This is a genomic window from Caulobacter sp. GW821-FHT12F03 (assembly GCF_058806855.1).
This window is the reverse complement of record NZ_JBXAQC010000001.1, coordinates 971,874-1,028,976: the sequence shown is the minus strand read 5'-3', so window position 1 is coordinate 1,028,976 and position 57,103 is coordinate 971,874. Positions and strand designations below refer to the sequence as shown.

The window sequence follows — 57,103 nt, the reverse complement described above, 5'->3', positions numbered from 1 at the left end:
GACGATTCCGACAACAAGCTGCGTCAGGGCGACGGCATCCGGGCCATGCATGGCCTGACCAAACAGGCCGGCCAGCGACTGCATGATGATGATCGGCAGGTTGATCACGATCGTCGCGGCGAGAATGCGCAGCAAGGACCCCTTGGTCAGACGGAGACTGCTGAGGAATCGCACACGGTTCTCGGCCGCCGTCGCCGGCACGGCCATCGACAGGCGGGCGTTGAGCGCCAGCAGCCCCGCGACCGCGATCAGCGCCGCGGCGTTGAACAGGAAGGCTCCCGTCGGGGTCAGACTCGCCAGCAGCATCTCCGGCGTGGTGGCCGCGGTCGTCTCCTGCACGCCGACGAGGCCGACCAGAAGCGCCGACACCATGAAGACCGCGATGACCACGACGATCGCGAGGAACACCGTCGCCAGAAGACCAACGATGACGAGCCGTCCTTCCAGGGCCCGCCACTGCAGACCGAACGGGCCGTTATGGTCGGGGGACTCCGCGCCCGCGTCCGCCAGGCCGATGCGATAGAGGGCGCCCTGGGCCATCAGTCCGGCCAGCACATAGACCGCGAAACCGATGGCCACCAACGGCAGCGCCTTGGCCGTCAGCAGCACGACAAGTCCGACGGAGGCGAGAACCAGCGGGCCAATCGCCCTGAGCACGTTGGCGCGCCAGAATTCGAAGCCCTCGGCCACGGCAGTCCGGACCGAAAAACGCGCCTGAGACATGCGACTCCTCGCGCCGTTCGGCGCGTGTGGTTCCTGTTCGCCTTTAACCCTGCTTCGCGCCCTGTGGCGACCGGATTTGCGGGCCCGCGGGCCGGAACGCGCGCGACGCCCGTCAGGCGGTCACATCGTCCGCGCCGCGCAGCTGACGGTAGGCCTCGGCCCAGGGCGCGGTGACGATCGCCGTGGCGGCCGCGCCGATCAGGCTGGCGAGGACGCCGGCGCCCAGCAGCCACGGCCCCAACTGCAGCAGCAGCGCCCGCGGCGGCTGGCGGAAGAAGGCCTCGATGGTCTGCTGGTCGAGGTTATGCAGCCCGGCCGCGCCCCCCGCCGCGAACAGGATGGCGAACGCCAGCGCCCCGACGACGACCTCGAGCACCATGATGATCAACACCATGACGATGGCCACGAGCAGCAGGTTGACCGCATTGCCGCGGGTCAGGGTCCAGGACTCGAACAGACGGAAGTTGCGCTCGGCGAAGCTCATCGGCGCGGCGAGGCTGAAGCGCAGCGACAGCCAGATCATGACCACGACCAGCGCCAGGCCGGAAACGATGCAGAAGCCGATCGTCGCGGCGTGCGAGGCCTGCCAGAGGGCGATGCCGACGCCGGCGCTGACGCCGACCCACAGCATCGCGCCGATGCCGAGCAGGATGCCCATGCAGATGACCACCAGGCCCAGCATCACCTCGCCCATGCCGAGCCGCAGGTAGGCCCAGCCGCTGTTTTTCGGCTCGAGGACCGCGCGGAATACCGCGCCGGCGAGCATCACCCGCATCAACAGGCTCAGCACCCACAGGATCGGGTTGGCCGTGTACCAGGTGGTGATCAGAGGCATCATCTGGTCGGAGGTGGGCTCCCCGCCCGCCTTGCCCAGCGCCACCAGGTCGGCGAACGCCGGCCCCATCGCCGCGATGACCGCGGCGACCGGCAGGATGCCGACCACCAGGATGAACAACGCCCAGCCCGCCACCGCCACTGGCCGGCGCGCGACCAGCCCAAATCCGGCGAACGCCGTCTTTCCGATATCAATCCGAGCCATGATCCGCCCTCCCGAAGAACCGTGATCGACGAGACCATCACAACTCTCCGCGCGACGCCAGCATCTGCCGCTTTCACGCGAACGCGGCTGGCCCTATGTGTCCGCCCATGACGATGAAACCTGTTCATGTGATCGGCGGCGGCCTCGCCGGTTCCGAAGCGGCCTGGCAACTGGCCGAGGCCGGCGTTCCCGCCGTGCTGCACGAAATGCGCCCGGTGCGCGGCACCGACGCCCACCAGACCGACGGCCTGGCCGAGCTGGTCTGCTCCAACTCCTTCCGCTCGGACGACTGGCAGTACAACGCCGTCGGCCTGCTGCACGCCGAGATGCGCCGCTGCGGCTCGATCATCCTGTCGAGCGGCGACAGGCACCAGGTGCCGGCGGGCGGAGCCCTCGCCGTGGACCGCGACGGATTCTCGGCCGACGTCACGGCCCGGCTCGAGGCGCATCCGATGGTGACCATCGTGCGCGAGGAAGTCACCGGCCTGCCGCCGGCCGACTGGGACAGCGTGATCATCGCCACCGGCCCCCTCACCTCCCCGCCGCTGGCCGAGGCGATCCTGTCGCTGACCGGCGAGGACAGCCTGAGCTTCTTCGACGCGATCGCGCCGATCGTGCACCTCGACTCGATCGACATGTCCAAGGCCTGGCGCCAGTCGCGCTACGACAAGGAAGGCCCGGGCGGCGACGCGGCCGCCTACATCAACTGTCCGATGGACAAGGACCAGTACAACGCCTTCATCGACGCCCTGCTGGCTGGGCCCAAGTCCGAGTTCAAGGACTGGGAGAATGTGCCCTATTTCGACGGCTGCCTGCCGATCGAGGTGATGACCGAGCGCGGCCGCGAGACCCTGCGCCACGGTCCGATGAAGCCGGTCGGCCTGACCAACGCCCACAACCCGACGGTCAAGCCCTGGGCCATCGTGCAGCTGCGCCAGGACAACGCCCTGGGCACGCTGTGGAACATGGTCGGCTTCCAGACCAAGCTGAAGCACGGCGCCCAGACCGACATCTTCCGCATGATCCCGGGACTGGAGAACGCCCAGTTCGCGCGCCTCGGCGGCCTGCACCGCAACACCTTCCTCAACAGCCCGCGGCTGCTCGACGAGAAGCTGCGCCTGAAGGCCGACACCCGGCTGCGCTTCGCCGGCCAGGTCACCGGCGTCGAGGGCTATGTCGAGAGCGCCGCGCTCGGCCTGCTGACCGGTCGTCTCGCGGCCGCCGAGCGGCTGGGCGTCCCCATCACCCTGCCGCCGGCGACCACGGCGCTGGGCGCGCTGGCGACCCATATCACCGGCGGCTTCATGGAAGGCCCCAAGGCGACCTTCCAGCCGATGAACATCAACTACGGCCTGCTGCCGCCGATGGAGGCGCCGCGCCACGACGGCGAAGGCCGCAAGCTGCAGCCGCAGGACCGCGGCCGGGCCAAGAAGCGGATGATGAGCGAACGGGCCATGGCGGACCTCGAAGCCTGGCTGACGGGCGAGGCCGGGCCGACAGCCTGACCGTCCGCCCGCGGCGGAAAAGACTGCCCCGATGACTGGCGCGTTCGGCACGACACCCTTAGGGTGCCGGCCCAATTGCGCAACGATCCGCCGGGAAACGCCTGAATGAAGATCATCGCTCGCCTGTTCGCCGCCAGCCTGCTGGCGCTGTCGATCAGCTCCGCCGCCGACGCGCGGCCGTTCACCGCGAAGGACATGGTCACGCTTGACCGCCTGAGCGATCCGCGCGTCTCGCCGGACGGCCGATTCATCCTCTACGCCCGCCGGGTCGTCGACTACGACGCCAACAAGGCCAGGAGCGAGCTGTGGCTGATCTGCCAGACCTGCCGCACCGGCTCACCCCGCCGGCTCGACGCCTCGGACGGCGGCGGCGTGTCCAGCGCCCGATGGGGGGCCGACGGCCACAGCATCTATTTCCTGTCCAGCCGCGGCGGCTCCTCGCAGGTCTGGCGCGCCGACGTCGACGCGCCGGGCGCCAGCCAGGTGACCAAGCTGCCGTTCGACGTGGGGGCGTTCAAGACCTCGCCCGACGGCAAGAAGCTGCTGGTCACCATGGCCGTGTTCCCCGACTGCGAGACGCTGCAGTGCACGGCCGACCGCCTGGCCGCGCGGGCCGCGAAGAAGACCACGGGCGTGGTCCATGACCGGCTGTTCGTGCGCCACTGGGACGAATGGGCCGACGGCACGCGCAACCAGCTGTTCGTGCTGACCTTTGACGAGAAGGGCGTCACCGCCGACCACCCCGTCGCGGTCATGCACGGCTTCGACGGCGACGCGCCGTCCAAGCCGTTCGGCGACGAGAGCGAATTCACCTTCTCGGCCGACGGCAAGGAGGTCGTGTTTTCGGCGCGCCTGGCCGGCAAGACCGAGCCCTGGAGCACGAACTTCGACATCTACGGCGCCCCCGCCGACGGCTCGGGCCGGCTGACCAACTACACCGAGGCCAACAAGGCCTGGGACAGCGGCGTGGTCTATTCGCCCGACGGCAAGCTGGTCGCCTACCGCGCCATGAAGCGGCCGGGCTTCGAGGCCGACCGCTGGCAGATCGTCATCCATGACGAAGTCACCGGCAAGGACCGCGAGCTGGCGGCCGACTGGGATCGCTCGGCGGAGTCGCTGGCCTGGTCGCCGGACGGCAAGACCCTCTACACCACGGCCGAGGACGTCGGTCAGACGCGCCTGTTCGCCATCGATGTGAAGAGCGGCAAGGTCACGCCCCTGACCGGCGAGGGCCACGTCACCGGGTTCGACGTCGGCCCGAAGGGCATCGTCTACGTCCAGGACAATCTGGCCGCGCCGGCCCAGCTGTACAGCATCGGCTTCAAGCCGGGCTCGAAGCCGGTCGCACTGACCAACGCCAACGCCGACAAGCTGGCCGGCGTCGAATTCGGCCAGTACGAGCAGTTCAGCTTCCCCGGCTGGAACGGCGAGACGGTGCACGGCTATCTGGTCAAGCCGGTCGGCTTCGATCCGAGCAAGAAGTACCCGGTCGCCTTCCTGATCCACGGCGGGCCGCAGGGCAGTTTCGGCAACCTGTTCCACTACCGCTGGAACGCCCAGACCTACGCCGGCGCGGGCTATGCGGTGGTGATGATCGATTTCCACGGCTCGACGGGCTACGGCCAGGGCTTCACCGACGCGATCAGCCAGCACTGGGGCGACCGCCCGCTGGAAGACCTGCAGAAGGGCTGGGACTATGCGCTCAAGTCCTACAGCTTCCTCGACGGCGGCCGCGCCTGCGCGCTCGGCGGCTCCTACGGCGGCTTCATGATCAACTGGATCGCCGGCAACTGGAAGGAGCCGTGGAAGTGCCTGGTCAATCACGACGGCATCTTCGACTCGCGCTTCATGGCTTATTCGACCGAGGAACTGTGGTTCAGCGAGTGGGAGAACGGCGGCACGCCCTGGTCGCCCGGCACGACCTACAGCCAGTTCAACCCGGCTGACCACGTGGCCAACTGGACCGTGCCGATGCTGGTGGTCCACGGCGGCCGCGACTACCGCGTGCCGCTGGAAGAGGGCCTTGCGACCTTCACCGCCCTGCAGCGCCGGGGCGTCGACAGCAAGCTGCTCTACTTCCCGGAAGAGAACCACTGGGTGCTCAAGCCGCAGAACTCGGTGCAGTGGCATGAGGAAGTGCTGGGCTGGCTGAACGCCCACACCGCCGCCCAGTAGCCTTCAGGTCCGGGACCACAAAAAAGGGGGACGCCGCGTCGCGGCGTCCCCCTTGTTCGTTGCGGGAAGGATCAGGCCGGGATCAGGCCGAGACCCTGCCACATGGCCATGGCCAGGCCGAAGGCGCGCATGTCGCCCGTGGTCGTGCCGGCCATCCGATTCATGGCGTAGGCGAAGGTCGTGTGCGCATCCATGTCGATGATCGCCAGCGAGCCGCCATAGCCGCCCCAGAAGATGGTGTTGGGGCTGGGCAGCGGCAGGGTCGCGCCGCCGAGGCCGAAACCCATGCCGTAGCGGACCGGCATGCCGAGCACGAGGTCCTTGCCCTCGATCTGCAGTTCGAGCGCCTTGCGGCAGCCGGCCTCGGACAGGAAGCGCTTGCCCTGCGCCACGCCGCCGTTGGCGAGGATGGCGTGGATCTGCGCCACCGAGCGGGCGTTGCCCGTCCCGCCGGCGGCCGGAATCTCCGCGCCGCGCCATTCACGCGTGCGGGTCGAGGCGACATTGATCGGCGGGTTGTCCGTCCGGTAGACGCTGGCTCCCTCGCCGATCGACGCGTCGTTCGGCGGCGGCGGGATCAGGTCGGCGACGCGGCCGTCCTCGGACGCCGGCAGGCCGATGTGGAAGTCCGCGCCCAGCGGCTCGGCGAACTCCTCGCGGAACACCGTGCCCAGCGACTTGCCGGCGATGCGGCGGACCACCTCCCCGACCAGATAGCCCTGGGTCACCGCGTGATAGCCGGGCGCCGTGCCCGGTTCCCACAGCGGGGCCTGGGCGGCCAGCAGGGCCGTGGCCCGCTCCCAGTCATAGAGGATGTCGCCCTCAACCGGCTCGGTCCAGCCCGACAGACCGGCGGAGTGGCTCATCAACTGGCTGACGGTGATGTCGGCCTTGCCGTTGGCGGCGAACTCCGGCCAGTAGCGGGCGACCGGCGCGTCGAAGTCGAGTTCGCCGCGGTCGGCCAGCAGCAGCGCGGTCAGCGCGGTCATGGTCTTGGTCGTCGAATAGACGTTGACGATGGTGTCCCGCTCCCAGGGGCGGGTCTTCCCGGCGTCGGCCCAGCCGCCCCAGATATCGACGACAGTCTCGCCGTCCAGCGTGGCGCAGAACGAGGCGCCGAGGTCGGCCCCGCTCGCCAGGTTGGCCTCGAAGGCGGCGCGCACGCCGGCGAAGCGGTCGTCGGTGAATCCTTCCGCGGTGTCACGGGCCATATGGTCGTCTCCCCTGTTTCTTGTGTCGTTGCCCGCCAGTATGCCGAACCGGGCGCGTCGCGCCAGTTCACCCGGCGTCAAGACCGGCGGGCGTCCGTCAGGCGATCCGGCCGCGCAGCACGGCGAAGAACAGCCGCAGCCGCTTCTCCAGCTCGCCCGGGGCGCCGCCGCGCGCGTAGCGTCCAACCAGCGCCCCGTGAGCCACGGCGGGAAAGGCAGCCACCGGCAGGCGCGCCAGCTCGACCGCGGACGCCTTGAGGGCCGACAGGGCCGCGGGACCGTCGGCGCGGGCCAGGGCGACCGCGCGGGCGGCCTGTTTGACCTGGTCGGCGGTGGCGGCGGATGACAGCCGCCGGGCCGCCAGGGCCATCAGCAGGCCTTCGGTGGCGTCGGCATGGGCCAGGGCCGCCTTGCCCGTCTTCGGCCCGTCGAGGTCGCCCAGCCTCGCCTCGGCGAGGGCCGCCAGGGCCGTCGCCGGCAAGGCGCCGGCGGCGACGGCCTTCAGCACGGGGTGAGACCGCGGCGGCCTGCCGTCCGCGATTTCTTCCAGACCCTCCCGCCACCAGGTCATGCGGATCTCGCCCATCAGCGGGTCGGTGACGATCTGCGGGATACGCGTCAGCTCATGGTCGAGGGCGTAGAGCGCGACCAGGTCGGCGCGCGCGGCCGGGTCCGCCACGAAGCGGCTGGACAGCCAGCGATCCGGGGCGACCCGCTGTACGAGGGTATCGAGATCTTCGTCCATGGTTCTCAAACGAAGAGGGGCCCGCCATGCGGCGAGCCCCTCCCCTCAGTGGTGGTGTCGCAAGCCTAGAAGGCGCCGATCGTCTGCGTCATCGTCATGGCCGTCAGCATCGGGATGCTGAGCAGCAGGTTGGTCCGCGAGAACAGCATCGCCGTCTTGCCGGCCTTGGCCTTGGCGTCCGCGTCGCCTTCCACGATGCCGAGGGCGATCTTCTGGTTCGGCCAGATGAACACCCAGACATTGAGGAACATGATCGTGGCCAGCCACATGCCGATGCCCAGCAGGATGTTGCTCTTGTTGGCGAAGCCTTCCGACGCGCCCAGCGTGTAGGCCGGGATCAGAACGTGCTTGGAGCCGGCAAGGGCCACGCCCATGACCCAGGTCGCCAGCGCCGACCAGCGGAACCAGAACAGGGCCTCCGGCGCGATGTGCTTGGACACGGCAGGCTTCAGCTCGGCGGGAATGGCCGGCATCACGCGGATCTGGACGAAGTTGAAGTAGTACAGCAGCCCGATCCACAGGATGCCGAAGAAGGTGTGCATCCAGCGGAACACCGCCTCGAGGATGGTGGCGTCGAAGCCGCCATGGCCCTGCGTGTAGGCGAAGATCATGACCAGCGCGAGCACGACGCTCAGGATCACGGTGTTGCGGAAGTTGGAAAGAAGTCCGGCGATCATCGAATTGCCCCTCAGATAAAGTCCTACCCTGACGCTCAGCTATAGGCCGCTTCGCCTGGGCTGGTAAACAGTTTGCCGATCACACCGCGATGAGGGCGGCGGCGACGCGGCGCCCCTCGGACGCGACGACGTTGTAGGTGCGGGCCGCGGCCTCGGTGGCCATGAATTCCAGGCCGACGCCGGCGGCCTTGAGCAGGTCGCGGATTTCCCGCGACGGCAGGCCGGGAACCAGCCCCGTGCCGAGCAGCACGAACTCCACCGCGTCACGATTGGCGAGCACCCCGGCGAAATCGTCCGGCGTCAGGGCGGCCAGACTGGCCGGCGACCAGGACCGGGCGACATCGTCGAGGATCAGCAGCGATCCCGGGCGCCATTCGCCGGCCACGCGGAAACCGCCGCCGCCCCAGGCGTCCACCGAAGGCGGCTGGCGCATCCCGGGCCTCAGGGGCGGGAGGCCGCGCCGAACTTGATCGGCGTCGCCTCTTCCTCGCCGCCACGCTTGACGCCCCACAGCAGGATCACGGGCGCGGCGACGTAGATCGACGAATAGGTGCCCAGCGTGATGCCGAACATCATGATGACCGAGAAGCCGAACAGCGCCTCGCCGCCGAAGATGGCGAGACCGGCCAGCGCCATGATCGCCGTGGCGCCGGTGATGACGGTCCGGGACAGGGTCTCGTTGATCGACAGGTCGATGACCTCGCGCAGGGGCATCTTCTTGTACTTGCGCAGGTTCTCGCGAAGGCGGTCGAACACCACCACCGTGTCGTTCATCGAGTAGCCGATGATGGTCAGGATCGCGGCGATGGTCGTCAGGCTGAATTCCATCTTGGTGAGGGCGATCAGGCCGAAGGTCAGGATCACGTCGTGGAACAGGGCCACGACCGCGCCCAGGCCGAACTGCAGCTCGAAGCGGAACCAGATGTAGACCAGCATCAGGCCGATCGCGACGAGCAGGGCCAGGATGCCGCTGGTGAACAGCTCGCCCGAAACCTTGGCGCCGACGGTGGCGTCGTTGGTGAACTTCACCGTCCCCAGAGCCTTCTGGATGGCCTGGCGCACGTCCGACTTCACCGCGTTGGCGTCCTTGCCCTCCGGATTCTGGAATCGGACCATCACGCCGGCCTTGGCGCCTTCACCGAAGGCCTGAACGCCGACGTCGCCGAGGCCCTTGTTGCTGACGGCTTCACGCACCACGGCCAGATCGACCGCCTTGGGATAGGTGGTGAACTCCAGCACCGTGCCGCCGCGGAAGTCGATGCCGCAGGTCAGGCCCCCGCAGGGTCCCTTGAACGGCAGCAGGACGAGCGCCAGCGAAGCGAGGGTCGCCACGACGGACAGGGCGCCGGCGTACTTGGCGAAGTCGACGAACCGGAAGTTCGTCTTCACCGGCAGGACTTTGATCAGAGGCCAGAAAGTCATCGCACGCACCTCAAGCGATCGGCAGCGTCTTGGGACGCGCGTATTTGAACCAAAGGGCGAGCAGAAGCTGGGTCACCACGACCGCCGTGAACACGGAGGTGAAGACGCCGATCGACAGCGTCCAGGCGAAGCCGCGAACCGGGCCCGCGCCGAAGAAGAACATGATCAGCGCCGCCAGCAGGGTCGTCAGGTTGGCGTCGATGATCGTCTCCATGGCCCGCGAGAAGCCCGCGTCCATGGCGGTCACCAGGGGCCTCCCCGCCCGCAGTTCGTCGCGCATCCGCTCGTAGATCAGCACGTTGGCGTCGACGGCCACGGCCAGGGTCAGGATCAGGCCCGCGACGCCGGGAAGGGTCAGGGTCGCCTGGGTGGCGCTCATCGCGGCGATGATCAGCAGGCCGTTGATGATCAGGGCGATCACCGAGATGCCCCCGAACAGGAAGCCGTAGGTCAGCAGCATGAAGACCAGGATGGTGACGAAGCCCACGATGGTGGAGGTCATGCCGGCCTTGACGGCGTCCGCGCCCAGTTCGGCGCCGACCGTGCGCTGCTCTTCCACCTTCAGCGGCGCCGGCAGGGCGCCGGCGCGCAGCAGGATGGCCAGTTCGTTGGCCGATTCTACGGTGTAGTTGCCCTGGATGACGCCGCTGCCGCCGGTGATGGCGCTGCGGATGTTCGGCGCCGAGATGACCTTGCCGTCGAGCACGATGGCGAACGGCTTGCCGATGTTCTTGCTGGTCACGTCGGCGAAACGCTTGGCCCCCTGGCCGTTGAAGCGGAAGGAGACCTCCACCTCGCCGGTCTGCGGATCATTGACCTGCTGGGCGTTGGTCAGCATGTCGCCCGACACGTCGACGCGGCGGCGAACGACATAGGCCGGCGCGTAGTTGTCGGTGCTGGGCAGGATCACCGAGCCCGGCGGAAGACGGCCGGCCTGGGCTTCCTGCAGCGACACGCTGGTGTCGACCATCTGGAAGGTCAGCTTGGCCGTCTGGCCGATGACCGACTTCAGCTTCTCGGGATCGCTCTCGCCCGGCGCCTGCAGGACGATACGGTTGGCGCCCTGACGGGTGATGGCCGGTTCACGCGTGCCCAGTTCGTCGACGCGGCGACGGATGATCTCGATCGACTGGTCGACCGCGCTCGAGCCCTCTTCCGCCAGCGCCGCCTCGGAGAAGACCAGGCTGATGCGCTGGTCGTCGCCGCGCGACATGCGCAGCTCCTGCTTGCCCGACTTGGTCAGCTGGTTGAGGCGTGACAGCTTGTTGAACGCCTTGGTGACCAGCGACGGGTCGGTGATGCGCACCGTCACGCCGGTCGGCGTCAGGACCAGGTCCGAGAACAGGATCTGCTCATCGCGCAACGACTTGCGGACATCCTCGAGGAGGTTGGTCGCCTTTTCCTTCCGCAACGCCTTGGTGTCGACTTCCAGCAGCAGATAGGAGCCGCCCTGAAGGTCGAGACCCAGGTTCAGCGTCTTCTTCGGCAGGAATCCCGGCATCGACTCCCGCACACTGGCGGGCAGCAGGTTGGGAAGGGTGAAGAGCAGGCCGAAGAGAACCGCCGCGGTGACGACGACAAACTTCCAGCGCGAGAGCTGCATCATGACAGGACAGGCCTTGGCGCTGTGATCAGGACTTGGTGTCGTTGGCGACGGCGGGTTCGCCCTTGCCGCGCACTTCGGCGATCATCGCCTTGACGACCTTGACGGTGACGCCCTGGGCGACTTCGAGGCCGACTTCCTTGTCCTCGACGCGGACGACCTTGCCGATCAGGCCGCTGTTCAGCACGACATTGTCGCCGCGCTTCAGCGCGGTGAGCATGTCCTGGTGCTCCTTCGCGCGCTTCTGCTGAGGGCGCAGAATCATGAAGTAGAACAGGATCGGCAGAAGCAGAAGCGGGCCGAACTGCATCAGCATGTTGGTGGAATCGCCGGCAGGCATGTGGTCTCCGGAAGTCTCGAGGATCGGCGCAGCCAGCAGGGCGCGCCAAAGGTCGGCGGAAACTAAGGGCTCCCCCCCCGCTTTGCAATGCGCGGCGGTCCCGGTAAGGGCGGGGTATGGACGAGAAGACACAGGCCGTGCTGACGCGGATCGCCGAGGCGCTTGAACGGATGGCGCCGCCGGCGCCGCCGGAACCCGATTTCACGGCCGCGCGCCTGTTCCGCCATGATCCGGCGGGCGAGGCCTTTCTCCCGGCGCCGGACTATCCCCTGCCCCTCGACCTGCTGATCGGGGTGGACGGACAGAAGGCCCGCTTCGTCGAAAATCTGCGCCGGTTCGCCTGCCATCTGCCCGCCAACCACGCCCTGCTGTGGGGCGTCCGCGGGACGGGCAAGAGCTCGCTGGCCAAGGCCGCCTTCATGGCCGTGGCCGACACCCATCCGGCGCTCAAGCTGATCGAGGTCGATCGCGACGAGGTCGCCGCCCTGCCGCCGCTGTTCGACCGGCTTCGCGGCCGGACCGAGCGGTTCGTGGTGCTGTGCGACGACCTGTCGTTCGAGGACGGCGCCGCCGCGGCCAAGGCGCTCAAGTCGGCGCTCGAGGGCGGCGTCGCCGGCCCGCCGGAAAACGTGCTGTTCGTGGCCACCTCCAACCGCCGCCACCTGATGCCGCGCGACCACGCCGAGGGCCGTGGCATGATCGCCGCCGCCGAGGACGCCGAGGAAGAGGTCAGCGTCTCCGATCGCTTCGGGCTGTGGATCGGCTTCCCGCCCATGGACCAGCCCGGCTACCTCGAGGCGGTGAAGACCTATGCCGCGCGCTTCGGGCTGAACACGCCGGACCTGCAGGGCCGTGCCCTGCGCTGGGCGCAGCTGCGCGGCTCGCGCTCGGGCCGCATCGCCTGGCAGTTCATCCGTGACCTGGCCGGCGAACTGGGCGTAAGCCTGCCCGGCTGACCGCGAGGAGGTCCCGATGGGCAAACCCTGGTTCAATCCCAAACGCTACGGCTTCGGCGTCGGCCTGCCCTGCAGCTGGGAAGGCTGGGCCGTGCTGGCGGTGTTCGCGGCCATCATGATCGGCGGCCCGTATCTGCTCGACAGCGTGGACTGGCGCCTGCGCGCGAGCGTCGGCGTCCTGGCCATCGTGGCGCTGGTCGTGATCGTGGTCGCCAGGACCCGCGGCGGCTTCCGCTGGCGCTGGGGCCGGGACTGAGTCCTACCGCCCGCGCGGCAGGACCAGGCCCGGATCGATCGCCTTGGCCTTGAAGCGGGCCGAGGGCGAATAGCGAATCTCGAAGTGCAGCTGCGGCTGGCTCACGCCGCCCGTCGTGCCGACCTGGCCGATCTGTTCGCCGGCCTGGACCTGCTGCTGCATCCGGACGTCGGCGCGCGCCAGGTGGCCATAGACCGTGACCCAGCCGTCGTCGTGCTGGATCAGCACGGTCACGCCGAAGCCCGGCACGTCGCCGCCCGAGTAGACCACCTTGCCGGCCGCCGCGGCGCGGACGGGCGACCCCGCCGGGGCGCCGATGTTGAGGCCGTCGTTGCGCTGGCCGCCGCCCTTGGGGCCGTAGGCCGAAATGATGTCGCCGTTGACCGGCCAGACGAAGCGGCCACGGCCAAGGGCCGTGATCTGCTCATCGGTCAGGGCCGGCGCGCGGTCATCCGGCACCACCTGCGGCGCGGGCGGCAGCGGCTTGGGCGGCATCGGCGTCGTGACCGGCGGCGTGACCGGACGGGGCGTCGGACGCACCGGGGTCGGGGTCGGGGTCGGCGTCGGGGTCACCGGCGTGGGGGTCGGGCGCACCGGCGCGGGCTTCACCGGCGTCGGACGAACAGGCTCGGGCGTCGGTTCGGGCGTGGGTGTCGGCGTCGGCCGCACGGGGGTCGGGCGTACCGGTTCGGGACGAACCGGCTCGGGCTGCGGTTCAGGACGGCTTGGCTCCGGCGCCGGCGCCGGCGCCTCGACGGTCACCGTCTTCTTGATCGGCCCGCTGTCCTTGTAGCCGGCCGGCAGGCGCAGCTTGCGGCCCGGCCGGATCGCCGAATTGACCGTCAGGTCGTTCTCATCGGCCAGATCGGCGGCCTTGACGTTGAAACGCCTGGCGATGGCGAACAGGGTGTCGCCCGGCGCGACGACATAGGCCTTGGCGCGGCTGGGCGGCCCCTTGAGCACCTGGCCCGGCTTCAGCTTGTAGGGTTCCTTGAGGCCATTGATCTTGGCCAGCTCGGCGCGGGTCGAGCCCATGGCGCGGGCGACGGCGTCGAGCCCCTGCCCTTCCTTGACCGTATAGGTCTTGGGCCGGCCGTCGATGTCGACGACCTTGCCGGGGGCGAGGGTGATGACCTTGGTGACGGTGGCCGGAACCGGCGGCGGCGTCGGCCGGGCGCGCTCGGTGCGGATGACCGGCGGCGGCGCGGACGGGGTGACGGGCTCGGGCGACGGCGCGCGCGGGGTCGGCGGCGGCAGGTCGCGGGTTTCCACCGGGCCGACGGCCGGGCCGGGCGTCGCCGGACCGGCCCCGGACGGCGCCGCCGGCGCGGCGCGGCCGGCGGGGATCGGATCGCCGTTCTCGTCGGTCTCGACCGGGGCCGGCTGGACCGCCGGCGCCGTCGGTTTGGCCGGAGCCGGAGCCCGGATCGGATAGGTCGGCGTTACGGCGCCGGCGCTGGTCGCGAAAGCGGCCAGGGTCAACAGCGCGGTGCGGGAGATAAAATGCGTCATCGCCGGTCCTTGGGTAAGCCCCGATTGTGTCGTCCCAGCGGCCTTAAGCCTGCGTTAACGAACACGGGTTTGCGATCCAAACAATTACAATAGGTTACGGCCATCAAATATCCGACTAGTCACTTAAACTAGGGCCCAGGTCGGTTTGGTCCGCCCCGCGCGCCCCATCTCTCTGCCCTCCTACAGATAGAAGTCGGATTCCACGAGACCCCGAACAGCCTTTTGCTATCTCAGGCCAATGCGGGCTTGTTACCCGTTGGCGTAGGGACTCGCGAAGCTGCTGAATCCATTCAGCCGCTTCATGACGGCTACCACCACACTCAAACAGATGATCGTTGCACGCGTGGGAAGCTTCGATTGAGCGGGCTCGAGGAGACCAGTCTAGACAGGTCTCAGCACGGGTCTAGGCAAAGTCAGTTACCTTTATTCGCCGCCCATCCGGAGACCGGTGTGAGCCAATTGCCGACGTTGGCCCAGACCAGAACATAGCCTCAGCCCGCAGCCGTAGGCGCGTGAGCCAGTTACAAGGAATGAAACATGCGACGAGCGAAGGCGGGGTTCACCCCTTGTTGATCGGGGTGCCGTTCCACACTAACTTGCCCTAATGCGGTATACTCAGAGCCAGATTCGTGAACTTCTTGCCATTTCGGTGGACGCTTTTCGCGCGTGGCGGAGCGCCATTCCCGCGCTGGCTCTACATAAAGGGCATGCCCCTAGCTTTGCGCCAGGGGACGTCGTTGCCATGGCGATAGTTGCCGAACTTGTCCGGGACTTCGGCGTACGCGTGGGAACGTTGGGCGACCGTTTCGACCAGCTCTTCAAGGCGTGTGGGGGGAGGTCCTGGATCTCACTCGAAAATTGCGTCGCCCTGATTGAAGCCGACAGCTGCCGTATAGTCGATGCAAGTCTCGCCCATGGCCAGTCGCCGGTCGCTTCCACCCTTTGTGTACCGTGCGCGCCGATCATAGCGCGTCTGCGGACGGCGCTTACGGCGACGGAAGTCGATCAAATGCAGGGCCATCTGCAGTTTCCGCCAACCTCGCTGGGCAAGCAGCCCGACCGGCCCAGCAAACGAGCATGACCACCGCCCTGGCATCCGCATTGGCGCCGGAGTGGAGAGACCGCTTGGGGCTCACACATCGGCGCTCGCCTGAACTCTACGAGTCCGCCGAGGCCGTCAGCGACGTGCCGCATGCACAGGCTATCCGAGCCGCCCTCACTGAAATGGGCGTATCGGCGATCTTTTGCGTCCAAGGCGTACCAACTGTCGCAATCCTGGAAGTCGATCACTACGACCCTGCCGCGATTATCGACCTTCACGGCGCGCTCTGGAATCAAGGCTTGGCCAGCCTGTTGCTGGTCATCGCCGACGACACGCTCAGAGCGTTTTCGCTCGCTCGTACTCCGCTGAGCGATCCCGGCGAAGCTTTTGAGCGTCTCTGCCTCATCGACAGCCTCAGCCTGACGACCGAAGCTCTTAGATTTCAGAACCTCATCTACGGCGCGGAATCCGGACGTCTTTGGAAGGACTACGGAGAGTATTTCCCCCCGAAAGAACGCATTGATCAGGTCCTGCTCGACAATCTCAATGCGTCTCACGACCTCCTGCAGAAGGCCGCGCTCGCTCCCGAGGCGGCGCAAGCCCTGCTGATACAGGCGATGTTTATCGCCTACCTTGAAGACCGGGAGATCGTAACGCCCGCCTACTTTGCGGCCGTCTCCGAGAAGCGCGCGGAGAGCTTTTCCGCGCTGCTGGAAACGGGCGACGTCAATCTCTTCCGGTCCTTCTTTCAAACCCTCCATGCGGATTTCAATGGCGATCTGTTCGTCGCGCCGTGCTCATTCGAGCTCCTGGGCGAGACACCCGAGGTCACGCCCGCCCATCTGACGATCTTGGCGCGGTTCCGGTCAGGCCGCGAAGAAATGGCGCATTCTGGACAACAGCGGTTCTGGGGCTACGACTTCCGTTATATCCCGATCGAGCTCGTAAGCGCCGTCTACGATCGTTTTCTTGGTGAACGCGAGGCCGAACGGCGCGCCAACGGCGCCTACTACACGCCCATGTTCCTTGCCGACACGGTCGTTTCCCAAGCCTGGGAGATGTTGCCAGATGCGACAAGGACGACAGGAAACTTCCTCGACCCCGCCTGCGGTTCAGGCGTTTTCCTCGTCCGCTCTTTCCAGCGGCTCTGCGAACATTGGCGCGCCAAGCACAAGACGCAGACGATTTCCTGGAAGACGCTGCTGTCCTTGCTGAGCCAAATCCATGGCTGGGATCTGAATGGCGGCGCCGTTCGGGTCGCCGTGTTTTCGCTCTACGTCGCCTTGCTCGAGGAGGTGTCACCACGCGACATCCGCAAGCTCATTACCCGGGGAAAGCTCCTGCCGGAACTTTGGGGAAAGACCCTTGTCTGCCGCGACTTTTTCGAAGTGTCGCCAGACGGCGCCCGGTATGATGTCATCATCGGCAATCCGCCGTGGACCAGCCGCCGCGGCCCGGCACGCCCTTCCGTGCAGTGGAGCAAGAAGACAGGGCATCCCATGCCCGGTGGCGAGGACGCTTGGGCATTCAGTTGGAAGGCCCTCTCACATCTCTCCGACGGCGGACTCATCGCGTTCCTGCTGCCGGCGATGGGGTTTCTTCACAACCACGCCCAAAACACGGTTGAAGCCCGTGATGCGTTCTTCCGAAAATCCCAGGTCCGCCGCGTAATCAACTTCGCTGACCTTCGGTTCCAGCTCTTCGAAAAAGCCCATCGTCCCGCGGCTCTGATCATATACGGCAGGCCGAATCCGGATAATTTCCCGTATCGCTTCGACTACTGGGCGCCAAAGGCAGACCTTAATCTGCGCATCAAGCGCGTCATCACGCTGAGCAGTGCGGACAAGGCCGCGCTTGGGGTGGGCGCGGTCCTCGATAACCCGCTCATCTTCAAGCAGCGCCTTTGGATGCGCGAGCCGGATGCCAAGCTCTTTGGCTATCTCGCAAGGCTTCCCAAGCTAGAGGCCTTCGTCAACGACTTCGGCGGCCTGAGCCGTCGCCGCGAAGAGCCGGGCAATCGATGGGTCATCGGACAGGGCTATCAGCCCTTCAATGAAGACAGCAATAGCGATGCACCTCCACTCGAAAGCATGTACGTCGGTCGACTGCCGGACCTACCCATTGCAGCCTACTCACGCCTAGCTCAGACCGTGGATGGCCTGCTGCCGGCCGCATCATCGACGGTTCGTCGTAGGGGATTCGAGGCCGGGTTCGATGGCTCGCGCATCCTTATTCCGCGCGGGGTCGAGACGTCGCAGAATCGTCTTCGGGCCGCCTATTGCGATCAGCCGCTGACCTTTCAGCATATCTTCCAAGCAATCGTGGTGCCGGACGGCCAGAGCGACCGTGCGAAACTCCTGACCGCGATACTTAATAGTCGCGTGGCGGTCTGGTACGCCTTTCATGGCACCGCTTCGTTCGGCTCGGATCGACCCGAAGTCCAGCAGGCCGACCTGCTGCATTTGCCGTTTCCATCGCCCGACGATGTCCCCGATCCAGCCGCAGCCGCGCAAGCCGCCCTTAAGCTGATTGCGATTGTGGACGACGCACGCGAACGCTCCAACGAGCCGTTCTCGATGCAAGTCGACGACGGCGAGATCCTGCGGACAATCGACCAGCTAGCGTACCAATACTTCTGCCTGTCGCCCGATGAAGTCGTGCTGATCGACGATACCGTCGAGGCGATCCTGCCTGCGCTTCAACCCCATGAAGGCCACTTCCCGAAAATGTGGAGCGCACCGGACGAACAGCAACGGGCGCAATACGCCCACACATTGGCAGCTAGCCTCGCAGACTGGTTCAAAGGCAAAAAGATCGATGCGCGCCTCGTCGCGCGCGGCGCTGACCTGGCGATACTTCGTCTGCACCTGGGCGGCCATGAAGACTACGCCGAGGATGCGGCCGGTGAGCTCGGCGAAGTACTGGAGCAACTAGCAGCTCACATCCACCGGCCACTCGACGGCAATTTCCAGCTCATGCCGGACCTGCGCGTTTTCGTTGGTGACTGCCTTTACCTCATTAAGCCTTTGCAGATGCGCTTCTGGCTCCGCTCCACCGCGCTCGCCGATGCCGATGGTATAGCGCTCGATCTCCAGCAAGCAGCCGCCCTACCCCAACAGCGGGGCGCGGATTGATGCTGATCGGTGATGTGCAGGGATGGGTCGAAAACTTCGTATCGTTTGACGATCGCTTCCTGGAGAGGATCGCGGCCGCGTGGCCAGCGTGCATGGCTGTTCTTCCCGATCAGCCAGGGGAGGATGATATCACCATCAATCTCGTCGATCGCCTGGCCAAGGACGTCGTGGTGCGTCGGTTGTGCCATTGGGTCGAATATCAGTTCGAGCCATTCGGCCTCGCGGCCGACGGGTCGAAATTCAGCAAGGGCATCATCGACATCGCCGTGCTCTTCGACTGGGATCGACAGCGATACCTGGCCTATGAGTGCAAGCGGCTCAACGTGATCAACGGCGGAAGCCGTAGCTCCTTAGCGACCGTGTACGTCACGCAGGGCATGATGCGCTTTCTCACCGAGCAATATGCGGAGCAGCTGCCTGTGGGGTGCATGCTCGGTTACGTGCTCGATGGCGACGTGTCCTTCGCCAATTCACGGATTGCCGACGCCATCGGCGGCCATGTCCCGCTCGCGCTCGCTGAGGGACCCACACCGCTTGCCGCGATTGAAGCGATTGAGCGCTTCCGCACACGGCACACCCGTCAAACCGGATCACAGATCGAACTTCGCCACGCGCTATTTTCGAAGCCGTCAGCGGCCGCACCAAACGCCTGACAAAAGCAGCGCCGGGTCGCCGCTCGTTTTTTCAAGCTTCAGCACGCCTTGTACTGACCGATAAAGTATAAGCGACGAATTCACGAGAGGGCCAAGCTGCCGATCAAGGGAAAATTGACGCTGGCTCCATAACTGAGGGAGAGGTCGAGTAGCGATGTTTATTGAACGGCTCAGTCTAACGAATTTCCGCTGCTTCGGACCTGCAGCGACAAGCGTCGATCTAACCTCCGGCCTGACCACCTTTGTCGGCGTCAACGGGGCGGGCAAGACCGCCCTGATGCAGGCCCTGCAGCGCCTGTTCGGCGTGACAGGCGATCAGCGACGCCTACGGCGCCAGGATTTCCATGTCCCTTCCACCGAGCTCGTCGCGCCGCTTCAGCGGAACTTCGTGCTGGAGGCGATCATCGCCTTTCCGGAACTGGACGGCGACGGCTACGGCGATGGCGGCGCGGCGATTCCAGAATTCTTCCACCAGATGGCCGCTGAAGAGGCGGGCAAGCTGAAATGCCGCCTGCGCCTCGAAGCGACCTGGACCGATGACGGCTCGCTCGATGGCGCCATTGAACAGAAATACTGGGCAGTCAGGACCTTCGGGCCACTCACCGACGCCGATTGCACCGAGTTGAAAGCGACCGACCGGGCACGGATCCAAATGATCTACGTGCCGGCGACGCGGGACGGCGCCTCCCAAGTGACGGCCTTTCTGCGCGGCCGGCTGTGGCGCGCCATCAACTGGTCGCAGGGTGTCCGCGACACGTTCACAAACGCAGGCGCCACCTTGAACGGCGCTTTCGCCGGGGAGCCGGCCGTCGAAGTTATTGCCGCAGCGGTGACGCGGCGGTGGCGGGAAGTCTACACCGCCGGGACCGACACGACGGCGGTCTTCCGCCCGCTCGACCTGCGTTTCGAGCATTTCATCCGCAAGGTCGAGGTGGTCTTCCGCCCCGACGAGGCGGGACGGGAGCGGGCCCTCGATGACCTAAGCGACGGCCAGAGGTCACTCTTCCATCTGGCCATGACCGCAGCGACACTGGACATTGAAGCCGGGATCGTGGCCGATCCTGCTGGCGCCGGGTTCCAAGCCGGCGGCGTACCGCTGCCTGCGCTCACCCTCATCGCGATCGAAGAGCCCGAGAACAATCTCGCCCCCTTCTATCTCTCCCGCATCGTTCGGCAGATCCAGGACCTGACGAAGTCGCCGCAGGCGCAGGCTGTTGTCTCCAGCCATTCTCCCAGCATCCTCGCCCGGGTGGACCCGACCCAGGTGAGGCACTTACGGCTCAATCCGCACGATCGCACGGCCCGCATCCGTCCGATCAACCTCCCCGTTGGCGAGGAAGACGCATCGAAATTCATCCGCGAGGCCGTTCGCACCTACCCCGAACTCTACTTCGCCCGCTTCGTCGTGCTGGGGGAAGGCTCATCCGAAGAGGTCGTTCTTCCGCGTCTCGCCGAGGCGATGGGTCTCGACATCGACCGATCCTTCGTCGCGGTCGTTCCGCTGGGCGGCCGCCATGTGAACCACCTCTGGCGACTGTTGACCGACCTCGACATTCCCTACGCCACCTTGCTGGACCTCGACTGGGGCCGTTCCGGAGGCGGATGGGGACGTATTAAGACAGCCTGTACGCAACTGCTTGCGAACAATGTCACGCCTGAAGCCATCTTCCAGCAGCAGCTCGAGCCGCTCGGTCCGGCAGCGAACCTGGCGGCTTTCGACGCTCTGCCGATCACCGACACTGCACACATCACCAACTGGATGAATCGGCTGCGCCAGTTCAACGTCTTCTTCTGTACGCCCCTCGATCTCGACTATTCCATGCTGTCGGCCTTTCCTCTCGCCTATCAGGTCATCGAACCGGGCCGCCAAGGGCCGTCGCCCGCCGGCGAGCCTCGCACGTCGGTTCTGGGCGACGACGGCCTGCCTCACCTTTACGGTGCGAACCACGACGCCTTGATGCGCTGGTATCGCTATCTGTTCCTAGGGCGCGGCAAGCCTAGCACCCATGTCCGGGTGTTGAGCGCGCAAGACCCGGCCGCGCTTGCGGCGGGCGCGCCCGAAGAGTTGCGTGCGCTCCTGACTTCGATTGTTGCGCGCCTGACACCGCCGCCGCCGCCCGCAGGCGTCTGACCATGCGCCCTGTTCGGCCAGAGGACTGGCGCCCCAGTGGCATCGACGATCTTGAACCGGCGGCATGGAATGCCCTGCGCCACGCCGGGTCGGCGTGCGTGGTCGCAGGACCCGGCGCTGGCAAGACCGAATTCCTGGCCCAGCGCGCCGACTATCTGCTCGAGACGGGCCTATGCCGGCCACCGCACCGCGTGCTGGCGATTTCGTTCAAAGGCGATGCGGCCAACAACCTCGCCTCGCGCGTCCGAAAGCGATGCCCGCCAGAGTTCGCCAACCGGTTCGTCTCCGTCACCTTCGACGCTTTCACCAAGAGCCTGGTCGACCGTTTTCTCAACGCCATCCCCGCCGACTGGCGCCCGACCCGGCCCTACGAAATCGCCTTTCCCAAACCCAAGGCGGTCGAAGGCTTCCTCACCCTCGCTCGGCTCAATGCACCGCCGCAATGGCAGGCCGAAATCGCCGGCTACAGCGCGAGCGATTTTGAATCCAAGATCGTCGGTAGCTACCGCCTGCCGATGGTGCCTATCGCGCGCCAGAACGCCGCCGAATTCGCCATCGCCCGCTGGTGGGCGACGCAACTCCGGCCAGGGCAGCCGTCCGCCCTTACCTTCGTGGGGCTCAACCGCCTCGCCGAGCTTCTAGTCCGCGCCAATCCCCACATCCGCCGGGCGCTTGTCGCTACCTACCCCTTCGTGTTCGTCGATGAATTCCAGGACACGACCTACGCGCAATACGACTTCCTGCATTCGGCGTTCTCTGGCGGGCAGACCATCATCACCGGCGTCGGTGACGACAAGCAGCGGATCATGGTCTTCGCCGGCGCCCGCCAGGACGCCTTTCAGCGGCTGCAGGCGGATTTCGGGGGAGCCCGTTTTCCCCTCCTCTTCAACTTCCGCTCTTCGCCCGACCTGGTCGCCATCCAGCATGTCGTCGCGCGAGCCCTAGATCCGAACACCGCTCAAACGCTCGCCCAGACCGCGCGTCAGGTCGATGGCGACGTGGCTCAGGTCTGGTCCAGCCAGACCAAGGCGGCGGAAGCCGCCCACCTGGCGCAATGGATCGCCAACGACATGGCCACCCGCGGCCGGGCGCCGCGCGACTACGCACTGCTCGTGAAGCAGAGATCCGATGATTATGAGTACGAATTCGCCGGATCCTTCGCCGCTCAAGGTCTTCGGATCCGTAACGAGAGCCATATCCTTGGCAAAACCTCGCTCCAGGATTTGCTGTCCGACGAGCTAAGCCGGGTCGCGATCGCGATCTTTCGCCTGGGCGCGACGCGACGCGCGCCGGCCGCATGGCAGTTGGTCTCGGCGTCTGTCCTGGCGCTGCGCGCTACCGGGCCAGACGATTACGCGCGCGCGGCAAAGGTCGAGGCGGACCTCACCGCATTCCTCGCCGCGCTTCGCACCGACATGGCGGCCACCGCCCCGTCGCGGCAAAGCGCCCTCGACTTCGCCACACGGGTTTTTGACTATCTCGATCTCGATGCGATCGCTCGAACCTACGCCGAATATGGCGTTGGCGACCAACTCCAGATCATCCTAGATGCTTTCTGCATCCACTTCTTCGCCTGCGCCGATGGCGCGGCAAACTGGACGACCTGCCTCGACGCATTCGAGGGGGTCGATCAGGTCCCGATGATGACCGTCCATAAGAGCAAGGGGCTGGAATACGACACCATTATCTTCGTCGGTCTCGACGACAAGGCATGGTGGGCTCACACTCCGGGCGATCCAGAAGGCGTCGCCGCGTTTTTTGTCGCCCTCTCGCGGGCGAAGCAGCGCGCGATCTTCGCCTTCTGCCAGCAACGCGGTGCGCGCAACAAAGTGGCTGAACTCTATCAGCTCCTGACCAATGCCGGCGTGCCGGAAATCGCGATATGAGGGCTGCGGGTAAAGGCGAAGCGCGCGCCGTGCCGCAATACCGCAGGCCTCAACTGTCGCCGGCGGCCATCGTCAGTTTGCCGGCTAAGTGCTGCATGAACGAACGCGTGTTCTCGAAGATCTGGACCGCGCGCTCTTCATCGTACCGTTCGAGCGGGTGCATCGCGTGATTGCGCCAAGCGTTCTTGATGAAACGCAGATGGACGCCCGCTTCGGCCGCCCATTGCTCTTCCTCTCGGCCATCGACCTTGCGGCGGACTTCGCGCAGCTTGCCCTCGATCGCGCCGAGGACGCTGTTCCAGTTCTCCCCCGACGGCACGTCCAGATGCTTGGCCAACGCGTCCAGTCCTGACTCCAGCACGCGCATTAGGTGCATGACCGTGGCCGTCCAGCGCCCGAGCGCCCGGCACTTGCCAGCCTCGGCGATGTCGTAGGCGACGTCTGGAAAGGTATCTTCTACCAGCTCACCGAAAAGAGGGTCGGTGGCGAAATATCGGGCGCTGGAGGCTGGAAAGGCCAGCAGCAGTCGGGCCTCCATCTCGTCCTGAAAGGCCGAGGTCAGGATCGCTATCTCATCAGCGACCAGACTCAATCGATCAGGAGTCAGGGCGATGTGAAACGGCGCGACCTTGTCGAGGTTCCGCGACAACCGGCCGGCGCTGGCCCGCCCGGCGGGCATGTTCAGGGCCTCAGCAATGGCGGCGAGCCGCCGGGCGCACTCGCGCATTTCGGCGAAACGCTGGATCTCCAGCTGGCCCACGCCTCCGTTCTCGATGACCTGCCGTCGCATCAGGACCAGATGCTTGTGCGATCCCGCCAGATAGGTGAGCGAGGCCAGAAGGTGGTGGACATCAATCCGGACCATGCGCGCGCCCTTCGGGCTTGTGGGAGTCAATGGCGGTCGCCGGACGATGCTGGATCATGAGTTTGATGTCGTTCTCGCCGCCGCAGACCTCGCATTTCCAGCCCCTACCGTTCTCGATCTCGCTTCGCCACGGGAAGATCGACGTCTTGCATTCCGGGTTGGCGCACTTGACCTCAACCTGGTCCGGCTCGAAATGCGCCTTTCCATTTCCAGCGTCGGTCACCTTGTAGGTTGCCCCGCATTCGAAGCACGTCGCATCGAACACAGCCCTCCCGCGCGGCATGCGCTTGCGGACCGGATGGCCGCATTTCATGCAGTCGAGCGATGCGAAGATCCCAATCGTAGCGTTCCACACCGGGGACGCCAACACGTCAGTCAAATAGGCGGCAATATCGTCGCAGCGCGCCCGAAACCTCACGGGATCGACCTTTGCGCCGTCCTTGCACTGTTTGATCGTCGGTACGTGGAGATAGCTGCCCAAGGCGTCATAGTGACGCTTGATCGTCGCCATGTTCAGGACGCGCTCGGTGCCCAGGGACTCCATCACGTCCGGCGTCACGCCAAGCGACGGCTCGATCCCGAAGGCGAGGCTGCTATCCTTGTCGGCATTAGGATCGATTTCGAGGAGGATGGCCATCACCTTGCGCGGCTGCCAGGTCTCGCATTCGGCGGGCGGAAACTCGTCCTTGTAGGCCAGCGCCCGAGCATAGGTCAGCGACTCCATCGCCATGCGAAGTTCGAGCGCCGCATATTTCAGGCGTTCATTGTCCGTGGAGGCGAGTTCATCCTTGGCCCGCGCCAGCTCGCGCCGGGCATCATTACGATAATCCGTCATGCTGGCCTCCCCAGCCGAAACTGACGCGGCGGCAAAGCGAAGCGGATCGGCATCACATCGCTCATGGCGCGGATACCTCGTCGTCGGCCGATGGCCCGCCGTCGTCACCTAACGCAGCCAGGACATGGGCGTGCACTTCGCCCAGATTGATCAGCGTTACAATTTCTGGCGCTTCCTCCAGCGCCTTCTTCAAGAGGTCCATCTGATCGGGCTCATAGATGATGTGGTCGCCGTATGGCGGCCAGATCGCCATCAATCGAGGTACCGGCTTCCTGTCGTGCGCGAAGGCGGACCAGCGGTCCTGTCGAGATACGACGGAGTTGGCGGCCTCGAAGGTGAAACCCGCGTCGATCAGCAGCTTCGCCATCCGATACAGGCACAGGTCGGGAAGACTGAACCGCTTCCACTTCGCACGCGGGCTGGGATCGTCATGCGTAGCGGCTCCCGCATTGTGAAAGCCAGGCAGCAGTCCGACACGGCCGCCCAATCCGCGCTTCAGATAAGAGCGCAGCCCTTCATATCCGACCCCTACAATTTCAGCTGCCCGCGCTGTGGTTACTGTGGGACGAGACATAGCGGCTCCGGAATCGGTCTTGGCAGAACCGAATATGACCCGATCAGATCGGTGTCAATGGGACCGAATTGTTCGGTTGCGGGAAGGTTGCCGAAGGGGGACGCCTTCTCTGCGCCGCCGGCGCCAAGAGCCGGCCACTAGGCCCAGGCAAGACCCCGACATTCCGAGCCGCAAATGAGAGCTTCCTAGGGACGCAATCGCTTCAGGTTTCCGCGTCGGCCAAGAGCCGTCTTTTCCAATGTCACTAGGAGTCAACTACGGAAGTTGACGCCCGTCATTCACGCCTAAGTTCCATATGTGGACGGCCCCCTCCCCACAAGGCGGTCTCAGGCAGTTTGATCAGATCGCTTGCTTCCATATGTCCGGCCTGTTGGTGCGGTCAGAGCTGACCGCTGGCCAAGATGGTTTCCGCGAGACGCGTTCCTGACATTGTCGCGACCTTCGAGAGATCATGGAACTTATCGGAGTGCCGCGTTCCCGGATCGATCGATCACACCATCTGCTGTTCACCCTGCAAGTTCTGGCATCAACACGTGCGGGCCAGATGCTCCGCGCTGCGATGATTTCCTCTATGCCGCCTGGATCGCCGGCTCCTCGGCGGGCCTCTGACTAATCACCTCTCCAGACACCAACAGCTTCCACGCTGTCCGGGCCATCTTGTTGGCCAGCGCCACAGCGACAAGCTTGGCCGGCTTACGCTTGAGGAGATCCAGCAGCCAGCGTGACTGGGCCGACAGAACCTTCTGGCGCCCAGCGTGGAGAATGACCGAGGTCGCGCCCGCGACCAAAGCCGTTCGCAACGCCTCGTCGCCGGCCCGCGTAATGCGCCCAAGGCGGACCTTGCCGCCGGTCGAGTGATCCTTCGGTGTCAATCCGATCCACGCTGCAAAATGCCGAGCCGATCGGAAGCTCTCTGGCGCGGGCGCCTTCAGGGTCAGCAAGGAGGCGCCGACCGGGCCGATGCCAGGAATCGCAGCGAGGCGACGGCTGCGCTCATCAGCGCGATGCCAGGCAATCAACTTGGCATCGATCCCCTGTATCCTCGCCTGAAGCTGGTCGAGATCCTCCGCCAGGCCCGAGAATAGCTCTCGAGCGAGCGGCGGCACACTTTCGTCATCCATGATACGCGCCAGCATCGGCGCCACGTGGCCAACACCCGTGGCCGTGGTCACCCCAAACTCGGTGGCATAGCCGCGGATTGTGCCAACGAGCCGCGTTCGATCACGAACCAGTCGGTCGCGTAGACCAACCAGCATCAAGGCGGCTTGTTGCTCGGCGGTCTTCACCGGAACAAAGCGCATGGTTGGGCGGCTCATCAGATTCCAGATTCCAGAAAAGACGCAGGAAATTGAAATTCAACCGCGTCGATGCGGACATGCGCGGGTCGTAGCCGTCGGTCAGCAGCGCGATCGCCGCGTCGCGGTTGAGGCCGTCGGCGGCGGTGTTGACCGTTGTCGTCGGGTGGCCGCGCCAGATGTAGGCGTCGTTGGACACCGACCGGCCCATCAGCTGACTCATGGGATTGTAGACGGTGAACCCGAGGGTCAGGTCACCCGCCGATCCGGTGGCGTTCAGTCCCTGGCTGGTCAGTCGGTCGGCGCCGTCATAGCCATAGCTGGTCACCACGCCATTGCCGCGCGTGACCGTCGCGCGGTGGCCCATCGTGTCATAGGCGTAGGTCGCCAGCAGGCCGAGGCCAGAGGTCGCGCCGTTCTCGCCGACCGTGGTCGTACGGTTCAGGGCGTCGTAGCCGTAGGTGACGTAGAGTGCGTCCGGCCAAGTGACGCGGGTGCGGTTGCCGGCCGTGTCATACTGGTAGGTCATCGCCCGGCCGAACGTCGATTCCGAGGTCAGGCGGCCCGCGGTGTCGGAGGCCTCGTGTTCGGGGTCCGTGGCGTCGGAACGAAGTGCTCCGCCCGTAGCGACCGGAAGCGGAGCGTCAGGAGGCGGGAGGCGTCCTACCGACTATCGATGTGTTGCTTAACGATAAAGAGTGTGTGTCCCCGCTTCTGTGCGCTGGCCGGTGGCCGCCGCGACGGGAGGCCTGGCCTGAGGGACGTGGGTGGCGGACCGCCTGCTGATCTACCTGAAAGGTGCGAGTCCTCGTTTCCGTTGCCACGCGCGGCCGTCGCGCGAAGGCCCATGGGGTCAGGTCAGACGGATGTGGATGGGTGGACCAGGTGTCCATCTACCTGAAAAGTACGTGTCCCGGCTTTTGCCCTGGTTTCATCCATTTTCCCCAAATTAGGAACCTGAAGGAACGTGGGGAACATCCGGCACTATTGAAAATAGCGCATCCCGAACAGGGAATTTGGAAATATACCCAATTGCCTCTTCTCTACTTCGCTCTACGAAATCTTCATATTTCTCCCCGTCAGCTATTTCAGAATACCACCCCGCATATCCGAATGTTAACACCCCGCCCTTGAAGATATATGCATCTCCACCCAATATCGCGATCCCGATGCGGCTGATCTCTTCGACCGCGCTTATGGCGTCTGACTTGACGAGCGCCCAATTATTACTTTCTGTCGACTTCAGTTTTATTCCAGATTTCAGGATTTCATCCACCTCAACTGACCAAATCGTCACTATGGAACTCCCACCCTAAAGAACCGATGGTTGATTACCCCATTTGGCTCCTTGATCCATTCATAATAGCCTGGCTCTCCGGGGCGAAGCTCGCCCTGTAACCTCAACCGCGATCTAGTAACTCCATCTGCTCCCGTAACCGTATCGAGCGTACCGTGCTCGCTGGCTAAATAGTCGATTATGCTCGGAAATCCGTGTTTCTTATCGATGTTAAGCTGATGTTGTACTTTCGGTGAATAGCGAGCCCCTTTGAAGAAATCTTGCGGTCGGGGAGCAGGCGTATCTCCTCGGAGGACCAAAGCGGGCGCTGCTGGCCCCGCGTCAACAATCAATGCAATCAATCTAGCAAGAGTCCACGGACTGGAATCGGGAGGGGGATGATTGTCGCCGATGGGGGCCGGAGAACCCGGAATGCGCTTGGGTGGAGGCTTGCCGCCGCCATCGCTAACGGTGGTAATGCACGGTGCCTCTAACGCGCAGTCACCGCTAACCCTATCAGAGCGCTCGCTATTGACGAACCTGAGAAACGCACTGGAGATAAGACCCGACGGATCGGTTGAATTCACCGGGTCATTCCCCGTGTACGCATACAAATTCAGATCATCCTCATACCCGATCGGATCCGTCTGCAGGAACCGCCCGGTCACCGGATCATAGACCCGCGCCTTGTAGTGATAGAGCTGGGCCTCCGGCAGCATGATCTGGCCGGTGTAGCGGAAGCGGCTGCCGGTCCAGTCCTGGGGCTCGCCATAGGGGCCGTAGGTGTAGGTGCGCGTCACCGCGCCCGCGTCGCCGGCCTCGCCGATCACTGAGCCCTGGGCGTTGGTCAGCAGCCACCGGCGGTCGGTCGTCGCCGCGCCTTCGTACCAGACCAGCGGCTCGTCGACGCCCGGGCCATGCACATAGCGGCGCAGGGGCGCATTGCCGGTGCTCGGGTATTCCCCCACCAGGGCCGAGCCGGCGTAGAGGAACTGCGTCGTCGTGGATCCCGAGACCGTGCTGGTCAGCCGGCCCAGCGGGTCGTAGCCGATGCTGAGGCTCGCTGTTCCGCCCACGGTCAGCAGGCGGTTTTCCACGTCGTAGGTGAAGGTGCGTGACCCGTCGCTGGTCAGGTTGCCGCGCGCGTCGTAGCCGCCGGACAGGGCCGCGATGGCCGCGTCGCGGTTGAGGCCGTCGGCGGCGGTGTTGACCGTTGTCGTCGGGTGGCCGCGCCAGATGTAGGCGTCGTTGGACACCGACCGGCCTATCAGCTGACTCATGGGATTGTAGACGGTGAACCCGAGGGTCAGGTCACCCGCCGATCCGGCCGCGTCCATCCCCTGGCTGGTCAGTCGGTCGGCGCCGTCATAGCCATAGCTGGTCACCACGCTGTTGCCGCGCGTCACCGTCGCGCGGCGGCCCATCGTGTCATAGGCATAGGTCGCCAGCAGGCTGAGGCCCGAGGTCGCGCCGTTCTCGCCGATGGTGGTCGTACGGTTCAGCGCGTCGTAGCTGGACGTGACGTAGAAGGCGTCCGGCCAGGTGACGCGGGTGCGGTTGCCGGCCGTATCATACTGGTAGGTCATCGCCCGGCCGAACGTCGATTCCGAGGTCAGTCGGCCGGCGGTGTCGAAACCATAGTCGACGCCCTGGCCCGCCGTGCTGCCGAAGCGGCTGTACAGCACCCGGCTCGCGGCGTCGTAGCCGGTGTAGACGTCCGCAGCCGTTCCGCCGGGGATGTCCTTGAGGATTTCGCGGCCGAGGGCGTCGTAGCCGTAATTGATCACCTGCGCGTCGCGGCGGCGCACGCTGGTCCGTCGGCCGCCGGCGTCATAGCCATACTGCTCGTAGTCGGTCGTGCTCGAAGTGAGCGCGCCCACGGTGGTGACCGGGAAGCGCAGTTTCACAAGGCGGTCGAACCCGTCGTACTCCAGCGTCGAGCGGTTGGCGCGGGCGTCGGTGATCGTCGCCTGCTGGCCGTTCAGGGTGTAGCTGTAGGCGCCATAGGTGCGCTGGTCGGTCGTGCCGAGCCCCTGCAGGGTGGCGGTCGGCTGGCCGGCGGCGTCATAGAGCGACTTGCTGATGCGGTCGGGACCATAGGCGCCGGCCGCGCCGAGCGCACAGGCGTCCGCGGGCAGCGAGGCGTAGACCGTCGGATTCATCCGCACCGCGGCGCAGACGACCCGGTTGTTGGCGTCATAGCTGTACTGGGTGATTCCGGCGGGGGTGGTCTCGCGCACCTTGTTGTTGGCTGCGTCGTAGATGGTGGACATGGCTGTCTGGGCGACCGACAGGTCCGAACCGTCGGTCGCGGCGCCCGTGCCTTTTTCTACCGTCGTGACCCGGCCGAGCACGTCGTAGGTCGTTCGGTTCATCAGGCGAGGCAGGGTGCCCGCGCCATCCGGGTCGGCGCTGATCTCGATGCGCTTGCGGCGCAGGGCGTCGTAGGTCGTGTAGGAGACGTCCGTCACATCGGTGCGCGGACCGTCGACCGCGAGCACATCGCCGCGGGTGTTGTTGGTGAAACTGGTGGTAGCGGTGAACCCGGAAGCGCTTGTGTTCGTCGAGGTCAGGAAGCCGCTGGTGTAGGCGTTGGTGATCAGCACGCCCGTTGGATCGGTAGCCGTGAGCACCTGGCCGACGGTGTTGTAGGTGAAGCTGTAGGTCGGCCGCGAGGCGCCGGCCGTCGGCGCCGGCCGCTGAACGGATTGAAGTTCGCCCTTGCCGCCGCCGGTGGTGAAATAGGTGAAGTCAGTCTGGGCCGTGTAGGGGTCCCTGATCCAGGTCGGTTTGTTCCAGGTTGTGTCCCAGCTCGCCGAGATGACGATGTCGGCCAGGCCCGAACCCGGCTTGGCGATGCGTCGCAGCTCCGTGACGTTGCTGCGGTCGTCATAGGTGAAGCGGACGATATTGCCTTCCGGCGCGACGCGATCACGCACGCGGCCCCAGCCGTCGTATGTCGTGAGGCTGATGCGGCCCAGTTCGTCGATCTGGCGGATCTGGCGGTCGCGGTCGTCGTAAACGATGGACAGGACCCCGCCCATGCCATCGACCATCTGGCCGTAGCCGAATCCGGGCGTGCGGAACTGCACCGCCGGCCGGCTGCCGAGCACCGCCTCCCCGTCGCGATACTCCTTCACCGCGCCGAGGCGGTCATAGGTCAGCTGCAGGACGGCGTTGGTCGTATCGCCCGGCTTGAACACCTTGACCAGGCGGGGATAGGGCGACGGCCGATCGCCCGTGCCCGAGCGCTGCCATTGATAGGTCCAGACCTGCCCCAGCACGTCGGTGAAGCTGGTCGGCATCTCGCCTTCGGGATCGTAGGTGTCGGCCAGCGCTGTGGTGGCGCTGGTCACGATCGTCGTCGAGCGACCATCCGAGGAGCTGGCGTTCAGGCGGTCGATATTGATGTAGAGGCCGAGGCTGTTGGTCACCCGGGTCAGGCGATCGCGGCAGGTGTATTCCGTTTGTCCCGGCGCGAGGCTGCCCGAGCCCGCGCAGTAGGAGAACGTCAGGCTGATCCCGCGCGGGAAGGCCCAGGTCGTGGCGAAGAAGCCGAATGCCTTGGCCTTTGGATAGAGCAGCGTGGTGCTCGGATTGAACTGCCGCCAGCCAAGACTGATCGTGTCGGCTGAAGGACCGTTCCGCACATAGCTGACCGTGTCGTACTTCCAGGAATAGGACCGCGCGCCGGGCTCGAGGATGGCGTGGCGCTCGCCGGTCTTGGTGAAGCTGGCGCCGGACCCGCGCGGCGGTGCGAACGTGCCGTCGACCAGGCGAACAAAGGTCTCGCTCTGGGCGCCCATCGTCACGGTGACGACGTTGTTGGAAAGCTGACGGGTGTACCAGCGCATGATCGCCTCGCCGGCGATCTGGTTGGGGAGGCCATTGGGGTTCGCGCGATAGACGGAATAGGCGGCCTGCAGCGCGACCATCGGGCCGGCCAGCGCCAGCGGCGTTCCCGAACCCATGCCCTCAAGGCCACCGCCGGACGGCATGGCGCGAATATCGAAGTTATGCGTCCAGCCGAACGAACAACCTGGGCAGTGCTGCGAGCCGGCCTGGAACGTGCGCTGGAAGGTCAGCTGGTAGGGCGCCTCGCCCTGCCCCACCGTGATGTCCGGATCAGGGGTGTAGGTGAAGGCGCCGGTGCGCAGGTCGACGCCGTCGACGAACGAGCGGTCCTTGAACTGATCCTTCAGCAGGTCGGCCTGTTTCTCGGGCTTGAACGTTTCCTGCTGAACCGGATCAGTGCCCGCGCCGCCGCCCTTGAGGCCGCGGTCGAGCGAGGTGACCATGTGGATGATCTGCGAGCCGTCGGCCTTGAACGCGATCCAGGCGCAGCCGCGGTGCATCGTGGCGTCGGTCTGCGGAATAAGCTGGCTGAGCGCGCTGCCCGACGGGGGAGCCGCGCCCTGGCCCGGGCCGAGCGCGCGGTTGTTGGCCTGAACGACGTTGAAGCCGTCAGTCGTGTACGCGCCGCCGACACAGGCCAGGCCGCTCGCCGCCGAGCCGCCGCGATAGGTGGTCACCGTGGGCGCTGTCGTTCCCGCAGTGAACAAATGATAGCGGATCGTCGAGGCGAGATTTTCCTGGCCCCACGGGATCCGCTGGGCAGCCGACGACACGTCCACCGCGTCCAGCTGCTGCTCCATGACACTGCCTTCGAGGGCCGCCATCGCAGCGGCCAAGGTATGCCGTGCGCCAAGCTCGTCGGCCGAACTGGCAGTGAGGCTTGTGGTGCTGAAGCCGGAGTCCAGGTCCAGCCGCATCGCACTGTCGACGGGGGCGTCGCTCACGGGCCCCTCACCGGAGTCGATCACCCCGTTGTTGTTGGCGTCGTAGACCATCCACTGGCCTTGCGAGTAGGCCACCCCAAGCGTGTGATGCTGGAGGAACCAGACGCCCGAGATGCCCTCGAGAATGTCCTTGGTCCGGTTGACCTGGGCCAGCCAGCTGGCGGCCAGCTTGGCCTTGATCGAAACCCCGGTTGTTCCCGCGTCCGACTGAATAAATGTGCCGCCATCCGGCACCACGCCTTCCTGGGGATCGGGCTTCTTCTCATCGCGCTCGGTCGTGGCCTCAGAAGCGAGCTTGCCTTGCAGGGCCGGGCTGGTGTCGCCCCAACCATGGACGATGTAGACGTCCTCGGCGTAGTCCACATACTTGACCGTGGTGGCATCCATGTAGGCGCCGCTGTTCGCCGCATAGGGATGGTCGGCCGTGATCGTTACGGCGAGGTCCTGGGGCGAGGCAAGCGTCGCACAGCCCGAACCGACCAGAGCGCCATCGACGTAGATGCCGTTGACCGGTGAGGTCGCAGCCGACGCTTGTCGGTGGATCGTCAGCCGCCGGCCATAGATCTCGTCAACAAAGAACGAGGCCGAGCAGTTGTCGGCCTGGACGGAGAGCTTGGTTCGGAACCGGTCCGGCATGCCGCCGGTGAAGGTCCAGCGCGCCGTCAGCGTGCCGGTTGTCGGTGTCGCGCCCGGCGCGTCTACGTACTGAATCCGATCGCCGCCGACAATTTCCTCATCGGCTTTGTCCTTGTCGGTCGTGCGAAGATCGGTCAGCAGCGAGGTGGATGCCGTCGTCAGCGCACTCTCGATGCCGCTGATGTTGACACTCTGGATGTAACTGGCCCCGTTCTCGATGGAGACCGTCGCCGTCGTGGCTGTGGTGACAAACGTCGTGGTGTTGAACGCAGCGGCGGTCGGAACACTGATCGCCGTGTAGCGGGTTGAAGCCTTGAACGTCGGATCCAGCGTGCGCGTTACACCCCCGACCTCAACCTGGACCCAGACATGGCCCATGGTGATCGAGGTGACGTCGGTCGTTCCGGTGATGGTCGCGGGAATGCCACCGTTAGCCAGAAGCGACGATACGGCAGCCACGTTCTTGGTTCCAAGCCAGCTTTCGAGCTGGTTCCCGCTGAGCGTGACATCGCCCACGACATAGCGGGCGGACGGGAACCCTCCGGCGCGGAGCAGCTCAACCAGCAGCTGGGCCTGGTCGAAGGCCGTGCCGGATCGATCGATGAGAACGCCAAGCGCGCCCTTCTGGAGGCCGTACATCGGTACGACCTTGATGTTGTTGCGCACGAACGCGAACATCCGGTCCGGGTCATTGCCCAGGGACCGTGCGGTCTCGACAATTTCGGGCGGTCGCGTCGTGCCCCAAGGATAAGTGACCGTCGTTGGCTGCCCATTGTAGTAGGTCGCCGCCGCATCGGGCGTCATCAGGCTGGCCGAGCCGAACCGCACGCCAGGAAGCGTTCCAATGGATTGGGCGCTCGCAAGCGCCGGCCAAGAGAGAAGCGCCAGGGCCGCGAGGCACATAACGGCGCGGCCAAAACCCGACAGGTTTTGGCGCCGAGACGAATCGGCAATCAGCAAGTTGAATACTCCCCCTGGACGCCCCTAAGGGGAACGCGGGGCGTGCGTTCTGTCTAGAGGTGCATCAAGTATTTTCGCGTATGACGTTAAAAAACCTTGGCGGGCAGTTTCCAAACTGCACGCGTTCGTAAATGCTGTTGGACCGGGAGTCGGGTGGGGAAAATTACGATGAGTGTTCGCGGCCGGTCTTTCCGCGCGGCTATCCTTGTGGCGGCGAGTTGCGCCGCCATGCTGCCCCAGGGGTCGTGGGCGGCCGAGAACACCGCCTACACCTACGATGCGCTCGGACGGCTCAAGAGCGCCGTTGATACCAGCGGCGCGGAGGTCAAATACGACTACGACGCGGCCGGAAATCGCATAACGCTCTCGGGGAAGAAGGGGCTTCGAGTATTCGACGATACCCTCTCGACAGGCTTGAACCAGCCCGTGACTTTCAATCCCAGAGACAACGATTTCGGGGACGCTCTCACCATCACCGCCAAGACGAACGGGTTGCATGGGACCGTAACGATCGGGAGCGGTGGAACGTCGCTCACCTACACGCCCAACACCGGTTATACTGGCTCGGACAACTTCACCTACGATATCACCGACAGCTATTCGCGGACGTTGACCGGGAACGTCACAGTGGCCGTTGTTGTAACAAACCATAGTCCGGTCGCTGTCGCGGATAGCATCTCGACGATCATCAACACCGCCAAGGTGTTCAACCCCCTGACCAATGACACCGATCCGGATGGGGACACGCTCAGCATTTCCGCCAAGACCGACGGAGCCCATGGGGTTGTTTCGATTACGAGCGGGACAAGCCTCACCTACACGCCTGCAACCAACTACGTTGGGCCGGATAGCTTCACCTACACCGTCTCGGACGGACATGGCTTGACGGCGCCAGGGACGGTGACGGTTTCGGTGGCCGGTCCGATTACACTGCTCAATCCGACCTATTCTGTGAACAAAAACACCACTACGACCGTCCCGCGCTCCGCGTTGGGAACGGCCTCGGATTCCGCTACCCTGACCATTACTTCGGTCAGCGCGGGGACGATCATCTCGGCCGGTGCAAGCTTCACCTATTCGTCGGGCTTCGTGCCGAACTGCGAAATTGACGAGCGCATCATCAGCTACACGCTTCAGCATCCGTCGGGATATACCGCTACCGGTAGCGTCACGTTCTTTGTGTCGGGAGCCATGCCGAACACCTGCGGAAACTAGCGATTCAACGCATATCAGTACGGCTGGCCGCGCCCGGAATGGTTGGGGGAAAGGCACTGGTGGGGACGAGGGGGCGGGATAGCCGCTCCCCAGTTCGCTCCAGGCTCATTGCGGCGGGCCTGGCGATCTTCCTTCATGTAGCCTTCGTCCTGGCGATCATGGCAACTGCCTCCGGCACTCTCCCCCGTGGTGGGGCCGACCCGTTCGGTGACGGTGAAACAATCGTCGTCAGCCTTTCAGGACGTGAGGGCGTCGCTGGGGGCCGGCCAGGCTCTGATAACAAAGAGCGGCCAACCGAGGTCGATCAAACAGACCTGATGGCGAAGCGGCTGCGAGCGGAGCGGTCAGGCCTGTTTGCCAGCGAGACGGAACCCTCTCGTCCCCGCGGCGGACTGGCGTCCCTGTTTCGATCGATCGGAAGTCTGAGCGCATCTGGTCGGCAGGGAAATGGCGCTCAGCGCGACGGCCAACGTGATGACGGCGAAACGGACCTGACCACCTCGCGAGCCAGTCGCGCGGGTGCGCCGAGCCAGGACGATGGCTCCAGGGGGTTGTGGGGACAGGTCGAGCCCTGCTGGCGAAGGCTGAAGCAACGTTCAACCGAGGCGGTGACGCTGGAGGTGGTCCTGAATGATCAGGGCGACCTCGCCGAGCCGCCCCGGATTGTTCGGCCTGCCGGCGGGCGGCCAAACGAACAGCGCCTTGTGGCTGAAGCTCAAGCGCTGGCAGCAATCCAGGCCTGCCTGCCTTATCGGTCTCGAACGCCCCTCAGATCGGGAGCGATGTACCGTTTGAATTTCGGCAGTTCGCGATAGCGGCGATCGGACAGCCTCGACGGGGCTACTGGAGCGCCGCGTCTCCAAGGCCCGTGACACCTGACAACAGACCGGCCATCAGCAGCCCGATCAGTCCGCCAAGCGCAACAATCAACGCCGGCCCGATGATCCGACTGGCGGACTCGATCCGTCGCAACGCCGCCTGTTCCGCAAGCCGACCAGCCCGCACAAGCATTGGCCCCAAGGCCCCCGACTCCTCGCCGATGAGCGCCAGGCGCCCGATTTCATCCGGGAACCCACTCACGTTCGCCAGGGCCACTGACAGCGCCGTCCCCTGTCGGACGGACCCGCCCACCGGCTCCAGCCGTTTCTGGGCGAGCTGTGACCTCACCGACCGCAGTGACAACCTTAGCGCCTCGCCAACCGGCGCACCCGCGGCGAGCATGCCTCCCAGCGCAATCGCAAACCCGCCATAGATCAGAGCTTCCGCCGTCCGAGCGCCGGGCCCGTCCAGCGCCAGACGCTCAATCCAGGTCCTGAGGAGCCCGGCAGCACCGGCCAGGCTGCCTGATATCACGACAGCCACCAGCGCGCCGGCAAGCAGCCAGCCATTGCCGGTCAAGAACCGGCTGGCGGCGAGGAGGAGCCGCATCGGTAGTCCCGGTTCAGCCCCCGGTGCCTCGGCCAGCGGGGCCAGCGACGGCACGACCAGGGTCAGGATGATCAGGAACGATGCGATCGCCGTGAGCATCACGAACACCGGATAGGCCAGAACCGAGACCAGCTGGTCACGCATCTTGATCCGCGCTTCGAGCATCTCGGCGCCGCGCTCCAGGCCGCCGATCAGATCGCTCGACACTTCGCCCGCGGCCAGCAAGGCGGCGATAAACCGGTGACGCTCGGCCAGTTGCCGTTCGAGCGCGGCGCTCAGCGCATCCCCGCCGCTGATGTCGCGGGCCATGACCTTTGCAGCCGCCTGCACATTGGGACGGGCGGCCTTCCCGCCGATGATAGTCAGCGCGGTGCGGATATCGGACCCCGCGGCCAGCAGCGCCGCCAGGTCCGAGACAAGCTCAGCCGTGTCGCGGTCGGAAAGGCCGGTCGCTTTGGCGGCGCTCTCCTTGCGAGCTCTGGCGGCCTTTACCGTGACCGGCATCAAGCCCTGGGATTTGAGTCTCGCAAATGCAGCGGCCTCCGAGGTGACGCTCAGCTCACCGCGGACCTTTCGGCCGGCGGCGTCAACGGCGACGTAGGCATATCTGGATGGACCGTCAGACATGAACCGCCGCGATCACCTCTTCGACGGTCGTCAGGCCGGCCAGGACCTTCTCGAACCCGTCAATCGCCATGGACTTGAACCCGGCCGCCTCGGCCAGGTCCGCGAGCACGCCAGTCGAAGACCGCTCGGCAATGGCCCGCAACATCGACTCGGTCGCGAGGAACGCTTCGCCAATGGCGGTGCGACCGTGGAACCCGCTGCCGCCGCAGGCCGTGCAGCCAGCGCCGAACGCCGCCCTGATCGGCTCGGGCCGACCGATCGAACGTGCGAACATCACCTCGGCTTCGCCTGCAGGCCGGTGGGTTTTACAGCCCTCGCAGATCCGCCGAACGAGCCGCTGGGCGGCAACGCCGCGAAGCCCCGCCGCCAGCTGGAATGGCTCCACACCCATGTCGAGCAGACGCGGGACCACCGCCAGAGCGTCGTTGGCATGCACGGACGCCAGAACGAAGTGGCCGGTCATGGCCGCCTGCATGGCCACGGCGGCGGTTTCCGGATCGCGGATTTCACCGACCAGGATGACGTCCGGATCCTGGCGCAGGAACGACCGCAGCGCGGAAGCAAACGTCAGTCCGATATTGGGCGCGACCTGTGTCTGGGACACATGGTCGAAGTGATACTCGACCGGGTCCTCGACGCTCAGCACCTTGCGGGTCGAGCCGACGAACGACTGCAGCAGGGCATAGAGGGTGGTCGTCTTGCCGCTGCCGGTCGGACCGGTGATCAGGAAGAGACCGTGCGGCGAGCGTGCAGCCTGCCGCAGCACGCCGACGGTTGAGGCGCTTAAGCCCAGGCGGTCGAGATCCAGTTGCACCGATGCGCGGTCGAGAATGCGCAGCACGACCGACTCTCCGAACACGGTCGGCGAGGTCGCCACCCGCACGTCGATCGAGCGCCCCTGCACGACAAAGCTGGTGCGGCCGTCCTGCGGCAGACGGCGCTCACCGAGGTTCAGGTTGGCGATGACCTTGATGCGCGAGACCGCGGCCGGCGCGAGATCGGCGCTGACCAGGCGATGGTCGACCAGTTGGCCGTCGACCCGAAGGCGGATGCGCAGGTCGTGACGCCGAGGCTCGAAATGGATGTCCGACGCGCCCGCGGCGATCGCCGCCTCGAATACCGAGGCGACAAGGCGCGCGCCGCCGCCCTCGCCACCGGAATCCGCGACCTGGTCGATCTCCCGCTCAAGCCGCCGCTCATCGGCTTGCGGTGCAATCGTGGTCTCCGCTTCCCAGGTCTGGGCAAACACGCGCGACCAGTCGGCAGGTCTTGCGATCAAAAGGCTGACGCGACCGCCGACCGCGAACACCAGTCCCGAAAGCGCTTCCTCATCTAGCGGATCGCAGGCGGCGCAGACCAGCACGGGTCCCTGCCTGCGGATCGGCAGGATCCGGTTGCGGCGCAGGAACTCAGCGCTGACCCGCAGCTCGCCCGGCGTTATGGCGGCAGGATCGGAAGCCGGCTCCCACACCGCGCAGTCACTGGCCTTGGCGTAGGCCGCGACCAGATCATCGTCGCTCAGGGCGCCCAGTTGGTTGAGCACCTGCTCCACTGGCTGCCCGGTGCGGACCGACACCAGTCCGGCGCGCGCGACGGCGGCGCCGTCAACAACAGCCCGGGCGAGCAGATCTTCGATCAAGGTTTCGCGGCGCTTGAGAACAATCGTGGTCACGCAAGGCCCCAATCAGCGGAAATGAGGCCGCACTGTATCGCCAGACCAACCGTCATGGCGCCGGCCGCGATCGATGGACCGAATGCGATGCGATCCTGATCGGGCCTGGTCAGAAAGACGGTGGCCAGACCGGCCAGAGCGGCGACGGCGACGACCCAGGGCGTGGCGAGACCCAGCCACAGGGCCAAGGCGCTAAACAGTTTCACGTCGCCGAACCCGAGCCCCGAATGTCCGCGCACCAGAATGAAACCGCGTCGCAGGCCCTCAAGGAGGGCGAAGGTGACCGCCGCCGCCGCGAGCCCGATCAGAACCTGACCGTTCAACGCCGCCAGACCGAACGACAGCAGCGCGACAGCCAGTGTGAGTGGATCGGGTAGCCGCTGGGTCCTTTGATCGATGATCGAAGTCGCCAGCAGAATGAGCGCCATCAAGCTGATCAGGGCTGCCTGCAGCGGTGGCGCGATCCAGCACGCGGTCGCCGCAACGAGGCCTCCGACAACCTCTCCCGTCACATGGGCCGGATCAATCCGCCCCTTACAGTGCCGGCAGGCGCCGCCGAGCGCGGCGTAGGAGAGGATCGGGATGGTCGCCCCAAACCCCAACGCCGCCCCGCAAACATCACAGCGCGACCTCCCGACCAGCGCCTGCTCGCCACGCAGCGAGCGGAGCGGCGCGGTGGCCGCGAAACTGCCAGCGCATGCGCCGACCAGTCCGGCCGCCACTGGAATGAGCGCCGAAGTCGCCATCACCCCGCCGGCGCCCTCAGGTCGCGGTTGACGCCCTTGCCGCCTTCCTTGCCGTCCGCACCGAGGCTGATCACGGTGTAGCCCTGACCATCGGCGCCGACGCTGTAGAGGAGCGGCCGGCTCCAGGGATCCTTGAGCGCCTTGACGTCACGCATGTAGGGGCCGGTCCAGCCGTCAGCGCCGGCAGGTTCTGAGATCAGCGCCGCCAGTCCTTCCGCCAGGGTTGGGTAGCGGCCGACATCGGCCTGAAACATCTCCACCTCGGCCGAAACTGTCTCAAGCTGCAGCTGGGCGGCCTTGGCGCGGGCGCGGCCGAGCTGGCCGATCAGAGCGGGTGTCAGCACAGCCGCGATCAGGCCAATGATGCCGATCACCACCAGCATCTCGGTGAGGGTGTAGCCGGCTTCGTCCCGGGCGCTTACGCGCCGCCTTCGATGAAGATCCTGCACGGCTCCCCTCCCCTCTGACCGCGAACAAACACGCGTTCGATGATAGCCGCCGGATGGCCGGAGTCTCCGGTCAGCCTGACAATACGGTCGTCGGCCCATCCATCGGGCGATAGCGCCCGTAAGCGCCAGACCTCGCCAGCCCGCCAGGCGAACCGGCCGGTCGCCGGCTGCGCGGCCTCCGAGAGGCCTAGGTCCGTCGCCTTACCGTAGGGCGACATCAGCGAGGGGGCGCAGGCCCGCCAGAGAGGCATAGCGGCGAGCTTTGCGACCTCCGACGCGTCCGCGCCCGATAGCGCCATGGCCCGAAGTCGGGATCTGATCGAGGAAATGCTGGCGCCGCCCATACCCAGCAGCGCGCCATCCTCAAGATCGGCGGCGGCGACAAGGCTGAGCTTTGCGGCCTCCGGCTCAGCCAGAACCTCGACCGGCCCCTCCATCGACGGAATGAACCAACGCAGGCGGTTGGCCTGACCGGTCTCGAGCACTGCCACCACCGCCGCCTGCTGGACACCATCAAGGTTCGCCTCAATGCGGGTGCGAGCAAGGGCGGCCCTTGATGCGCGCAGGTCGGTGAGACTGGCGCCCATCACCGCGCTGACCACGAGCGACAAGGCGAGCGCCGTCAGCGCCGCCGCCGCGGTCGCATATCCGCCGTCGGCCTGGTCGTTGGGGGTGTTAGCGGCTGATGAGGCCACGACTCGTGATCTCGTTGAGGTCAGCCAGAAGGTCGGACATGACCTGGGCGGTGCTGTCATCGCTGCGCATGATGTGGGCGGTGATCAGCACAATCAGCTCGGTGCGGCGCCGGTCGTGAGACTCATTCTTGAACAGCCGTCCCAGCAGCGGCACGTCCTTGATGTAGGGGATACCGCTGTCGCCGTTGGTCCGGGTGCTGCTGATCAGGCCGCCCAGCGCCACCGCCTGGCCGTCGCGAAGCATCAGGGTGCTTTCGAACCGGCGCTGCTGGATGGTCGGCGAGTCGATGCCGGACGTGGTCGTCTTGGCGACCGAGCTGACCTCCTGGGCGATCGTGAGCATAATGGTGTTCTCGCCGCTGACCCGGGGCGTTACAGTCAGGATCACCCCGGTGTCCCGGTACTCGACGTTGACCACGCGCGGCGCATCAGGGGTCACATTGCTCTGGGCGGTCTGGATGACGATCGGCACCTGGTCGCCGATCTGGAGCGTCGCGGTCCGGTTGTTGAGCGTGACAATCTTGGGGGTGGAGATCACCTCGACCGCAGTCTGTTCCGACAACGCATCGATAGCGGCTTTGATGTCATTGCCGATGAACGTGACTGCAATGCCGGGCAGAGTTGGAGAGACCGAGCCGGAGCTGCTGGAGGTGGACACGATCTTGAGCCGGCCGTTGTCGCCGACCACCGACCAGTTGACGCCGCTGCTCATTCCGTCGGTCAGGGTGACCTCCAGAATAGAGGCCTCGATCAGCACCTGGCTCGGGGTGACATCGATCTCCTGCAGCACCCGCTGGAGGCGCACGCGGTCGGCGGGCGAGGCCGAGATCAGGAGCGCATTGGATTCGCGATCGATGCCGATCCGGATCTGGTCGTCGCCGCCGCCGCCAGAACTTGGCGGCGGTCCGGGCGTCGCAGCGACAACGGGCGCTCCTGATGCGCTCGGGCCAGAGCCTGAGGGGGAGGAGGACCCTGGCGGCACTGAAGCTGCGGCGGTGTAGCCGCCGCCGCCCGGGGTAACGCTGGCAAGCGTGGCCGCCAGCGACTCCGCCGAGACATTGAGCGGGTGGTAGACCCAGAGGGTCGTGGCTTGGTCGCCGGCGCTCTTGTCGAGGCGGTCGACCCAGGCGCCGATCTCGTCCAGCGTCCCGGTCGAGCGGGCAAACGCGATGATGCCGTTCAGTCGCCGCAGCGGGACCACGGACGCGCCGGCCGTGCCAGAGGCCTGCAGGATCTGGTTGATCTCGCCGGCGATGGCGGGGGCCGAGGCCTGACCTAGCTCGAACCAGCGCATCCGCGCGCCCTGCAGACTGCTGCGGTCGAACACCTTGATGGTCGAAAGCGCCGCTTCGATCTCGCGGCCCGTGCCGCCCAGTAGCAGCACGCCGGTCTTGTCGTCTGCCTCCAGCACGACGCTGGCCGGTCCAACCGATTGAAGAACCTTGGCCACTTCGCTGGGCGCGGCATAGTCGAGCGGGACCGCGACCACGCTGTAGCCGGCGCGGCTTACACCGTCGGCCGAGCTCTGCACGCCGCCCGAAGCCTTGGCGTTGGCCCGGGCGGTGATCAGAAGGCTTTCGCCCTGGCGGATCATCACGACACCGCTGTTGCCGAGCGCGCCTTCAAAGGCCTCCAGCAGCTGGGCGCGGGTCATCCGCCGCTCGACCCGGAACGACATCTTGCCGCTGACCGAGGGATCAATGGTGTAGGTCAGGCCAAGGGTGGAACCCAGGATCTCCTCGGCGACCTGGGCTATGTCAGCGTCGCGGAAGGCAAATGTGTAGGATTCCGCAGCCGCGGCTGCAGCCGCGGGACGGACGCCCGCCAGCGGGCTGACGCAGGCGATGGTCGCAATCACCAGCAGGACGACTCTCAGTCTCACTCTGGTGCTGCCGACTCTCACGCCTGTCCTTCTGTGCGCTGAGGCGCGCACGATCTGTTCTGAATTTGGGGTCGTCATGGCGCGCCCGGCGCACTGGCGGGCGGCGGCGGCATGCGCGTGCCGGGCGGCGGCTGGTCAGAGGCAGCGTCGCCGCCGCTCAAGACGGCGGCGGAGCCGCTGGTCTCGCCAAGCAGCACGACGCTGCGACCGGCCCGGCTATCAATGACCACGCGGGTCGACAGCACCTGAACCAGGGTGATGCCTTCGCGCGTTGCGCCCTGCGACAGCCATTGGGGTGGTCCGCCATTGATCGATAGAAGCGCCGCCGCCCGGCGCGGTGTTCTCGCAAGCCCCTGCAATCGGACCGGGATCTCCGCGGAGCTGGACACAAAGAGCGGCGCCGCGAGCGCGTTAGCGACCGCCGACTCCGAAGATACGCCGAGCAGCGCCCTGCCAGCCGGGGCCGCGTTGAGCTGCGTCTGCATCTCGTCGAGCGGGCCGGTGATGCGGGCGGCTCCGCCCAGCACCAGCCATCCAGCGCAAGCGAGCGCCAGACCGACGGCCGGGGCGCCAAGGACTAGCGGGGAGCGGAGTTCCAGCAAAACGCCCTCCCCTTCACCTTGAGCGCAACCTGGCCGCCCTGCGGCGCCAACTGCACACTGTCGACAAACACTTCCGGCCGTGCGTCTTCGAGCGCACCGATCAGCTTGACCGCCCCGTCGTACCCGCCCTCTGCGGTGAACGAGACATCGATCGCATTGAGCTCTCCCGCGCCGGCCCCTGGCGAGGATTCCAGAGCCTTCAGGGTCATGCCGGCCGCGCCAGCTTGGCGAACCAGGTCAGAGCGCACGGCGGAGGCTGCGGGGATCAGCGCGCCGCGGCACAGGGTCTTTTCGTTGAACCCGGCGATCTGTTGCCCGGGCGCGCCCTGCTGGATCTCGGTGATCGACTGCTGAAGCGCTGCAACGCGCGCCTCGTAATCGTCTGGCCTGGCAAGGCCGGCCATGGCCCAGCTCGAAAGGCCCAGGGTGATGACGCCGGCAAGGACAGCAATGCCGTTCGTCAGCGGCGGCGGCGGCGAAAACTGGCTCATTGCGCACTCGCCTCGCCGCCATCCGGAGCGCTGACGCCCCAGAGCCAGACACCAGGGCGGACAGGTCTGTTGGAGCGCTCAACCTTGCGGTCGGCCGCCGCCACAAACGGGCTGGCGTCACTGCGCACCTCGACCGCGAAGAGATCGCCTTCCCAGACAAAGCCCTCGACGTCTGCATCCGTCGCCTTGTTGCGCGAGGCCCAGGCCAGATCGTCAAGCACGCGACTTGCGCGGCGTTGCGTCAGACCCGCCTGCGAGATGGCCTGCGACTGGGCCTGCAACGACTTCTGAACCCTGACCTGTTCGAGCCTGCGCGCGGTGGTCAGCTCCAGCGCTTCGAGTTCCGCGCCCGCGCGGGCCCTGACGGCGAAGATCGAGATGGACGCGCTGACCAGCAGAAAGGCTGCGATACCTGCCACCGTCCCGACCACTGCCAGACGCCGAGCCTGCTCCTGTCGCTTGCCGGGCGTTGGGAACTGCACCGGGATGGCCCGTCCATCCAGATCGGCGATAGCGGTCAGCCCCTCGCGCACATCATCGCGGCGGGCGTAGATCGCGGCGTATCGACCTGGCGCGCCGGGCTTCCATGGATCCAGCCGGCGCAGTTGCCACGCCAGCTCGTCAATCGGCAGCGGCGAGTTGAGGCGGGCTTCCAGCGCCGCGGCTCTCGCCTGATCCCACGGCAGGGCGGGCCCGGTCGTCACCGGCTTTACAAACAGCGGCACGTCCGGGGCCGCATCGGCCACAGGCTCAAGCTCATCTGGTTCGCCAAAATCAGCTAAGGGGCCGATGTACGACAGCCCCGCGCGATCATGTCGAACTCGCATGTCTTTGGATGCTCGATCCATGATCTCGCGACGACTAACGGTAGTTCCCCCTGCCCGGAGGTTTCGACGATCATCACCCCGTCCAGGACCCGCTTGGAGTCAGGCTGGGGCCAGCGATCGAACCGGCCATCACGCGCGAGATACACAAGACTGATTTTGCCCGCGTGAGGCAAGAGAAAGGTCTGCGCAACTTCGCCGCGCCTGACGGAAAGCGCGAGTTTTTCGCCGTCAGGCGTCAGGGCGAGACTGCAGGCGCGGGCCTCACAGGCAAACTGCAGACCTTGGGCATCTCCCGTCAGGCTCTGATCGCCGCCCGGACGAAGCCTGAGCAAACCCGAGACACTCGCCTCCGCGCGACGCAGGACCTGATCGTCCCGCCGCGTGGCGACGATCGGCTTTTGCATCCGGCCGATGATGCGTGATCCCTCGACCAGGCCTCCCATCGCCAAGCCAAGGATCAGCATGGCCGCCAGGACTTCGGCCAGTGTGTAGCCGTCCTCTTTCATGGCTGTGGCACGTCGGGCGGACAGGGGCGGCGGGACTGGACAGCATAGAGCTTGCCGCCGGCACGGGCCCTTAGATTGATCTTCTGGACGCATAGCTGGACCGGAGAGACGCTGCCTGCCTCCTGATCGACCTGAAGGGTCCAGTCGAAGTCGGGATTGGAGCCGGAGTAGAGGCCGGGCGGTCGGGCAGGCTGGGCCAAAAGAAGCTGTATGGTTGTGCGGGCAACGCTGGCCTGCGACGCGGATTGTTCCGCGCGCCTGGCCACCGACAACGCCACGATCGAAAGGGTGATGGTGGTCGCCAGAATCGCCAGCGCGGTCAGAGCGTCGACGGCCGCGAACCCAGCGTCATTTGGCTTGAAAGCAGAATACTTGCTGTGGACGATCATTTCACAAAGGCTCGCGCACGACCCACATAGCAGCAGCCCCCAAGGTTGTAATCCTAGTTGCCAGTTGGCAGGCGATGCCCAAGAACACGTTGGTCTTCCATCGACAATACCTGTGCCCCTCCCCGACCCTTTGCTCTAGCGAACCATTCGCCCGTCGTATGTCATCGTCATTGTGCGGGAATCCACACACATGAGGGTTTGGAGCCGCCAACTGTCAAAGGCCTCCCGCCGCCTCCAGTTAACCCAAACTTACACATAAATACCAATGAATACAGCCCACTAGCCATCCATCCGACTTTCCTCGTCCGACTTGCTATCCAATCTGACGCTTAGGATCTCGCCATCCACCGCCTCCAGATCGCCAGCCAACGGCCTGCGCGCGGGAAGAGATACCCCTTCGAACGCCACCTGAACGGAGGCGCGGACCTTGGCGGCCAGGGCCAGCGGCAGCGCTGGGCGACGTAGGGCGAGACGGTCTCTGCCATGCGAAGCTGTAGCTTCACGATCTCCAGCAAGGTCGCCTTGTCGTAGTGGTCCAGGACGGCTTCGGTCTCGTTGCCCTCGCCGTCCTTGGTGATCTTGACTGCGTGACGCAGGCCGATGGCGACGGCCAGCTAGGCGGGCGCCATGCTGTAGGCCTCGGCCATGACCTGAAACGGGTGGCGGTGCTGGGAGAGAAGCCACGCCGCAACGGCGTTGGTCCGCTTGTTCCGCGATCCCTTCGGCCGCCCGGGTCCGCCCTTGGCTGGCGTGAACGCCGCCGACAACGGCGAAGGCGCGTCGAGCCGTCCGGTGTCGGCCTCGTCCACCTCGTCGAAGAGCGCGGCCTGCACCACCTCGCCCGCGTCGGGGAGGCCTTCGCCCTTGTCCAGCGCCTCGCCCAGCGCAGCGCCTACCCCGCCGCTCATATCAACCCCTTTGTCTAATCCGTCGCCAGCTTCGCCCAGGGCGAAACGGGCGCAACGCGGCATGTCCCCCGATCTGGCCAACCTCGGGGACATGGCCGGGGACATGAAAGGTGAAGCCGATCAAGGTCTTGTCCTACTTATCCCCTATGTCCCCCATGTCCCTATCTCCTGCGCATACGCAACGCCGCCTCGCTGCGCCCTGATCGGGTCGCAGGCGCGCGCGCATACGCAGGAAAAGCCGGGGACATGGGGGACATAGGGGACGCGGCGGCTAGGCCATTGAAGCGCCGGGGGTTTCATGTCCCCCGGCTTGTCCCCTCCCCCCTGCCCGATGAGGGGACATTGGAGGACGAGGACGCGCCGCGCCCGGCCACTATGCCTCTTGAAAGCTGCGCCGCCAAGGGTCGGGGCGCGAGGGTAGGGGGTGGGGGTTGCGCCCGGCGCATGGCTGTCCTATATGTAGGACACGCGAGGGCGAACGCCGCCCGCGCGGTGTGTCTCTGGCAAGGGCCGGGGACCTCTTGGAAAGGACCGAGACATGACCGAACGCTTCGACGTCTATCAGCACGTCACCGACACCATCATTCGCCAGCTTGAAGCCGGGGTCCCGCCGTGGCGCCAGAATTGGGCCTCCACCGGCGGCGCTTTCGCCATGCCGCTTCGCAGCACCGGCGAGGCCTATCGCGGCGTCAATATCCTCCTGCTCTGGGGCGCCCAGGCCGAAGGCGGCTTCACGCAACGGCGCTGGATGACCTTTAAGCAAGCCGTCGAAGCCGGGGCCGGGGTGCGCAAGGGCGAACGCGGCTCAAAGGTGGTTTACGCCAACAAGATCACGCGCGAAGTCGAAGGCGACAACGGAACGGAGGAAGTCAAAATCCCCTATATGAAGGCTTACACGGTCTTCAACATTGAACAGATTGAAGGCCTGTCGCCCGATTACTTCGAAGCGACGACGCTTCCCGATCCCGCCACCGCGCCGCAACGGATCGAAGCGGCTGAACGCTTCCTTGACGCTGTCGGCGCGGACGTTTGCCACGGCGGCGACAAGGCGTTCTATATGCCCGCCGTTGACGCTATCCGGCTCCCCCCGCTCGAACTGTTCACGGTCGCCGAACATTACTATTCCGTGCGCGCCCATGAGACGGTGCACTGGACCGGCCATGAAAGCCGCCTCGCCCGCACCTTCGGCGCCCGGTTCGGCGATGAGGCCTATGCGCGCGAGGAACTGGTCGCCGAATTGGGCGCCGCCTTCCTCTGCGCCCAGCTGGGGCTCGCCTCGGAACCGCGCGAGGATCACGCCGCCTATCTGGCCCACTGGCTCAAGGCCTTGAAGGAAGACAAGCGCGCGATCTTCAACGCCGCCAGCCACGCGCAAAAGGCCTGCGACTACCTGCGCAACCTCGCCTCGCCCGTCGCCGCGGACGAGGACCAGGTCGAAGCGCAAGCCGCCTGACGCCGGGCCGCTGGGAGGGTTCGCCCTCCCAGCCACCGGGCGCCACGCTCGCCGCTCTGGCATAGGGCCGGGGCGGTCTTGGAAAGGACCGAGACATGAAAACCGCCACCCACTACCGCGACCTGTTGGACCGCGAGACGGCGCACCTGTCGGCCTCTGAAAGGGTCACGCTGCACCGCTGCAAGGCCGAAGCCGCCCGCAGCGCCAAGAGCCTGCGCGACCCGGCCTGTCGCCCGTTCCCCGAACTGTCGGCGGCGCTGGCGCTGTGGCTCCTGACGCGGGTCGAAGCCGCGCCGCTCTGGCTTCGGATCATGGTCGCCAAAGCGGCGCTAGAGGAAGCCCAGGGCGAAAAGGCCGCGCCCGTAGCCGCCTGACATCGGGCCGCTGGGAGGGTGCGCCCTCCCAGCCACCGGGCGCCAAGCGTCCGCGCTCTGGCATTGGGCCGGGGCGTTCAAGTCTAGGAGACTTAACACCATGACCACCGTTCAAAACATCGCCCTCGCCAAGCTGTCGGTGTCGAGCCTCAACGCGCGCGCCCTGTCGCCCGCCGACGTCGAAGGCCTCGCCGCTTCCATCGCCTCGCTCGGCCTGCTGCAACCCCTGTCGGTCTATGCCGAAGGCGACGGCTTCAAGGTCGAAGACGGCGCGCGCCGCTTCGCCGCCCTGCACCTGCTGCGCTCGTCCAAGAAACTCCCCCCGGCGCTGCGCGACGGCGTCCCCGTCATCGTTCAGGCCTCGCCCGATCTGGCGCGGGTCCGGTCGGTCGCGGCGAACGAAGTGCGCGAGCCGATGAGCAACGCCGACACGATCTTGGCCTATCGGGCCATGATCCGCGACGGCCACACGGCGGAAACCATCGCCAAGGCCTGCAACGTGGGCGAGGCGCGGGTTAAGCGGCTCCTGCGGCTGATCAACGTCCACGACGACATTCTGTCGGCGTTCAAGGCCGGGGAAGTGGATATGGACGCGGTTGCGGCCTTCGCCCTCACCGATGATCAGGGCGCCCAGCTGGCGATCTTCGAGGACCTGCGCCCGTCCGGCGTCAAAGCCTATCAGGTCCGCCAGCGGCTCAGGTCCGACGTTATGCCGGGTCATTCCGATCTGGCGAAGTTTGTCGGCGTCGAAGCCTATGAGGCGGCGGGCGGTCGCCGCCTGCTCGACCTGTTCAGCGACGGCGACCAAGACGCCGGGTGGCTCGACGGCGCGCTGGCGCACCGGCTGGCCGACGAAAAGCTGGCGGTGGAAGTGGAAAAGCTGAAGGCCGAAGGCTGGGCCCAGGTCGTCGTCGGCCTGCCTCACGAATTCGAGGAACGCCTGTATCGGTTGCAGCCCGGCCCGCTGGAAATGACGCAGGACGAGGAAGACGCCGTGCTGGGCGCCGAAGACCTGATCGAAAGCGGGGAGGGGACCGACGAGGAAATCGCGGCGGCGGAAAAGCTGCTGGCCGACCATGACGCCAAGGTCAACAGTTGGCCCGACGAGGTGAAGGCGGGGGCGCTCGCCTTCATCGCTATCGGCTGGGGCGGTGAAGTCCAGATCGAACGCGGGTTCCAGCGCGCGGCCACGGTTGAGAACAAGACCGCCTCTCCGGCCAAGCCTGCGGCCTCGGGCGATCCCGCCTTGGACGGCTGGGGCCACGGCGGTCACTCGGACCTGACGACCATCGCCACCGCCTCCGTTCGCTGCGCCCTGCTGGCCCAGCCGGACACGGCGCAGGATATCCTGCTGGCCCATCTGGCGGTTCAGGCGGTCCATTTCCGGGGCGAAACAGCGATCCGACTGACGCCGCAGGGCGCCTATCCGCTCAAGGGCGAACGGCTCAACGGCGCCGAAGACCTGTTTGACGCCGTGCGCGACAAGTGGGCCGGTCGCCTGCCCAACACCCTTGAAGCCGCCATCCCTGTCGTCGGCGCGCTCAAGGCGAAGGAGAAGGCCGAACTCGCGGCGCTTTGCCTCGGCCGGTCGCTCGACGCCACCGAAGGCGGGCCGCACTCCTACCAGCGTCATCCCTCGCGCTGGGCCTCGCTGGGCGTCATCGCGCGGGCCATCGGCCACAAGATCGCGGACCACTGGACGCCGGGCGCCGACTGGCTGGCGAAGGGCTCGAAACCGGCCCTGCTGGCGGGCCTCAAGGCCTGCGGCGTGTCGCGCTTCACGCCGGACCACAAGAAGGCCGACATGGCGGCGGCGCTGGCGCGCGAGGCCAAGGCGAACGGCTGGGTTCCGAAGCTGCTGGCGGACCTGACGCCGGGCGGCGAGGATCAAGCCCAGGACGAAGGGGACGCCGCCCGAATTGCGGCGGAATGATCGCCGGGAGGGGCGGGCCTCGCCCGCCTCTCCCCCTTTCCCCGCGTCAGTGCTAGGACCGCTCCATGACCGAAGAAACGACAACCGCGCCCGCACTGGTCGCCGTCGCCGGCGAACTGCTGTTCGGCCCGAACTGGCAAAACCCGCTCGCTGATCTGATCGGGATGAACCAACGCAACCTTCGCCGCATCGCCCAGGCCGCGCGCGAAGGCCGGGATTACCCTGTCTCGCCCAGCTTGCTGGCCGAACTCGAGGCGCTTCTGCGAACTCGGGAGACGGCCAGCGGCGAGGCGGCGAACGCCCTGCGGGCCTTCCTCACCGCCAAGGGCCAGAGCGGTCACGTCCCAGCAAGGCAGTGACTTCTGCTGGCCGTTGACCAGCCCTGTCTGGATTGGACATTGATCGACTGCTTCGGTTCCGGGCGAGCTAGCAAAGCCTAAGCCTTACAGCCACCGGCAACGACGAGTGGCTGGAGGTCGTTTCCAAGAAGGTTTTTCAGACGCTGCCACGGCGTGAAGCCGCTGCACACAGTGGCCGGGAAATCACTGCTGGGGAGGTCCAATGATCGACCATGGGTACCCACGGAGCTTCCATCTTGACCGCCCGGAAAAGCCAGAGTCTCCTAAAACTACAATCGCTGCGAGCCTCAACCATGCAACGCAAGCCTCTTGCTGCTCCCCAAAACACGCGGAACGGCCTGAAATGGCGCGATGGCCGCCCTCGCTGGGAAGCATCGCCAACAAACCGCGCAGCGGGATTGCGCGGTATTGATCTACGGGGGCCAGACGGCCGGTGGTTATCTCGTGGCGAAGCAATTGACATTTGCGACGGTCGCACACTGTGGGCACAAGCTATCCGCGACGCGCTCAATGGTGGATTGGCGGGAGAAGATGCACTCGGTGATCTCCGTATCGCCCTAGCCAGGCTAACCGTCCCGACGGACGATGCTGGGCGTTTGCGGCGCGCGCTCCTCTCCGATCTCATTGATCAGGCTCGTGACGTCATCGAGAGCGAAAATGGAGACACGAAACTTCGGAGTGTTGGGCCGCGCACTGTCGAGGCGTTAACGCTTGCCTATTTCGCCGACGACAAGATCCAGCGCGATCGCGCGCCGAGCACCCTTTCAGCCTATCGCAGCATGGCAAAGCGGCTGGTTGCTAAGTTCGGAGCCGTCCCGGTCGCACAATTGACCCGTCGGAATCTGATGGAATGGTACGAAGACGAATTGCTTGAGAACCTGACGGTCGCTACGGCCAATCTATGCATGGGTGCCACCGCAGCATTCCTGCGATGGGCTCACAACAAGGAATGGATCGTCGCCAGCCCGGCCGACCGGCTAGGTCTTCGCTCGGCATCGGGCCGTCTAGTATTTTGGACGATGGAAGACGAAACCGCATTCGTCACTTGGTGCGACGAAAACGGTTACAGCGATATTGCCGATGGGATTGTCGCGGGCCTCTGGACGGGAGCGCGCATTGGCGACGTCTGCGCCGCCAATTTAGAGAACCTGGGCGGTCAGGTCTGGCGGTTCACGCCCGAGAAGACAAAACGCAAACAGCAAGAGGCAATGCCGGCCATCATGACGCCGCTCAGGGCACGGCTTGATCGCAGGGCAAGAGAAGCGCTGCGAGGTCCGCGCTTCTTGAACGCGACGCCGTTCCTTTGGGACCACCGAACCCAGCGGCGCCATAGCACGAACACCTTTGGCCACCGCTTCCGGGATGCGCGCGCCGCCTTTGTCAGCTCCCGAAAGGCCCCTGCTGGATTTGAACTAAAGCGCACCCAGGACACCCGCGACACTTGCATCACCCGCCTTTTTCTTGCCGATGTGCAGATTAGCCGTATGTGGACGTGGACGGGCCATAGCGCCAATAGCATCGAGAGAATTCTGCGCGACCACTATATTGTGCTGCGCGAAGAAGGTGCGATGCAGCTGGCGGGCAAGCTAGCCGCTTGGGCTGAGAGAGAGGGTCTTCCCTTGCAGAACGCCTAGCGAACCCTTTGTCAAAAGTCGGACGTCCGACTTCGGCAGGAGTCGGATAGCGCCAGAAAAAGTCGGAAACCGTAGCAGGACAAAGAGGTTGGTCGCCGCGCGATTAAGTAAGCGTGTAAGCCTGCGTTAACCGCGCGCTCGAAGCCAGTTACGAAAATGTCAGATGGCGAGACTCAGAGTTCTCTTGCCACGCCATCGAGAAGGGGCACGAAGCGCACGTCGCCGAGCAGTTCGACCTTGAATCCCCCCTGCCCGTCGCCCGCGTAACGGCGCAGGCTCTGGACAGGCCCCTTGCCGATCGGCGCGACGAGCACGCCGTTGGGCTTGAGCTGGGCCAGCAGGGTCTTCGGCTCTTCCGGCGCCGCCGCCGTGACCATGATGCGGTCAAACGGCGCCTGTTCCGACCAGCCTTCGCCGCCGTCGCCGAAGCGCGTGATCACGTTGACGAGACCGAGCGTCTTGAACCGCGCCTCGGCCTCCTTCATCAGCGTGCGATAGCGCTCGACCGTGTAGACCAGCCGCGCCAGCTTCGAGAGGATCGTGGTCTGGTAGCCCGAGCCGGTGCCGATCTCGAGCACGCGGTCGCGCGGACCGATGGTCAGGGCCTGGGTCATCAGCCCGACGATGAACGGCTGGCTGATGGTCTGGCCGCAGGCGATCGGCAGGGCCGAGTCCTCGAAGGCCCGCTCCTTGAACAGGTCCGGCGTGAAGATCTCGCGCGGCGTCCGCTCGATGGCGTCGAGCACGCGCGGATCCGTCACGCCCTGGGACCGGAGGGCGAGGATCAGGCGCGCCATGCGCGTTTGCGAGGTTTCGGGCTCTTCGGTCATCCGGCCTTCGGCGGCGCGCCTCCGATGAGGCCCTTGAGGGTGTTCACCGTTTCCCGGTGCGTCAGGTCGATATGCAGCGGGGTGATCGAGATCTTCCCCTCATAGACCGCCTTGAGGTCCGTTCCGTCAGCCGGTTTCGACAGCTGCCCGGAAAAGCCCATCCAGTAGTAGTCGCGGCCGCGCAGGTCGGTGCGCTTGTCGAAGGTGCGGATGTGGGTGTCGCGGAAGCCCTGGCGGGTGACCTCAACTTCGGTCACTTCGCCCGGCGGGCGCGAGGGGAAGTTGACGTTCATCACCACGTCGTTCGGCCAGCCCACCTCCAGCAGGCGGCGAACGATGCCCGGACCGTAGTGTTCGGCCGTATCCCAGTAGGGCACGACCTCGTCGTGGAACGCCAGCATGGCCTGCGACAGGGCGATCGACGGGATGCCCAGCGCCATGCCTTCGATGGCCCCGGCGACGGTGCCCGACAGGGTTACGTCCTCGGCGATGTTCTGGCCGCGGTTGACTCCGCTGAGCACCAGATCGGGCGCGACGCCGTCGATCAGCTCGCGAACCCCCAGCATGACGCAGTCGGTCGGGGTGCCGGCGACGGCCCAACGACGGTCGCCCTCCTTGCGTACGCGGATCGGGTCAGCCAGCGTCAGCGCCCGGCTGGCGCCCGACTGTTCGTACTCGGGCGCGACGATCCAGACGTCGTCGGTCAGCGCCCGGGCGATCTTCTCGAGCGACTTGAGGCCTTCGGCGTGAATGCCGTCATCGTTGGTCAGGAGGATGCGCATCAGCCGACAACTTCGCCCTTCTGGTTGACGCGGATCGGATGGCCGCCGGGCCGCCCGGCCTCGGGCAGCGTCTCGCCGGTCGGGATCACGTCGCGCGGATGCAGGCACCAGACACGTTCGAGATCGTCAATGAACACGCCGATCTGGTCGGCCTCGACGGCGGAACAGATGTGGCCGCGCAGGCCGCGGATCTCCGCGTCCTCGACGCCCTGCCCGACCGTCACGATGTCCCAGGTGCGGAGCATCAGGCCCCCGGCTCCAGATGAGTCAGGCCGCCCATGTAGGGTCGCAGCACGTCGGGAATGCAGACCCTGCCGCCCTCGTCCTGGTAGTTCTCGAGCACGGCAACCAGGGTGCGGCCGACGGCCAGGCCCGAGCCGTTCAGGGTGTGGACGAAGCGGGTGCCCTTCTCGCCGCGCTTCTGGCAACGGGCGTCCATGCGCCGGGCCTGGAAGTCGCCGCAGTTGGAGATCGAGCTGATCTCCCGGAAGGTGTTCTGCGACGGCAGCCAGACCTCAAGGTCGAACGTCCGCTTCGCCGTGAAACCCATATCGCCGGTGCACAGCAGCATGGTGCGGTAGGCCAGGCCCAGCTTCTCCAGCACCATCTGGGCGCTGGCCACCATGTGGTCATGCTCGGCGGCCGACTGGTCAGGCGTGGTGATGGCGACCAGCTCGACCTTCTGGAACTGGTGCTGGCGGATCATGCCGCGGGTGTCCCGCCCGGCCGAGCCGGCTTCCGAGCGGAAACACTGGGTCAGGGCGGTGATGCGCAGCGGCAGCTCTTCCTCGTCGGTGATCTGCTCGCGCACGATGTTGGTCAGCGACACCTCGGCGGTGGGGATCAGGTAGTGCTCGCCGGTGGTCTTGAAGAGGTCTTCCTCGAACTTGGGCAGCTGGCCGGTGCCGAACAGGGCGTCGGCCTTGACCAGCACGGGCGGGCTGATCTCGGTGTAGCCGTTGGTTCCGGTCTGCAGGTCGAGCATGAACTGACCGATGGCCCGCTCCAGCCGGGCGACGCCTTTCTTGAGCACCACGAAGCGCGAGCCGCTCATCCGGGCGGCGGCCTCGAAGTCCATGCCGCCGAGACCCGCGCCGAGGTCGACGTGGTCGCGCGCGTTGTTCATCCGGCGCGGGTCGCCGTGGCGCGACTGCTCGGCGTTGCCGGCCTCGTCCTCGCCGACCGGCACGTCGAGGTCGGGAATGTTGGGCAGGGCCGCCAGCAGGTCGCGCAGGTCCTTGCCGACGTTCGCCTCGGTCTCGGCGGCGACGGCCATCTCGCCCTTCAGGGCCTCGACCTCGGCCATCAGGGCGGCGGCCTTCGCCTCGTCCTTCTGCGCCTTGGCCTGGCCGATCAGCTTGCTGGCTTCGTTGCGCCGCGACTGGGCGGTCTGCACCGTGGTCTGGGCGGCGCGCAGCTTGCGGTCCAGCTCCAGCAGCGTCGGCGTCTGCGGCGACAGGCCACGGGACGTCCAGCCGGCGTCATAGGCCGTCGGATTGTCGCGGATGGCTTTGATGTCGTGCATGGGAACAACGCCGGCTGGGGTGAGGCGCTTTCTCTAACGGGCGTCGGGGGCGTTGCAAAGCGGCCGTGCGTGGTTCGGGACGCTCGGCTGATGCCTCGCCCCTCACCATGACGATCACCTTTGCAGTCAGACCCTACACGTCATCCTGAGGAGCGATCCCTCAGGATCGCGTCTCGAAGGACGCACGGTGGTGAAGTCCGGCTCCGCCGCCCTAAACCGGCACGATGTCCCGACCGGCCGCCTCTTCGTCCCGCTTGCGGCGGCGCTCGATGAGCCAGACCAGCCAGATCGAGATTTCGTAGAGGCCGCAGATCGGGATCGCCAGCATCAGCTGGCTGATCGGATCGGGCGGGGTGAAGATGGCGGCGACGACGAAGACGATGACCACGGCGTAGCGGCGGCCCTCGCGCAGCATCTTGCTGCTGACCAGCCCGGCCAGGCCCGCCAGCGACAGGATCACCGGCAGCTGGAAGCAGAGCCCGAAGCCGAGCAGCAGCGTCGTCACCAGGCTGAGATAGTCCGAAACCTTGGGCTTCAGCGCCACCTCGACGGCGGCGGTGGTGACTTCCTGGTTCAGCGAGAACCACATCACGAACGGCAGCATGAAGTAGTAGACCATCGCCCCGCCCATCAGGAACAGGATCGGCGAGGCCGACAGGAACGGCAGGAAGGCCATCCGCTCCTTCTTGTAGAGGCCCGGCGCGACGAAGGCGTAGAGCTGCCAGGCGAGGATCGGGAAGGTCAGCACCAGAGCGCCGAAGCCGGCCATCTTCATCTTGGTGAAGAAGAACTCCAGCGGCGCGGTGAAGATCAGCTCGAGCTTGTGGGCCTGGGCGACCGGCACATGCTTGAGGCCGATCATCACCTCGATCAGGTCGAACGGGCCGTGCTTCATGCCCGAGCGCTGCGCCTGGATCAGGGCGCTGGCCTTGACGAAGGGCTGGAGCAGGAAGGTGTAGATCTGGTTGGCGAAGGCGAAGCAGAGGCCGAAGCCGACGATCAGGGCGCCGACGCAGACGATCAGCCGCCGACGCAGTTCGACCAGATGATCGAGCAGCGGCGCGCGGGAGGCCTCGATCTCGGCCTCATCGGGACTCAGGTCGTCGCTCACGAGATCGTCCCGGCGGATTTGCGCGGCGCGCGCGGCTTGCGGGCCGGCGTCGCGTCTTCAACGCTCGCGGCGACCTTGGGCGCTGCGCGTTTGCGCTTCGGCTTTTCCGGCGCCGCGATGGTCTGAAGCGCCTCGTTCGCCGGCGGCTGCCACGCAACGGGCGGGAACTGGACCCCGCCGCCCTGCATGCTGGCGTCAATGTCGGCGAACACCTTTTCGACCCCGACGTCGCGGGCGGCGTCGGCGGCGCTCTGCATCGGGTTCATGAGCCCGCCGGAGCGCAGGGCCTCGACCTCGCGACGCAGTTCGTCGAGTTCCGACTGGCGGGCCATCTCGTCGAAGCTGGCGCGGAACTCGTTGGCCATGCCGCGCAGTTTGGCGACGAACTGGCCGAGCTTGCGCAGCATGACCGGCA

At 65.9% G+C, this 57,103-nt stretch carries 50 protein-coding genes and 1 pseudogene (2 of these 51 only partly in view); 15 read left to right on the top strand and 36 right to left on the bottom strand.

Features of this window, described 5'->3' with window-relative positions; all coding sequences use genetic code 11:
• Positions 1 to 723, bottom strand: partial view of a hypothetical protein gene (locus AC1RN0_RS05050; protein WP_492786335.1) — the 5' portion only. It extends 81 nt beyond the left edge of the window; only the first 723 of its 804 coding nucleotides appear in the window; the start codon lies at positions 721 to 723; the stop codon falls past the left edge of the window.
• Positions 724 to 835: 112 nt separating this feature from the next.
• Positions 836 to 1,762, bottom strand: a complete 927-nt coding sequence (locus AC1RN0_RS05045; protein WP_492786334.1) for a hypothetical protein — start codon at positions 1,760 to 1,762, stop codon at positions 836 to 838.
• A gap of 95 nt (positions 1,763 to 1,857) precedes the next feature.
• On the opposite strand from AC1RN0_RS05045, the gene trmFO reads away from it, so the two are divergent.
• Together trmFO and AC1RN0_RS05035 are read left to right on the top strand one after the other, a co-directional pair.
• Positions 1,858 to 3,267 carry a methylenetetrahydrofolate--tRNA-(uracil(54)-C(5))-methyltransferase (FADH(2)-oxidizing) TrmFO gene (gene trmFO / locus AC1RN0_RS05040; protein ID WP_492786333.1) on the top strand — a complete coding sequence of 470 codons (1,410 nt, stop codon included), beginning with the start codon at positions 1,858 to 1,860 and terminating at the stop codon, positions 3,265 to 3,267.
• A gap of 105 nt (positions 3,268 to 3,372) precedes the next feature.
• On the top strand, positions 3,373 to 5,442 hold the full coding sequence (locus AC1RN0_RS05035; RefSeq protein WP_492786332.1) for a S9 family peptidase: 2,070 nt from the start codon (positions 3,373 to 3,375) through the stop codon (positions 5,440 to 5,442).
• 71 nt (positions 5,443 to 5,513) lie between these two features.
• On the opposite strand, the gene AC1RN0_RS05030 is transcribed toward AC1RN0_RS05035, so the two are convergent.
• The 7 genes from AC1RN0_RS05030 to yajC all read right to left on the bottom strand — a co-directional run bounded on the left by AC1RN0_RS05030 (position 5,514) and on the right by yajC (position 11,440).
• Positions 5,514 to 6,653 (bottom strand): serine hydrolase domain-containing protein, encoded by a 1,140-nt coding sequence (locus AC1RN0_RS05030; RefSeq protein WP_492786331.1) that lies wholly within the window; start codon positions 6,651 to 6,653, stop codon positions 5,514 to 5,516.
• Between the two features lie 97 nt (positions 6,654 to 6,750).
• A complete protein-coding gene (locus AC1RN0_RS05025; RefSeq protein ID WP_492786330.1) occupies positions 6,751 to 7,398 on the bottom strand; it encodes a squalene/phytoene synthase family protein in 648 nt (215 codons plus the stop codon).
• 65 nt (positions 7,399 to 7,463) lie between these two features.
• Complete coding sequence (locus tag AC1RN0_RS05020; RefSeq protein ID WP_492786421.1) at positions 7,464 to 8,072, bottom strand: urate hydroxylase PuuD; 609 nt, start codon at positions 8,070 to 8,072, stop codon at positions 7,464 to 7,466.
• A gap of 82 nt (positions 8,073 to 8,154) precedes the next feature.
• Positions 8,155 to 8,508, bottom strand: a complete 354-nt coding sequence (locus AC1RN0_RS05015) for an Mth938-like domain-containing protein (protein WP_492786329.1) — start codon at positions 8,506 to 8,508, stop codon at positions 8,155 to 8,157.
• Between the two features lie 8 nt (positions 8,509 to 8,516).
• The gene (gene secF / locus AC1RN0_RS05010) at positions 8,517 to 9,497 is read right to left on the bottom strand and encodes a protein translocase subunit SecF (protein WP_492786328.1); all 981 of its coding nucleotides are present in this window, start codon (positions 9,495 to 9,497) and stop codon (positions 8,517 to 8,519) included.
• A 10-nt stretch (positions 9,498 to 9,507) separates the two neighbouring features.
• The gene (gene secD / locus AC1RN0_RS05005; protein WP_492786327.1) at positions 9,508 to 11,103 is read right to left on the bottom strand and encodes a protein translocase subunit SecD; all 1,596 of its coding nucleotides are present in this window, start codon (positions 11,101 to 11,103) and stop codon (positions 9,508 to 9,510) included.
• Between the two features lie 25 nt (positions 11,104 to 11,128).
• A complete protein-coding gene (yajC, locus tag AC1RN0_RS05000; protein ID WP_492786326.1) occupies positions 11,129 to 11,440 on the bottom strand; it encodes a preprotein translocase subunit YajC in 312 nt (103 codons plus the stop codon).
• A 116-nt stretch (positions 11,441 to 11,556) separates the two neighbouring features.
• Here yajC and AC1RN0_RS04995 point away from each other — a divergent pair, with 116 nt between their 5' ends.
• A complete protein-coding gene (locus tag AC1RN0_RS04995; RefSeq protein WP_492786325.1) occupies positions 11,557 to 12,396 on the top strand; it encodes an ATP-binding protein in 840 nt (279 codons plus the stop codon).
• 16 nt (positions 12,397 to 12,412) lie between these two features.
• A complete protein-coding gene (locus tag AC1RN0_RS04990; protein ID WP_492786324.1) occupies positions 12,413 to 12,652 on the top strand; it encodes a hypothetical protein in 240 nt (79 codons plus the stop codon).
• 3 nt (positions 12,653 to 12,655) lie between these two features.
• Here the strand turns inward: AC1RN0_RS04990 and AC1RN0_RS04985 are convergent, their stop codons facing one another.
• Together AC1RN0_RS04985 and AC1RN0_RS04980 are read right to left on the bottom strand one after the other, a co-directional pair.
• Complete coding sequence (locus AC1RN0_RS04985) at positions 12,656 to 14,164, bottom strand: peptidoglycan DD-metalloendopeptidase family protein (RefSeq protein WP_492786323.1); 1,509 nt, start codon at positions 14,162 to 14,164, stop codon at positions 12,656 to 12,658.
• A gap of 847 nt (positions 14,165 to 15,011) precedes the next feature.
• Positions 15,012 to 15,185 carry a hypothetical protein gene (locus tag AC1RN0_RS04980; protein WP_492786322.1) on the bottom strand — a complete coding sequence of 58 codons (174 nt, stop codon included), beginning with the start codon at positions 15,183 to 15,185 and terminating at the stop codon, positions 15,012 to 15,014.
• Positions 15,186 to 15,241: 56 nt separating this feature from the next.
• On the opposite strand from AC1RN0_RS04980, the gene AC1RN0_RS04975 reads away from it, so the two are divergent.
• The 4 genes from AC1RN0_RS04975 to AC1RN0_RS04960 all read left to right on the top strand — a co-directional run bounded on the left by AC1RN0_RS04975 (position 15,242) and on the right by AC1RN0_RS04960 (position 23,010).
• The gene (locus AC1RN0_RS04975) at positions 15,242 to 18,340 is read left to right on the top strand and encodes an HsdM family class I SAM-dependent methyltransferase (RefSeq protein ID WP_492786321.1); all 3,099 of its coding nucleotides are present in this window, start codon (positions 15,242 to 15,244) and stop codon (positions 18,338 to 18,340) included.
• Positions 18,340 to 18,993, top strand: coding sequence for a hypothetical protein (locus AC1RN0_RS04970; RefSeq protein ID WP_492786320.1), 654 nt, complete (start codon positions 18,340 to 18,342; stop codon positions 18,991 to 18,993). Before AC1RN0_RS04975 ends, AC1RN0_RS04970 begins: the two co-directional genes overlap by 1 nt.
• Positions 18,994 to 19,147: 154 nt before the next feature.
• Positions 19,148 to 21,124, top strand: coding sequence for an ATP-dependent nuclease (locus AC1RN0_RS04965; RefSeq protein ID WP_492786319.1), 1,977 nt, complete (start codon positions 19,148 to 19,150; stop codon positions 21,122 to 21,124).
• 2 nt (positions 21,125 to 21,126) lie between these two features.
• A complete protein-coding gene (locus AC1RN0_RS04960; protein WP_492786318.1) occupies positions 21,127 to 23,010 on the top strand; it encodes a UvrD-helicase domain-containing protein in 1,884 nt (627 codons plus the stop codon).
• 49 nt (positions 23,011 to 23,059) lie between these two features.
• Here the strand turns inward: AC1RN0_RS04960 and AC1RN0_RS04955 are convergent, their stop codons facing one another.
• The 7 genes and pseudogenes from AC1RN0_RS04955 to AC1RN0_RS04925 all read right to left on the bottom strand — a co-directional run bounded on the left by AC1RN0_RS04955 (position 23,060) and on the right by AC1RN0_RS04925 (position 34,250).
• The gene (locus AC1RN0_RS04955) at positions 23,060 to 23,875 is read right to left on the bottom strand and encodes a hypothetical protein (protein ID WP_492786317.1); all 816 of its coding nucleotides are present in this window, start codon (positions 23,873 to 23,875) and stop codon (positions 23,060 to 23,062) included.
• Entirely contained in the window at positions 23,862 to 24,710 is an 849-nt protein-coding gene (locus tag AC1RN0_RS04950) for a hypothetical protein (protein ID WP_492786316.1), read from the bottom strand. Before AC1RN0_RS04950 ends, AC1RN0_RS04955 begins: the two co-directional genes overlap by 14 nt.
• 61 nt (positions 24,711 to 24,771) lie before the next feature.
• The gene (locus tag AC1RN0_RS04945; RefSeq protein ID WP_492786315.1) at positions 24,772 to 25,284 is read right to left on the bottom strand and encodes a hypothetical protein; all 513 of its coding nucleotides are present in this window, start codon (positions 25,282 to 25,284) and stop codon (positions 24,772 to 24,774) included.
• 569 nt (positions 25,285 to 25,853) lie between these two features.
• A pseudogene (locus tag AC1RN0_RS04940) lies at positions 25,854 to 26,600 on the bottom strand (IS110 family RNA-guided transposase); the annotation flags it as partial.
• Positions 26,506 to 27,108, bottom strand: coding sequence for a hypothetical protein (locus tag AC1RN0_RS04935; protein WP_492786314.1), 603 nt, complete (start codon positions 27,106 to 27,108; stop codon positions 26,506 to 26,508). The pseudogene AC1RN0_RS04940 and the gene AC1RN0_RS04935, both read right to left, overlap by 95 nt.
• 420 nt (positions 27,109 to 27,528) lie before the next feature.
• Positions 27,529 to 27,876, bottom strand: coding sequence for an Imm40 family immunity protein (gene imm40 / locus AC1RN0_RS04930; protein ID WP_492786313.1), 348 nt, complete (start codon positions 27,874 to 27,876; stop codon positions 27,529 to 27,531).
• Positions 27,876 to 34,250: an RHS repeat-associated core domain-containing protein gene (locus AC1RN0_RS04925; RefSeq protein ID WP_492786312.1), complete on the bottom strand. Its 6,375-nt coding sequence runs from the start codon at positions 34,248 to 34,250 to the stop codon at positions 27,876 to 27,878. Before AC1RN0_RS04925 ends, imm40 begins: the two co-directional genes overlap by 1 nt.
• 168 nt (positions 34,251 to 34,418) lie before the next feature.
• On the opposite strand from AC1RN0_RS04925, the gene AC1RN0_RS04920 reads away from it, so the two are divergent.
• Together AC1RN0_RS04920 and AC1RN0_RS04915 are read left to right on the top strand one after the other, a co-directional pair.
• On the top strand, positions 34,419 to 35,465 hold the full coding sequence (locus AC1RN0_RS04920; RefSeq protein ID WP_492786311.1) for an Ig-like domain-containing protein: 1,047 nt from the start codon (positions 34,419 to 34,421) through the stop codon (positions 35,463 to 35,465).
• A 38-nt stretch (positions 35,466 to 35,503) separates the two neighbouring features.
• Positions 35,504 to 36,280, top strand: coding sequence for a UCP034077 family protein (locus AC1RN0_RS04915; RefSeq protein ID WP_492786310.1), 777 nt, complete (start codon positions 35,504 to 35,506; stop codon positions 36,278 to 36,280).
• Between the two features lie 25 nt (positions 36,281 to 36,305).
• Here the strand turns inward: AC1RN0_RS04915 and AC1RN0_RS04910 are convergent, their stop codons facing one another.
• The 12 genes from AC1RN0_RS04910 to AC1RN0_RS04855 all read right to left on the bottom strand — a co-directional run bounded on the left by AC1RN0_RS04910 (position 36,306) and on the right by AC1RN0_RS04855 (position 46,687).
• Positions 36,306 to 37,520, bottom strand: coding sequence for a type II secretion system F family protein (locus AC1RN0_RS04910; RefSeq protein WP_492786309.1), 1,215 nt, complete (start codon positions 37,518 to 37,520; stop codon positions 36,306 to 36,308).
• Positions 37,513 to 39,192 carry a GspE/PulE family protein gene (locus tag AC1RN0_RS04905; protein WP_492786308.1) on the bottom strand — a complete coding sequence of 560 codons (1,680 nt, stop codon included), beginning with the start codon at positions 39,190 to 39,192 and terminating at the stop codon, positions 37,513 to 37,515. The genes AC1RN0_RS04910 and AC1RN0_RS04905 overlap by 8 nt, the downstream gene beginning before the upstream one ends.
• On the bottom strand, positions 39,189 to 39,938 hold the full coding sequence (locus AC1RN0_RS04900) for a prepilin peptidase (RefSeq protein WP_492786307.1): 750 nt from the start codon (positions 39,936 to 39,938) through the stop codon (positions 39,189 to 39,191). The genes AC1RN0_RS04905 and AC1RN0_RS04900 overlap by 4 nt, the downstream gene beginning before the upstream one ends.
• A complete protein-coding gene (gspG, locus tag AC1RN0_RS04895; RefSeq protein ID WP_492786306.1) occupies positions 39,938 to 40,387 on the bottom strand; it encodes a type II secretion system major pseudopilin GspG in 450 nt (149 codons plus the stop codon). Before gspG ends, AC1RN0_RS04900 begins: the two co-directional genes overlap by 1 nt.
• Positions 40,357 to 41,082 (bottom strand): hypothetical protein, encoded by a 726-nt coding sequence (locus AC1RN0_RS04890; protein WP_492786305.1) that lies wholly within the window; start codon positions 41,080 to 41,082, stop codon positions 40,357 to 40,359. Before AC1RN0_RS04890 ends, gspG begins: the two co-directional genes overlap by 31 nt.
• Entirely contained in the window at positions 41,063 to 42,940 is a 1,878-nt protein-coding gene (gene gspD / locus AC1RN0_RS04885; RefSeq protein WP_492786304.1) for a type II secretion system secretin GspD, read from the bottom strand. Before gspD ends, AC1RN0_RS04890 begins: the two co-directional genes overlap by 20 nt.
• 98 nt (positions 42,941 to 43,038) lie before the next feature.
• Complete coding sequence (locus AC1RN0_RS04880) at positions 43,039 to 43,491, bottom strand: hypothetical protein (RefSeq protein WP_492786303.1); 453 nt, start codon at positions 43,489 to 43,491, stop codon at positions 43,039 to 43,041.
• A 50-nt stretch (positions 43,492 to 43,541) separates the two neighbouring features.
• Complete coding sequence (locus AC1RN0_RS04875) at positions 43,542 to 44,057, bottom strand: GspMb/PilO family protein (RefSeq protein ID WP_492786302.1); 516 nt, start codon at positions 44,055 to 44,057, stop codon at positions 43,542 to 43,544.
• The gene (locus AC1RN0_RS04870; RefSeq protein WP_492786301.1) at positions 44,054 to 44,905 is read right to left on the bottom strand and encodes a hypothetical protein; all 852 of its coding nucleotides are present in this window, start codon (positions 44,903 to 44,905) and stop codon (positions 44,054 to 44,056) included. The genes AC1RN0_RS04875 and AC1RN0_RS04870 overlap by 4 nt, the downstream gene beginning before the upstream one ends.
• Positions 44,836 to 45,390, bottom strand: coding sequence for a type II secretion system protein (locus AC1RN0_RS04865; protein ID WP_492786300.1), 555 nt, complete (start codon positions 45,388 to 45,390; stop codon positions 44,836 to 44,838). The genes AC1RN0_RS04870 and AC1RN0_RS04865 overlap by 70 nt, the downstream gene beginning before the upstream one ends.
• Complete coding sequence (locus AC1RN0_RS04860) at positions 45,387 to 45,779, bottom strand: hypothetical protein (protein WP_492786299.1); 393 nt, start codon at positions 45,777 to 45,779, stop codon at positions 45,387 to 45,389. The genes AC1RN0_RS04865 and AC1RN0_RS04860 overlap by 4 nt, the downstream gene beginning before the upstream one ends.
• A gap of 614 nt (positions 45,780 to 46,393) precedes the next feature.
• On the bottom strand, positions 46,394 to 46,687 hold the full coding sequence (locus AC1RN0_RS04855; protein ID WP_492786298.1) for a hypothetical protein: 294 nt from the start codon (positions 46,685 to 46,687) through the stop codon (positions 46,394 to 46,396).
• A gap of 538 nt (positions 46,688 to 47,225) precedes the next feature.
• Here AC1RN0_RS04855 and AC1RN0_RS04850 point away from each other — a divergent pair.
• The 5 genes from AC1RN0_RS04850 to AC1RN0_RS04830 all read left to right on the top strand — a co-directional run bounded on the left by AC1RN0_RS04850 (position 47,226) and on the right by AC1RN0_RS04830 (position 52,440).
• A complete protein-coding gene (locus tag AC1RN0_RS04850; protein ID WP_492786297.1) occupies positions 47,226 to 48,140 on the top strand; it encodes an ArdC family protein in 915 nt (304 codons plus the stop codon).
• 95 nt (positions 48,141 to 48,235) lie between these two features.
• The gene (locus AC1RN0_RS04845; protein ID WP_492786296.1) at positions 48,236 to 48,514 is read left to right on the top strand and encodes a hypothetical protein; all 279 of its coding nucleotides are present in this window, start codon (positions 48,236 to 48,238) and stop codon (positions 48,512 to 48,514) included.
• A 100-nt stretch (positions 48,515 to 48,614) separates the two neighbouring features.
• On the top strand, positions 48,615 to 50,447 hold the full coding sequence (locus AC1RN0_RS04840) for a ParB/RepB/Spo0J family partition protein (RefSeq protein WP_492786295.1): 1,833 nt from the start codon (positions 48,615 to 48,617) through the stop codon (positions 50,445 to 50,447).
• Between the two features lie 65 nt (positions 50,448 to 50,512).
• A complete protein-coding gene (locus tag AC1RN0_RS04835; protein ID WP_492786294.1) occupies positions 50,513 to 50,806 on the top strand; it encodes a hypothetical protein in 294 nt (97 codons plus the stop codon).
• 293 nt (positions 50,807 to 51,099) lie between these two features.
• The gene (locus AC1RN0_RS04830) at positions 51,100 to 52,440 is read left to right on the top strand and encodes a tyrosine-type recombinase/integrase (RefSeq protein WP_492786293.1); all 1,341 of its coding nucleotides are present in this window, start codon (positions 51,100 to 51,102) and stop codon (positions 52,438 to 52,440) included.
• A gap of 173 nt (positions 52,441 to 52,613) precedes the next feature.
• Here AC1RN0_RS04830 and AC1RN0_RS04825 read toward each other — a convergent pair whose 3' ends face one another.
• The 6 genes from AC1RN0_RS04825 to tatB all read right to left on the bottom strand — a co-directional run.
• A complete protein-coding gene (locus AC1RN0_RS04825) occupies positions 52,614 to 53,270 on the bottom strand; it encodes a protein-L-isoaspartate(D-aspartate) O-methyltransferase (protein ID WP_492786292.1) in 657 nt (218 codons plus the stop codon).
• Positions 53,267 to 54,052: a 5'/3'-nucleotidase SurE gene (surE, locus tag AC1RN0_RS04820; RefSeq protein WP_492786291.1), complete on the bottom strand. Its 786-nt coding sequence runs from the start codon at positions 54,050 to 54,052 to the stop codon at positions 53,267 to 53,269. The genes AC1RN0_RS04825 and surE overlap by 4 nt, the downstream gene beginning before the upstream one ends.
• On the bottom strand, positions 54,052 to 54,297 hold the full coding sequence (locus AC1RN0_RS04815) for a hypothetical protein (protein ID WP_492786290.1): 246 nt from the start codon (positions 54,295 to 54,297) through the stop codon (positions 54,052 to 54,054). Before AC1RN0_RS04815 ends, surE begins: the two co-directional genes overlap by 1 nt.
• Positions 54,297 to 55,577 (bottom strand): serine--tRNA ligase, encoded by a 1,281-nt coding sequence (gene serS / locus AC1RN0_RS04810; RefSeq protein ID WP_492786289.1) that lies wholly within the window; start codon positions 55,575 to 55,577, stop codon positions 54,297 to 54,299. Before serS ends, AC1RN0_RS04815 begins: the two co-directional genes overlap by 1 nt.
• Before the next feature lie 211 nt (positions 55,578 to 55,788).
• Positions 55,789 to 56,688, bottom strand: a complete 900-nt coding sequence (gene tatC / locus AC1RN0_RS04805; RefSeq protein ID WP_492786288.1) for a twin-arginine translocase subunit TatC — start codon at positions 56,686 to 56,688, stop codon at positions 55,789 to 55,791.
• On the bottom strand, positions 56,685 to 57,103 hold the 3' portion of the coding sequence (tatB, locus tag AC1RN0_RS04800; RefSeq protein WP_492786287.1) for a Sec-independent protein translocase protein TatB. 76 nt of this gene lie beyond the right edge of the window; 419 of the gene's 495 nt are visible here — the last part of the coding sequence; its start codon lies off the right edge, out of view — the gene reads right to left on this strand; the stop codon is at positions 56,685 to 56,687. Before tatB ends, tatC begins: the two co-directional genes overlap by 4 nt.

Bases quoted from the DNA above. Each gene is read 5' to 3' on its own strand.
- AC1RN0_RS04955 (WP_492786317.1), bottom strand. From the start codon at position 23,875: ATGGTCCGGATTGATGTCCACCACCTTCTGGCCTCGCTCACCTATCTG.
- AC1RN0_RS04950 (WP_492786316.1), bottom strand. From the start codon at position 24,710: ATGACGGATTATCGTAATGATGCCCGGCGCGAGCTGGCGCGGGCCAAG.
- AC1RN0_RS04900 (WP_492786307.1), bottom strand. From the start codon at position 39,938: ATGGCGACTTCGGCGCTCATTCCAGTGGCGGCCGGACTGGTCGGCGCA.
- AC1RN0_RS04920 (WP_492786311.1), top strand. From the start codon at position 34,419: ATGAGTGTTCGCGGCCGGTCTTTCCGCGCGGCTATCCTTGTGGCGGCG.
- AC1RN0_RS04910 (WP_492786309.1), bottom strand. From the start codon at position 37,520: ATGTCTGACGGTCCATCCAGATATGCCTACGTCGCCGTTGACGCCGCC.
- AC1RN0_RS04825 (WP_492786292.1), bottom strand. From the start codon at position 53,270: ATGACCGAAGAGCCCGAAACCTCGCAAACGCGCATGGCGCGCCTGATC.
- AC1RN0_RS04840 (WP_492786295.1), top strand. From the start codon at position 48,615: ATGACCACCGTTCAAAACATCGCCCTCGCCAAGCTGTCGGTGTCGAGC.
- AC1RN0_RS05015 (WP_492786329.1), bottom strand. From the start codon at position 8,508: ATGCGCCAGCCGCCTTCGGTGGACGCCTGGGGCGGCGGCGGTTTCCGC.
- AC1RN0_RS04960 (WP_492786318.1), top strand. From the start codon at position 21,127: ATGCGCCCTGTTCGGCCAGAGGACTGGCGCCCCAGTGGCATCGACGAT.
- AC1RN0_RS04855 (WP_492786298.1), bottom strand. From the start codon at position 46,687: ATGAGCGGCGGGGTAGGCGCTGCGCTGGGCGAGGCGCTGGACAAGGGC.
- AC1RN0_RS04995 (WP_492786325.1), top strand. From the start codon at position 11,557: ATGGACGAGAAGACACAGGCCGTGCTGACGCGGATCGCCGAGGCGCTT.
- AC1RN0_RS04975 (WP_492786321.1), top strand. From the start codon at position 15,242: ATGACCACCGCCCTGGCATCCGCATTGGCGCCGGAGTGGAGAGACCGC.
- AC1RN0_RS04875 (WP_492786302.1), bottom strand. From the start codon at position 44,057: ATGAGCCAGTTTTCGCCGCCGCCGCCGCTGACGAACGGCATTGCTGTC.
- serS (WP_492786289.1), bottom strand. From the start codon at position 55,577: ATGCACGACATCAAAGCCATCCGCGACAATCCGACGGCCTATGACGCC.
- AC1RN0_RS04945 (WP_492786315.1), bottom strand. From the start codon at position 25,284: ATGTCTCGTCCCACAGTAACCACAGCGCGGGCAGCTGAAATTGTAGGG.
- AC1RN0_RS04845 (WP_492786296.1), top strand. From the start codon at position 48,236: ATGAAAACCGCCACCCACTACCGCGACCTGTTGGACCGCGAGACGGCG.
- yajC (WP_492786326.1), bottom strand. From the start codon at position 11,440: ATGCCTGCCGGCGATTCCACCAACATGCTGATGCAGTTCGGCCCGCTT.
- AC1RN0_RS04985 (WP_492786323.1), bottom strand. From the start codon at position 14,164: ATGACGCATTTTATCTCCCGCACCGCGCTGTTGACCCTGGCCGCTTTC.
- secF (WP_492786328.1), bottom strand. From the start codon at position 9,497: ATGACTTTCTGGCCTCTGATCAAAGTCCTGCCGGTGAAGACGAACTTC.
- surE (WP_492786291.1), bottom strand. From the start codon at position 54,052: ATGCGCATCCTCCTGACCAACGATGACGGCATTCACGCCGAAGGCCTC.
- AC1RN0_RS04990 (WP_492786324.1), top strand. From the start codon at position 12,413: ATGGGCAAACCCTGGTTCAATCCCAAACGCTACGGCTTCGGCGTCGGC.
- AC1RN0_RS04970 (WP_492786320.1), top strand. From the start codon at position 18,340: ATGCTGATCGGTGATGTGCAGGGATGGGTCGAAAACTTCGTATCGTTT.
- AC1RN0_RS04935 (WP_492786314.1), bottom strand. From the start codon at position 27,108: ATGACCTACCAGTATGACACGGCCGGCAACCGCACCCGCGTCACTTGG.
- AC1RN0_RS04830 (WP_492786293.1), top strand. From the start codon at position 51,100: ATGCAACGCAAGCCTCTTGCTGCTCCCCAAAACACGCGGAACGGCCTG.
- AC1RN0_RS04815 (WP_492786290.1), bottom strand. From the start codon at position 54,297: ATGCTCCGCACCTGGGACATCGTGACGGTCGGGCAGGGCGTCGAGGAC.
- AC1RN0_RS04980 (WP_492786322.1), bottom strand. From the start codon at position 15,185: ATGGCCCTGCATTTGATCGACTTCCGTCGCCGTAAGCGCCGTCCGCAG.
- AC1RN0_RS04870 (WP_492786301.1), bottom strand. From the start codon at position 44,905: ATGGATCGAGCATCCAAAGACATGCGAGTTCGACATGATCGCGCGGGG.
- AC1RN0_RS04865 (WP_492786300.1), bottom strand. From the start codon at position 45,390: ATGAAAGAGGACGGCTACACACTGGCCGAAGTCCTGGCGGCCATGCTG.
- AC1RN0_RS04850 (WP_492786297.1), top strand. From the start codon at position 47,226: ATGACCGAACGCTTCGACGTCTATCAGCACGTCACCGACACCATCATT.
- AC1RN0_RS04860 (WP_492786299.1), bottom strand. From the start codon at position 45,779: ATGATCGTCCACAGCAAGTATTCTGCTTTCAAGCCAAATGACGCTGGG.
- AC1RN0_RS05030 (WP_492786331.1), bottom strand. From the start codon at position 6,653: ATGGCCCGTGACACCGCGGAAGGATTCACCGACGACCGCTTCGCCGGC.
- secD (WP_492786327.1), bottom strand. From the start codon at position 11,103: ATGATGCAGCTCTCGCGCTGGAAGTTTGTCGTCGTCACCGCGGCGGTT.
- AC1RN0_RS04835 (WP_492786294.1), top strand. From the start codon at position 50,513: ATGACCGAAGAAACGACAACCGCGCCCGCACTGGTCGCCGTCGCCGGC.
- AC1RN0_RS04915 (WP_492786310.1), top strand. From the start codon at position 35,504: ATGGTTGGGGGAAAGGCACTGGTGGGGACGAGGGGGCGGGATAGCCGC.
- AC1RN0_RS04965 (WP_492786319.1), top strand. From the start codon at position 19,148: ATGTTTATTGAACGGCTCAGTCTAACGAATTTCCGCTGCTTCGGACCT.
- trmFO (WP_492786333.1), top strand. From the start codon at position 1,858: ATGTGTCCGCCCATGACGATGAAACCTGTTCATGTGATCGGCGGCGGC.
- AC1RN0_RS05045 (WP_492786334.1), bottom strand. From the start codon at position 1,762: ATGGCTCGGATTGATATCGGAAAGACGGCGTTCGCCGGATTTGGGCTG.
- AC1RN0_RS05025 (WP_492786330.1), bottom strand. From the start codon at position 7,398: ATGGACGAAGATCTCGATACCCTCGTACAGCGGGTCGCCCCGGATCGC.
- AC1RN0_RS05035 (WP_492786332.1), top strand. From the start codon at position 3,373: ATGAAGATCATCGCTCGCCTGTTCGCCGCCAGCCTGCTGGCGCTGTCG.